Below are 57,671 nucleotides of genomic sequence, written 5' to 3'. Positions count from 1 at the left end.
AAGGCCCAAATTGCTTATTGTTGGAGATATTGGCCTAGTTTCTCTTCTGAAAAGATGCCAAAGCCAGTTCTTATTGTTATTGATGATGTTTTGCATTACGAGGCTATTTTTCCCTTTCTACCTAAAGACGAGCGATTTAGCATACTTCTAACTAGCCGAAATCAAAATCTTGCTACTACTGTTACTCCTGTGCAAGTTGAAGTATTAGAACAAATGGCAGCCCTAGATTTGCTTAAGCAGCTTACTGGGAAGTCTCGTATAGAAAGAGAATTAGACCAAGCAAACAAGCTTTGTCATTGTTTAGGGTATCTACCTTTGGCACTGGAGCTTGTTGGACGCTATCTATTTCGTAGATCAGCTCTTTCTATAGAAGACCTAATGTGTCGTTTAGAAAAACCGATATCGGATGTTCGTGCCTTAGCTAGAGTAGAACCTGGCATGACTAATGCGCACAGCATTATCAATGCTTTCGAACTTAGCTGGTCCGAACTAAGTTTACATGCCCGGAGTTTAGCTAAGTTACTAAGTTGTTTTGCTTTTGCGCCCATTCCTGGGGAAATAGTTCAGACTTGTTTACCTTATCTTGTCTTAGAGGACTTAGAAGATCTAGAAGACTTGCTCAATGAACAGCTAGAAGGGCTCAGTTTCATTAAGCGAATAGAAACTAATCGTTATCAGTTTCATCAGCTCATTCAACGCTTTATTCGAGCTAAATTCGTAGAGGATGATTTAGATGATTTACATATAAAGTCATCGTATTGTCGGATGTTAATTCCTGTTTCTAAGGATATTGATGAACATCCAACTAGACAGAAGTGTTTGGAATGGAGTGAGATGACGCCTCATGTCGAGGAGCTGGTTAATGAATATATCTCACATCTGGCAGATAAAGATATTTTGCAGTTCTTCATTAGTCTAGTTCATTTCTATTCAGGTCAAGGTGCTTATAAGCAGGCTCAATATTGGTCTAGAAAGTGCTGTGATGTTGTTAGTGAGCGTCTCGGCAAAGATCATCTTGACGCAGCGTTCAGTCTAAATAAACTAGCTGAAATGCATCATGCTCTGGATCAGTATGATACAGCCGAAGAGCTTTTTCAAAAGTCAATCTCCACATATATGAAACTTGTGGGAGAGGAGCATCCAGACACAGCAAATAGCATTAATAATTTAGCTCTTGTGTATCACGATAAAGAGCTATATCTGAAAGCAGAAGAGAAATTTAAAGAATCTTTAGAGATACGAAGAAAAGTATTAGACGAAAATCATCCAGATATAGCTGATAGCCTTAATAATCTAGGCGTCTTATACCTAGATTATCCAGATTCGGAGCGTTATTCAGAGGCTGAATCACTTTTTTTGGAAGTGTTGAGAATAAGAGAGAAGTTTCCAGAAAAAGCCCTTTCGAAGAAAGTGACAAATATGAATAATTTGGCTGAATGCTACAAGCTGCAAGAGCGATATGCAGAAGCAGAAAACTTGTATGCTCAAGCCTTAAGACTTGCAAGGGAAGTATTAAGCGATAATCATCCAGATATTGCAACGTGTCTCAATAATTTAGGTGTTTTGTGTTTAGACCAAAATCGATTCAAGCAAGCTGAGGATTTATTACGAGAGGCTATAGAGCTACAGAAGAAAGTTCTTGGAGAAAAGCATTCAGAGGTAGTAAACAGCATTGGTAATTTAGCAGCTTCTCTTGAAGCACAAGGGAATTACAAAGAAGCTAAAATCCTGCATCAGGAGTTCATTGAAAAAACAAAGGAGATACATGGAGAAACCCATCATTCTGTTGGAATTGCCTACAATAATTTGGCAAAAGTATATCACTCTCAAAAAGATGAATCAGAGGCATTTTCTCTGTATCAGAAGAGCCTTGAAAATCTTGAATTGTCCCTAGGAAAAGAGCATCCTATATACATTAAGGTTCAAAGTAACTTTCGTGACCTAAAGAAGGATATGGGTATATAACTGAAGCCTTCAAGCAGGCCAACTGAATTCTTTAAAGGAAGAGCAACCTACGACTTTTCAGAATCATATAGTCTTGAGGGAGCTCTAAGCCTCATGTTAATTACCTAATCCAATAAGTGTAAAAGCAGCCCAATATACAGGGTCACTGTATTGCTCGTTAGCTTTTATGTTTAACATAGCCTGACGCAGAGCTTCTGCTTCATTGTTAGATTGTTTAGTCAGTAGCTGATTGTAAAATTCAGTCATCAGTTTTTCAGTCGAATCATCTGCTACAGACCATAGTGATACAACAGTATTTGGTACACCAGCAAGACTAAATGCGAAGGGAAGACCTATAACACCGCCCGTTGTAAGTGGTCCTCTGCCAGTATTGCAACCGCTTAAAACAACTAGCTCTGTATTATTTAATGGGATTCTAAGGATTTCAGCCGCGGTGAGTAATCCATCTGTGTATGGGGGAGAAGCGGCTAAAACAAGTGCTCCTGACGCTAACGATAAATCATCATCATTATTATCTGGCGATAGGGAATTAGAACTGTCCAATATTACATCCAATAATCCATGAGTCGCAAAATGAATAACGTCTGCTCTAGCCATTCTTTCTGTAACAATTGTTTCAGAAGCTAGTCCACGAGAAAGTACGTACTTTTTATCACTAGGAAACAGACGGCCAATCCTTTTGGCTTCTTGCTCTGCTCCTTCGAGAGGGAGTAAGGTTTCAGTTGTGACTCCATTGCTCAGTTGAACTTCAGGTATTGTAGGATTTCCTACGATTAAGGCATTTTCTAAACTTGATTGTCTACGTTGATTTTGATAATTCAGTAGTAATGTACGAAAATTGGTAGCGGTACGGATTACATATTTGTCGATCAAGTAATTACCAGAACCATCTTTAAGTGCAGGAAAGGGTACAAAGAAAATAGAGCCTTGTGGTACAAAGATAAGGTTTGACCCAGGACTTTGTGGCAATAAATCTTCAATAGAGCCAATCAGGATTTCATAAAGTTGTTCTAAGTTTTCTTCGGAAGAATTCCTTATAGTTTGCCTGTTTCCTTGTGTTGAGAATCGTTCATCTACTCCAAGAGATTCTCTTGTTCCACGAATTGCTTGAGCCAAGCGTTTAGATTGGCGACCTCGACAATCTTCTGAATCTTCTTCACAGTCCTGGAAATTTAGCCTTTCAATATCTGAAGAGAAGCTATTTAGAGATGTATTTAACTCGACTTCTTTAAAGTGAATTTCACCTGTAGGTTGAATAACCCAGATGTAAAGATCTTGAGATAATCTCTCTGATTGCGTTCTAGATTGTTGCTCAGAATTATTTTGATAAGTTGAGGGGTTGTCAACAATTGAGTAGCTTATCAGTGTTGAGTTTTCTTCAGCAGCAATGCCTTTAATCCTTTCTATGTCAGTATTATTAAGCCTTCTTGATAAAGTTCTTACAGCTCTTCTTAACCTTTCTGTCCTCTCCTCACCTTCTTCAATTTTGAATAAATTGAAAGCAATATTTTTATCTATCTCAATAGTTCGACCTGATTCAGCAGCTAAAAGTGCATCTCTTTTTTTTCCTTGAGAGACATAGATTTGCTGGAGTAAATTAAAAACTCTCGACTCTAAACCCAAGGAATTAATTCTAAGATTAGCTGACGAGGTTTCAATAGTATCAGTACGGATAACAAGAGGACCATCTCCCCTCAATCCCTCTTCCAATTCTTTTTCGAAAACCCCTGTCCGAGCAATAATTTCATTAGAAATTACTTCTGCTTCATTAAAGCTACTATCGGATTGTTCAGAAAAGTTATGCATCTTTGAAAAAATGGCTAATTTGAAGTATGCAACACCAACTTCAAATAAGTCCTCTTCTAAAGATAAATCAGTATCGTCTATGTTAAAGGACTCAACTTCTCTGGCAGGCCCACTACCAATTTGGAAAATAAAAATTCTAAGTGGAATGAGTTGTAATAAAGGATTACCTCCATCTCTTCTCTTCAAAGATCTTATGACTGATTTTTTGACTAAACCTAAAGCTTCCTCATAAGACTTGATAGCGCTTCCATATGCTCCTGCAAGAATATCTGCATCACCTTGTTCTATGCTAAGTAATGCCTCTTTTTCTTTTTTAGTGCCAAGAACTGCTTGTCGTAACACATCTTGAAGCTCTTTTAGTTCATTAGTGCTGTCAATGGCTTGAGCAGTTGACTGTTCGTTTTCTGTAGTATGAATATGCAGATTAGAAAATGCAATGGCTTCTGAATATCCTCTAAGTTGATTTAGAGTGCTGAAAATCAAAAAAGTGGCTACAAATAATGTGAAGTAGCGAAGAGAAACCTTGCTAAGATTCATGTCTGTAAGAGAGGGGTAACTAAGTAGTTAGAGATTCTAAAATTTTCCATCGATTTATGCAACGTAAAGTACCTTTTGGGCTGGAATTTAAAGATATTTGGACAAAACACTTGCTATCCTACACTTTTTGCAAAGAATTATTACTTGTAGTGCACTACAAGTAAGGATATGAATATGAGGCTAATAGGGCTTTAGGCATAGATATCCTTACCTTTTAAGGGCTACCTTATGTTTTTTTGGGCCTTCCGGTCTTTACCTTTTTCAATGTACTTATGGCTTTTATCAGTTCAGTGTCTGGCATCTTAACCAAAGCATGTAGGCCAACTCTGATTACCTCGCTTTTATTTATACTTTGAGTCAACCCCAAATACCGCTTTTGTAGTACCTTGATTAACCCATAGTCATCCTTTGGCAAGCTGAAGCTATCGCGGATGACCTTTGGCTTTGGAAGCTTTGTTTTTTTCGGCGGACTCTCCTCCTTCTCTTCACTTTTAGGTTGCTTAGCCTTCTTTCGCTTTGTTCCAAGTAAGCTCTCTGCCTTCTCAAATCTGGACCTAACAGCATCATTCTCAGCTTCGAGTGACTTAGAGAGCGCTGTTTTCATATCCTTCATCTGAGTTCCTTAAAGAAGTAAATAGCCTGGTGTGAATCTTAGGAATCACGTATAACCCTAGGTCTTAGGAAATTTTGTTAACGGTATAAATCGTTAAAACGGTTTATACGATTTTTTCTTTTTTGAAAAGGCCCCAATATGCCAGCCAAGATAATTACTATCGCGAACCAAAAGGGAGGTTCGGGTAAAACTACAGTAAGTATGCAGTTAGCAGGCACCCTAGCCCGTCGAGGCTACCGCGTGCTTATAGTTGACGCAGACCCCCAAGCCACGGCCACCCGTTGGGCAGCATCAGCGTCTGATGATATCCCCTTCCCTGCTTGTGTGGTTGGCCTTAGCGCTGCAAATGAAAAGGTCCACCGAGAAGTTAGAAAAATCATCAATGACTACAGCGTTATCATTATCGACTGCCCACCTGCTGCCGATTCCCAGGTGCCTCAAAGTGCCCTGCTGGTATCTGATCTAGTGCTAGTGCCCATCATCCCCTCACCCCTTGATATGTGGGCTGCTGTTGGCATCAAACAGGTGATCGCAAATGTGTCTGAGATTAACGACACCCTTCAGTCCAGACTTTTACTCAATCAGTGCCAGCCACGGACTACCCTAGCTAAAGAAGCTCAAGAGATTTTGCCAGCTTTCGGCATTGAAACAGCAAAAGTTAAGCTCTGTCATCGACAGGTTTACCGTCAGGCAGCAGTCTTTGGCAAAACAGTTCATGACTTTGGCCGTAAAGCCAGAGCTGCGATCGCAGAAATAGAAGCCCTAGCTGATGAGGTGTTTGAGATTCTAGGCCAAGAAGTAGCTTCGAAGGCTGCATATTGTTAATACGGTATAAACCTTATGAACTGTATAAATGATATAAACCGTATAAACAGTTAAATCTTTTATTTTCTAAGGATCTCCTGTCTCCCCTCAGCAGTAGACCTTTAGAAACCCTGTTAAACGCCCTCAGTTCTCTGTTATTGAACGTTCCACCCTTTACCTAACCCTAACCTGTCCTAAAGATAAAAGTCGATTCTTGAGCCTCTGAGCGAATCCCCTCAACTAAAGCCAAATAAGCTTCCTAACGCTTCCTCTGTTGGCATAATCTCCTTAATGTGATATTTCCACCCTTGCAGCTTGAAACGGAGGTAGGCTCTGCTGGGAAGCAACCTACTGAGGGATAGGGCTGCCGAAGGCTCATCGAGAATGAGTGGAGCGATAAGGCTGAAGATGTACTTTTAGCCTTTCGCTTTTTCACGCCGCTTCTTTGCTCTCCTTTGAAGCCCAAAATCCCCCAATCGCTTAAGCTCTCTGTAAGTCTTACCGTCTTCCAATAACTGCTTGCTATGAAGCAACAGCCCAAGCAGAGCCCCCTTATCGACTTCTCTTAACGCTGCAATCTCAACCAGCCCCCCAAGTTGAATCAATTCACGAGTTCTCTGCTTTCGCTCCTGGGTTTTTATGCGCCGCTGAATCACTTTTATCTTCTGCTTTTGAAGCTCCAGTTTCTGCTTCTCTTTTTCTAATTCTCTCTCAAGTTTCTCCTTAGCTCCTGTCACTCTTTACCTCAAACAACACAACACAAAAAATAAAGGAGAACCTTAGCTCTTAAAACCTAGCCAATCAACTCAAGTAATCGATAAAGCTCATTCTTGATAGTCCTTCGTATGCCTTAAAAAAATCCTGGGGTTTGGGGCAACGCCCTAATAAGATAAAAATAATACTGAAAGTCTCATGAGAGACTTTTCCTTTTTTCTTCTCCAAGCTACACCAAACCAACAAGCTTCCATAACCACCCGTAAGCATCCGTCACCGGCCCGCTAGGGCATGACGGCGCGCTTCAGCGTTTCTAAGAGAAACAGCGCGTCAGGGGAGTTCCCCTAAAACCCCCGTGATCACCGTAAGGATACTCGTTGGCTATTTACCGCTTTTGTTTGAAACAAGGTTCCCGCACAGACGGCAAAAGCGGCGGTAGCCATGTTCGCTATATCATGCGAACCGAGCGTTACAGATACGGTGCTCACGAACTGACGTACTCAGAATCGGGCAACATGCCATCTTGGGCTACCCAAAATCCACTAGAGTTCTGGGATGCAGCAGACACCTTTGAGCGAGCCAATGCTCAGGTTTACAGTGAATTTGAAATTGCCCTTCCCAGAGAGCTAAATGACGAGCAGCGTCTTAAGCTAGTCAAGGCGTTTGTTGCAGCCGAGATAGGGGAACAGCACCCCTACACACTGGCTATCCACGAAGTAGAAGCTATGGACGGCGGCAGCAATCCTCACGTCCATGTGATGTTTACGACTCGTGCCCTTGATGGCATCGAACGACCCAAAGAACTATTCTTCAAACGAGCAAATTCTAGACATCCTGAGCAGGGGGGAGCTAAGAAGGATAGAAGTTGGCAACCTAAAGAACGGCTTTTAGAACTTCGTGAGTCCTGGGAAACCCACTGCAACAATGCCCTTAAGCGGGCAGGGTATGATGCACTGATTGACAGACGAACCCTAACGGAGCAGGGCATTGAGCGACAGCCCGAACCAAAGCTTTCCCCTTACGAGACGATGCTTTGGAAACACGGGATTATGTCCGAGAAGGTTGAGGATATTTTGCTGCTTAGAGAGCTAGCTGCTATCCAAAGCCAACACGAGGCGACCAAGGAATACATTGCCACAGTCCAGGAAATGGTCAATCTAGAGGATTTTAGAGCTAGGGTAGAGGCAACCTTAGCAAATCAGAGAAAAGCTCTTAAATCAAGCCTCAGTGAACGAGACAGGTTAGATCGGAGGATAGAGCAGCTCAACGATAAGCTTTTCCATGCACCAGGCTCCAAAATTGATGCGTTTGAGATGGCCCGAGATAGGATTTTCGGCAGTGGCCTAAATGCCCATATTGAAACTATCAATGAGCTTAGGGCAAAGCGAGATGAGATTGCCCAGGCATTGGAGGCCTACGGGGTAGGAGGAGCACTTAAGGATATTCCCCATACGGTTAAAGACCTTAAGGACCTTTGGGAAGCCCAACAAGCGTTGAATGAGGCAAAAGAGATTTATCGGCATTACGTTAGGGAGATGCAAAGCCCTGAAGGGAAGCTAGAGTGTAAACAATTTGCCGAGGAGCTATATGGGGCAAAGGTGGTGGCAGAGACCGAGAGAAACGCACTTTTCAAAGAAGCATTCTCGATTCGCTCTGAGATTGAAGACACGGAGGAGCTGATCTCTAAGACCCAAGAGATGCTTGGAGGAGTACAGCTTGAAATCAGGGAAGCTTCAAGCAGGCTACCTCAAACTCTGTTGGACTGGATAAACCGAGAGGAATCTGAAATGGTTCAGATCGCGGTAGGTCAAGACGTTGTTCAGAGAAAGGAGCAGGATGGGCAAGTCCAGCGGCAGGAGCTAAAACTTAACCTATCGCTAAAGCTTGGTTTAGGGGGAGATGAGCTGTAATTAGCAGCCAATCTTGGTGGAGCTATAGAATCAGCCCTCGAAAATTCTAATTGGAGTAGAGCCACAATCATTCTCGATAGACCTTCGCTGATGCCTTAAAAAATCCTGGTGGCGAAGCCACCACCCTAAAGTCTTTGCCTGACTATAAATCTCAAAACAACAATAGTGTTTGGTACATCAGTTATCCACAGCAACGCTAGTGTTCTTTAGTGTTCTAGTGTTCTTAGTGTTCAGAACGAATTCCGTTGTGATATCAGTGTCTTAACCCCCTGATCGATCACAAATTCAGGCGGACTGATCACAAATTCGGGCTAACCGATCACAAATTCAGGCAGACCGATCACAAATTCAGGCGACTTTCCACAAGCCAATTGGGGCAATTATCTACAGATAAAAGAGCCAAAAATCTCTCACCTTTGCTGTTTTTAAGAGGCCAGACACTCCAAAATTAGATCTGAGTGGCCTGATAAATGAATTTAGCTGGATGAGATTAGAGCAATAGTAAAATCCTGTTGGTTTAATTGTCGTTGTTTTGCGTAGACCGATCACAAATTCAGGCAGTTCTGTTTCTCTGGCACCATCACTGATCACAAATTCAGGCAGTTTGTGAAACTGATATCTGTCAGATGTTTCACTTAACACAAATCACTACTTGCGTTGTGCTATGTGTCGTGATACTGAACAGCTTCATGAAACAGATACCACCCAAAGCTACTGGTAACCCTTGGAAGGTTAACCCTGAGCGGTCAGATCAGGTCACCGTTCCTGTTCCGAAACCAGTCATTATGGTCAAGGTAGATGGCCCCTTTCGTGAACGAGAGCGGAAGCTCTGGACATTTCTACTACATGCCGTAGCTCACAAGCTAGATGAGAGTAGGGTACATGAATTACCTGCTGCCGATGTTTGGAAGGTGTTTAACCAGCTTGGGGGTGAGCGAGGCAAAGCTTGGCTGTGGGATGCGTTAGCTTCTTTGTCCGATACTAAGGTCACCTTTGAGGGAGTGGACAAAGGCGATGTTCGCTACAAGACCATCACACGGCTGATTTCAGCAGTGCGTTTGAATGAAGGCCGAGGGACTGACACCATCTGGTTCGAATTTCCTCAGATGCTTATCGATGCGATCAAGCAACCCCTGCAATATGCCCGTATTCGTACCCATCACCTGATTTCTTTGTCAGGCAAGTACTCTGTGACGTTGTACGAAATCCTAGAAGGAATTGCTAATCAGAAGCATCCTGTCCTTGAGGTACCGGTTGATGATCTCAGGCAATGGCTCAAAGTACCAGATGGGAAGCTTAAATGTTGGGGGCATTTTCATTCCAGGTGTCTGAAGCCTGCTGTGGAAGAAATTAACAGCAATCCTTATGGCTCAGGCTTTGATGTTTCCTATGATTTGATTCGGGGGGCTAGAAGTAAAGTGAAAGCTGTTCGCTTTATTGTCAAGAAGACCGATAGCCGTTTGCAGTTTGAGGATTCGCTCCAAAATTCTGGCAATCCGTCAGTCAAATGTGCCTTTAAGCCGTCTACCTATGAAAAGGCTAAAAAACTGGCACCTGGATTGGATGTCTATGCGTTGGAACTTGAATGGCGAGCCTGGAAAGAGAAGAAAGGGCAGACAATCGATAATGAAGAAGCCGCCTTTCTGGGCTTCTGTAAAGGCCGTGCTCGAAAGGTTATCCCACTTACCCCCGATATGCGGATAACCGGGGCGAATAATCATAAAGTCAGCTAATGCGAGTTTTAGACCTGATTAGCTTTGTGGGTTACAACCACTCAACAGTATGAAGGAACTACATCCTTGAATCCTAGCTTTGCTACTCTGGGACCTTGTAAAGGTTACAAATCAGAGGGTTTGAGCGTTCGCCGTATTTTTAATGTAGGTAAAATAAATTGATTTATCTGACACAGGCTGTCAAAGTGCCGTAACTTCTTCAAGCAGTGCTGTGGTTGAGTGTGTGAATGCTAAGTAAGTGGAGCGAAGGTTGAAGTATTGTTACAGACAAAAAATGGCTTTCGCTGGATAGAGGGGGTTTCTGCATAACCCCTCGAAAAGGTATATTCCAAAATAATACAAGTGAGTCTCGTTTCTGGAATACGCTTGTGTGGTCGTTCAACTTAAACAGGTATAGTGTAGCCAAAGCCTTCTATATCAAGATTTTAAATGTCTCATAAAGCCTAAGACGATTTGAGAATTGCATAATGAGACATGAATTGAGACACACTTATCACTACGTCTCAAAAGGTACACCTTCTGAGACTACAGAAAGCATGATGTAGGGTTTCTTGACCGCGTAGCTATCTGCTTTCGTACATAAAAGAGTAAGGTCTTTCCCTGTATGAGACGCGTATATCTTATTTTATACCGTAGTTTTTTGTGGGGTTATGCAAAAAACTCTTATAACAACACCTGGAATGCTGAGCTAAGCGTACCGTTATCTAAACGATATCGCGTAGTTAGTAAACAGAGTGATTAGAAAAATTATATTAAGCGGTCCAACTGTACTTTAAGACAATGAGTCTCACGATTTGTAAGTTGCTGTTGAGCCTTTTCCAGGTGCTGCTTCAATCACATGATATTACTATGGAACTTCATCCATCACTACAACTCATCATGACCAATCTAGGTCTACCAGATAATCTACAGCTTGATCGTAGTCTAAGTCAGCAATAACATTATAGCCCTCTGGCTCCTCAGACATGAGCTGTAGCGCTTCCCTAAATGGACTTTGCGGGGATTCAAAAGGAATTGATACATTCAATAATTTTTGTCTGCCTAAGCTATCCTTTATGAGAATTTTGAACTCTATTAACTTAATATAAATAGTTGCTGCGCGTGGAATAAAAAAGGGAAATGGAAACTCGTCGAAAGGGACGTTGATCAATAGTTCGTATTCTAAATATTCTGGCTGTGGTTTTTGGACCCGAGTCTTTAGCTCTTGCTGTTCCCGCCACACTTGAGGGTCACCTGTAATAAGTTTATATTCATAAGTGGCTCTACTACGGAGTTGTAACTTTAGGCCTGAATGCGCAATAAACTTTCCAGCAACCTGAAGATAAACAGTTTCGATTCCAAAATCACCTTCCTTTTTGATAAGCCTCCTAACTAGTTTTAAGACCTCGACTTTCGGTAGTAGTTCGGGCCACTCTGCAACAGGAAGATCTATGTCAAAAGCCTGAGAGCAAGTTTGATTATTCTCTCTACAAGCAACAGCAACATCTTGAATCTCTTTCCTTTTCTCTCTATAAGAAGGCAATACAGTATCTTGAAAGTAAGAAACCGTTTTTTGGTCAATGAACTTAGATATCGGTGAAGTACCCCTTACAATCTTCTCACAACGCTGGATACCCAGAATACATTCTTCATACTTTAAGACCAGCTCAGAAATCGCTCTGTCCCTAGAGAGTATAGGGCCTAAATCAGGTGTCTCGAGACCGAAAAATTCCATTGAGGCAACTTGAAATTTGTAGGGAACGGCTGTTTCAAAAGTGAACTTTTTGGCCACTCTTGCAAGATCCTCGGTGATGGAATCTATGTCTGAAAAGCCTTTTATCGTATCTGATAAATCACTGATTCCATCACCTCCAACGACAAATATGCTGACCGATAGCTGGTTTGCAATAAAGGCACTTTGAATTAGTTTGTTATAGGAGGCTTTGACATTAGCTGACCAACCAACACTTGATGCGCCACCCTCAAATGAGCTTGACAACCTACTCTTTTGGCTTTCAGAAAGATTATATAATGTGAAAATTGCAGAAACAACTACCTTTCTTTGCTCTAATAAGACGAAATGAGTTCCACACCTTCTAATAAATTCCTCTGTTTTGCCAGACTCAATTAGGCTTTTGAACTCTTTTGGAAGCTGAAGCTCAGATGCTTCTACATTTCCATAGTCGGACGAACCTGTCAGCATCCATGTAAAGCTATCCCTAGTAGAGGTTGAATGCTTGTTAAAGTTAACGCTGGCATTTCCAGAATACAAAGAATACTGACCAGCTATACTTGCAGAAAATCCCAACTCTTCATACATTTCACTCCTAGATGAAATACTCCTAAGATTAAAATTAGTTTCTCTCGTACCTCCAGGGGGCCGCGATTCTCTGTATTTAATTACTTTTGGAAATACTTTTGTGATATCCCTAATATCAATTCCAGCACCCAATCTGAGAGGGCTACTGGGAAAGTAGTCGTAGGAATTAGGATAAGAATTCATGTGGTAAGACTCAAACTCCGCTAAATTACTCAAACTCAACAAAATTACAAGATAAATTAAGACAAGAGTTTATTTTTCTATTCTTGATAGAAAATCTTTAGTTTGTAAGGTTACTGCCATAAGCTTTTTTCCTTTAGTACCTTCAGAATTTGCGGGCATTGATTAAAGGTGATTACGCCAAATATATGCCTGGGATTAGCCTTGCTTTCTGTAGCGCATTCCTTTGAGAGTAGGGTGCTTACCAATTAAGGATGGCCAGGCCACACATTCCTCCACAAGATGACAGTATGTATGGCCTTGAGGATACACAAAAAACAAGTCAACCAAAGTTAAAGTTGTGTAAATTATCCCACAGCAGTAGGTGTAGTAGCCTACAACAAGCGATTCAACCGAAATCAACTGCAAATAAGCTAAAAGTCTTATCTGGCAATCGCTGAGGAGCATCTTATCAGGGCCGAAAAGCTGCCGAGGAGGGCAACTATTCCATCCTCAATGAGGTGCTGGAACAGCTTTATTTGAAAGGATGAGGGGTTTGAGTAGTAATGAAACAGAAACGCACGCTAAGGCTGAAACTATTGTCAAATAAGGATTTTAGCTATAGTTTTTTGAACTATTTTAGAGCCTATTTCTTGTACCAGTTAATCTATCCCCTAATTGGTACAGAAAATAGAACCAGATATCAAGGGTTTCAGCCCCCTTCAGCCAGCTAGGTTTAATTGGTACAGAAATGGACGCTGCTTAGCGTGCGTTTCTGTACCGCTACTCATGAAACCCCTATACCAATGGTTTCAGGAAATGTGGCAGCCCTGTCCAGGATCGTTGTCATACCCCAACAAACAAAACCTATCTAGACTAGCAGAAACATTTCAGCAGAAACCCAAGGGTTTCGCTCAAAATGTTTCCATCGAAAAAGTTTTATCTTTTTTTAATTGTTTCATCACTAGGTAACTCCCCAACCACCCCTTTCGCCTGAAATTCAATACTGACAGTGGTTTGATAGATGTATCCAGGATTTTGAGGTGGAACGCCAGGATAAGGAGTTTGAAAAGAAGGAATTTTGTTGAAAGCCTTGATGTAAGAGGCTTTCAGTTTTTTTATTCCACTTAGCCATAGGTACGTTTCAATCAGACCAAAAACCACTGGCTAAGCTACTAATAAACGCTAAAATAGAATTAATGGGAGTTATTCCTAAATAATCCTAGTCAAAAGATGTCTTTAGGTGAATTAACCGTGTTAGACGTTGATTTTTAGGATTTATGGATGATAAAAATCAGCTTTTTAATTTGTTTCGTAGCACATAAACGTTCTTACTCAAGACTATGCCTACTTTAGAGAAATTAAAATCTAGATTAAAGCAAATTAACCAAGAAATATTAGAACTAAATAATAGTATAACGAAGTCATACGAGGCTATTGAGGTTAGTACTGATGCTGTATCAGAAAAAATTAAGGGCTACGAGGAAGCGTCCGTAGCCCACAACAGAGAAGTCGAAAGTGCTCAAATTCAATTGAGCGAGTTTAGAGACAGAGCTGATAAATTTGAGCGTCAGTTGAACAGAAATAAGTCTGATTTCACCCAACTGGCCTCTGATTATGATACATGGAACGCTAGGCTAAAACAGCATCAGGATAATATTGACAAACTAAATCGGAAAATTGATGAGTACAATAACCTGATATCAAATCCAGGTTACGATCAAGACAGAGCTGATAATCTCAGAGATTCGATAGATTCAGAAAGTGAAAGAATCCGAAGAGAAGATCAGAAGTTAGCAGATAGTGAACAAGTAATTTTAGCGCGACTTGAACGATTAAAAGAAGAAGAGGAACGACTAGCCAAAGAAGATAAAGAGTTATTTGGATTTCATAAAACTGTTATCGAACCTGAAAGTAAAAGACTAGAAGAGCAAGCTGCAAAGTTGACAATAGAATCGGAGGAAATAGAAGAAGAGTTAGACGCAATTGAAAAAATGCGTGATGATATTGACTCTTTAGACAAACGTCTTCGAGAGAAAATCATGGAAAAAGAGTCTATAGAGTTAGAGATAGCCAATTTCAACGATCACTTTAAGGTATCTAAGGGGCAACTAACGTTTGATGTAGAAGGGAATGAAGGTGGGCGCTATCATAGCCGAACTCCTCATGTGCCGAGCGATGCGTCAGGTGTTACTATAGGTCGTGGCTATGATATGAAGAAAAGATCATCGAGCGAAATTATAGGGCATTTGACAAAGGCAGGATTAGGTTCGGAGGAAGCCAGGGCTTATTCTGGAGCAGCTGGATTATCTGGGCAGAAAGCAAGGAATTTTATTAACGAAAATCGTAATGCTCTTATAGAAATATCACCTCGACAACAAAAGGTTTTATTTGAGATCACTTACGCTCTTATTGAAAAAGACGTTATTAGAATATGTAACAAACCTGACGTTGTTAAAGCATATGGAACGACCGATTGGAATGCGTTGAACATAGCAATAAAGGATGTTGTAGTTGATATGCGTTTCAGAGGTGACTACCATCCACAAAGTAGAAGAATTGTTCAACCTCATATCGTAAAAAATGATCTTGAATCGTTCTATCAGATCTTATCAAACAAGGAAAATTGGCCTACTGTTCCCAAAGATAGGTTTGAAGCACGTGTGAAATATTTAAGAGCTGCGCGACCACAACTATTCAGTTTGATGGCAGATAATACAGATTCAACTCATAGTACTTTTCTACCTGAAGTAACTTATATTGAGCGATTTCCTCAATATGTCGTTCAGATTAAAAAGCCTACTTTTTCCTCTCGGCTTTTTAGGAGGTGAAAAATTATGATTAGAGTTATTAATCTCTCTCATAAAGTTATAGTTTACTCTGAAAAATTAAGAGACTCATTTATAGGCCAGATGCCAAAGCAACACAACTATTCAGTTTGAATCACTTTCTAAGAGCTTCGTGCCTGTTAGTCAGTACACTCCTAAGGCTATCAAAGTCTAATTCGCTCTATCTCATTGAGGGAAACGGTTTCAGCCCGCCGATCATATAGAGCAGTGGTTCTAATATCTTCGTGACAGGCTATTTTGAGGTATGGCATGGATCCTGACGAAAACATGTCATAGGGTTTGAAACTATTATCTCGTATGTATTTCAGTCATCGGTCTCATGTAGACTCATTATGATGTACTTTAGTTCGTACATTATCGGTATCCGAAACGGACCAACAGAAGTTTCAATAACATCTGTCTTATTGACCGTTTGCTCGGCACCGCAACTAGTCCTCTGTAAATCAAGGGTTTGACTCCGGAGAGTAAACGAGAAACCAAGGATTTCAGAATATAACTAGCAAGTGATATAGGCCAAAACTAGTCCCGAAGCTCAAAACCGTAGTTTTCTCACCGAGCCCCCACTACCCAGGTAATCAATTCAAGCTCATTTTTTGTCTGTTTGTTAGTACTTTTGGGACTGTTTTCAAAACTGATGGTTGAAACAATTGCTGGTAAAAGATTTCAGCCTATGACACCTTTTCGTCAGGATCCATGCCATACCCCATCTACCGTCACATTAACTCGTCGGTATTACATCAAAACTTAGTAGTCTCAACTTGGAATATACTTTCTTGAGGGGATATGCAAATACCCCCCCTCTACTAATGCCCCCTGCGTTGCTACCTGTACAATTTTTGGGATCCATTAGAATCTGACGCTAATGGCCTAACTGGTAGAATGAATATTCGTAGTCTGAATTTTAGAGATGATTTACGAAGTGTTGCATAGCGACCTGACACACTTTTTGGGAAATCATGCTTTTTTATTAGCAGATGCCACAGAGAAATCATTAAATAGTACTCCCCCAGCAAACCAAAACTTTCCAGAAAAATTCTTGGTTGCTTTTATAGTTCCCTTAGCATTTGGGTTCTTTACTGTACTGATAGAATTTGGCTCATCAGTATCTAAAGGATTAGTTCTGACAAGGCTAGGAAATATCTATCGAATCTGGGAAAGAAAAAATAATGAGCTAAATGCTAACCTCGGCAATCCAATCGAGGAGTTAAACAAAAGAAATAATATGATTGCAGTTGACCTAATGCATTCTTTGCTTCCGTCTGACATTCTAATACACTTTCGTGGTGTAGGTATCAACTGGGTTGCAGGAGCAATGGCAATAGATGTCAGCAATAGCATCCAAGGAACAGCATCAGAAGGAACAGGTCTTATATCTTACTCTCACTTCTTAATGGGAATTGGGATTTTTGGTCTTGGCGTAGTAATAAACATGCTTTCTCCCGAACGTGAAAGAGCTAAAAGATACTTATCAATAATTATAATTCTTTGCGGCTTTTGGTCTGCTTTTACAGCTCTTTTAGAACAATTTCAGTGATCTTCACATTTACCTATGGAATACCCAAAGGAAATAAAAGCCACTTTAGCTTCTACAGCATTAGTTATAACAACAGGCTTCTTGATATCTATAGCTGGAGTTCTTATAGAATTTGGACTATTTACTGGCCCTACAAATAGGAATGCTGACTCAGAAATAGCAGAGCTAAGGTTATTGGTAAAAGACTCAAAAGGAATACCTATACAAGGAGCAGAAATAACCCTTTTATCTAACGAAATTCCAATAATAACGCGCACTGATTCTTCCGGATCCCTGTCGATACCAGTTAGAGCTAGCAAGGAAACGGAAATAGAAATACAAAAAGACGGATATAAAAAAAGAAGATACGTAATCAATCTTACTGAAAACAACAATCAAACGTTTGTTTATACTTTAGATCCAATAGATCCCCCAAAAGGTTAAGTGTAGGGGTTTGAGTAGTATCGGTACAGAAACATACGCTAAGCATCCTGCATTTTTTGTACCAATTAAACCCTCTTGCCAATAAAGGGCTGAAACCCTTGATTTCTCGTTACCTTCTTTGAGTGAAACCCTTAATTTCCAAAGGAATAGTTGCTGTGCGAAGCAACTGAACTTGATATTAATTGTTCATTCACGAACTTCATTCCAAAAATTTAGTCCAAAAGTAGTCCATCCTTCAAATCTCGCCTATTTCTCTCTATAAGTATTCTTGATTAATGAGATATTGGCTAAATTGCTAATTCTAGCCATTGGTATCACTGCTTTATTGTCTTCCTACAGCAGTGTTAATTGTGTGGGTCGAGTAGCACTAAGTAATTCAGGATCAGTCACCTTGAGCACATCAGCTCGCATCTCCTCGATTAACGTGCAGTAATGTCGGCTGTCATAAGGGCCACTGCTGACCTTGACGCCATTAGGTCCCTCATAGAACGTCACTATGTCGCCTTCATTGCCCAAGGCAAGCAAGGCTTTCTCACCTCGACGAATCTTACGAGTCACACTAAGTTGGCTTGTAGGGTATTGCGCCGTGTTCAGTTGCTCTAAGGTCTCCTGATGATATAACTCTGCTGTTTCTGGAGCCTCTAAAAACTTCTGGATATAGGAAGCCTGATAGGTACGCTCTAATTCACTGCGATCGCGACTTCGAAACCGTCCAGCCGATTTCACCTTCCCATCAGCAAAAAACACCAGGTAGTTTTTACTCAGCCCCGTTATTCCATTCTGTGCAGCCGGAATAAACGCTGCTTCCGCTTGAAACTCATGCTCAACAGTTATCCCGTCAGGTAGTACCGCTTGCACTACTCGAAAAATGCGCTCATTCTCACCAGGTAGGGCACTAAAGAGCACACCATCGGTATCAACTTCGGCCACCGTACCGCCAGCCTGTTCAATAGTTGTCACCATGAGGCGTGCAACGGCACGCCCGTAAGCCGTCACTAAAGCAGCCGCTTCATAGTCGTTATAGCCAACGCCAGGGGTGCCCAAGAACCCATACAAGGAATTAATCATGATTTTTGAGGCTTTTTGCTTTTGGTGGGCGATGCGATCACCTTGCTTAGCTAGGGCCTTCAACCGTAGTCGTTCCGTTAAACGGCTAGCCAGAACGCTCAGCATCCTACCCTCGGGATCCTTTCGAGAACAGATGCCATACCGCAGCATGATGGAGGGATAGAGCGAACTAACATCGACTTTAGAGACATTACGGTGAAGTCCGGCCACACCCAGAGTTAGCCCCCCCTCAAACTCAACCACATCATCAGTTTCAGGGACTGGCCGATCTGAATATTGATCTTCTAAGATCCGCTGCCATTTGGTGCCATTGCCATTGACTGCCAGGGCCTGCACGCTCATACCAGGGATAAATTCTTGCTGATAGTAGATACCAGGGACTAGATAGTCAGCCAGCCGTTCGGTATCCTCCAGGTCATATTCTAGGTACTCAAGAATCGGCTCGGTTTGCCCCTTAGCCCAAAGATCGCAGATTTTCAAATAGGATAGGTCAAGTCTGGGCACATCACGAACACCCAGTTGAAGAGCCGCCTGCTTGAGGGTATAGCGCGTCAGATGTCGGGCTGAAAAGTCATTGATTAGCACCTGGTGATACACATCAACCAGGTCCATGCCCTTGGCATAAATCGGATGAAACCTAATCGCTTTGCCGTTAATACGGGCACCACCAATCCGTTTTTCACGGTTGCTGACCGTAAACGGATGACGGATATGGTGAATGCGGCAGCGCTCGATGATAAATGGTAGGTCAAAGGCCAGGTGGTTATAGCCCAGCAGCAGCTTGGGCTGTTTCTTTGCGATCGCAGCCAACGCCTGACGCAAAATCCATGATTCGTCCTGATGGGTGATTTTGTAAGAGACCTGGCGTTCATCCCGAAGACCGATGGCAATAATCCGATCCGTTGCCGGATCTAGCCCCAAGGTTTCGATGTCCAAATACAGTTTGGGTAGCTGCTCATACGGGACCAATGTTTTTGTCGAATGCCACGGTGCGATGTTAAGTGGGCATGGGCTATCAAGATCTAAGCGTGTCTCATCCACGAGAAGGCGAGCAGGATGCTCTAACCGTTGAATTAATTGACGCCGTTTATCGTCTGCCGGGATAAATGGTGGTGACTCTGTAGAGGGGGATAGATGAGACATAAGGCACGTTCAAACGCAGTGACATCAGGGCTGTATATCAAGTGTGCCGTATTTCTCTAATTCTGAATGTCTTCCCCTACGATTCAGAGGTTCGTTGCTTACCGTTTGATTCTCTCTTCGACTTCAACAAGTTTATTGGTTGTTCAGTCACTTTGATCCAATATTAATTTTATGTGCCTATTCGCCACTGAGGAGCAGCCCAATCTGTTTCCCAGTCAAGTTTTTCCGACATAGCTGCAATTTGTCCATACTCTTGAAAATAAGCATTCACTATTTTGGAGTCAGTAATGTATAACGCATTCTCTAGAGACCTGATAGCATTCTTGGTTAGGTTAAATGAACCTGTCCAAACAGCGTAGGGCTTGATAACCTCAAAAGAATATTCCTTTTCACCAGCTTCAACGTTTGCAAAAACTAAAAATTTATTATGCATACGAGGAAATGCTGGCTTTTTCTCCCTGTTGTGATTACCCACACATCGCACTGGTTCAATAGAAAGGTCACCAAGTATGGAGACTGACTGAAGGATGTTATTGAATGAGGCTCTAAGCAATTTACACTTCAAATTGTCGTACATTCTTCTCAATGTACTTTTGAAATTACTCCTTACTCCTATATCTGGCCTCAGAAAATCTTCTTTTTGAACAATAATTGAAACATTGCTGACTTCTGATAAAGCATCCAAAATTGTGGGGCTGGTTAACCATGCAACAGCCCCGAAAACAGCGTCAGCTTCATGAATGTGAGAGATAAGCTTATTTTCTATGTCTCTAAAATAGACAGTAACCCCTGAGTCAGAAGCAATACTATTGTCTGTAAATTTCTTGTCAAAATTTCCATCGTTGTCAATCTGAAATTGATTTAGGTCGTCCATCAGATTCGATCTATCCTCTACTGTGTAGTTGGGTAAAGGAATGTCCTTTGTCTAAAGTTTGCTTCCTTGCCTCAGAACCATGCGTATAGCTTTTAGGAGCTGGAAGGAAAAACGCCCAACTCCTAACCACAGTGTTCAGTTACCAAAGAAGCCAATATGACAGCTGCTTTACAAGCTAACCTTTGGTATTTGTCAGTTCTAGACTTCAGCTGATCGCAGATAGTCAAGTAAATCTGGGCTGATTTCAACCACTTCTTCATCCTCTGAAACTGAAATGGAAGTTCGTGTATCTGAAGCAAGCTTACTGCCTTGAATGAAGATACGTCCTTGCTCATCCTGATAAAGAGCGGGGCAACTGCCACTTACACAAGGCTTGATGAGTACTTGGAGCGAATTTGACACAATAAGACTCCTTCACCCTGAATTTAGGGCGTAAACAACACAAATACAGATTGAAAGGGGGAATGACCTTACTGTAAGGGAGCAATATCTAGACTGTCAATCTAGTCATGATCAATTTTACAACTTAGTTCTGATGTATCCGCCAAGCGGTGTTGAACCGATAGAGTGGCATCGTTAGTTCGCCTTTCGATAGGCACTGGAGAGGGGGAACCTGGTGCTGCTTGGTTACAAATACATCTCGGAAGCCGATGATGAGTCGGTGCGGGACGCTCAGCACCAAGCGTTACTAGATGCCGGAGTTCCTGCATCTAATATCTATAGCGATATGGATACTGAGCAGGAGTCAAAGCGCCCTCAGTTAGAAGCTTGCCTTAATGCGCTAAATGCTGGAGATCGGTTAATTGTCTGGCGATTGGATTTCCTGATAGACAGTCGAGTTCAGTTTCAAACGATTTTGCAGGACCTTTTGGAGCGTGATGCTGGCTTTAAGGTCTTAGCTGGACCAGGCGTTGTCTTTGATACCGCCCATATCAACCTAAAGCTCGCCATTGATATCGTTGCTGCCTTAAATGACCTGGAAACTCAGATTTTACGTAGGCGGACACTTGCAGCCCATGCAGTGGCTAGGCAACGAGGGCAAGTACTAGGGGGGCAGCGTAAAATGACCGCTTCGATGCTCAAACAAGCGATAACGGCTTTGGCTGAATCGGATCTGAGTATGACTGCGATCGCAACCCAAATTGGAGTAACACGGGCAACGCTCTATAACTATCTCAATGGGGATGGATCGCTTAAGCCAACTGGCAAAGAATTACTCTCAGAAACCGAAGATTAAAGAACAGTCCACATCAATCGTTTTCAAATACGGCAGACTTTGTGAGTAATTCAGTCTCTACAAATGTACGAAAGTTTTCAGGATAAGAGATTTTCGCTTGTTGCCAGCGTTCCTGAATCGATGGCCAGGTAAACATCTCTTGGGCATCCCGTTTGAAGCTTTCGAGGTGAATATGGTCAAATGTGTCATGTTCAAAGATTACAAAATGCATCCAGGCATGATTGATGAAAAATGTGGAGAGCATTTGTAGTCTCCACTTGTCTCTATCAAAGTCGTTGGCCAGGGCGAAGGCTTGTAGGGTTTCTGGATGGGTTATGAGGCCAAACATTAGCTCACGGTGGCTTTGAATCAAGGCTTGATAATTTAGGCTTTGACTACTGGCTACTTGTAGCTGAATAGTGCGACGAGTTGACAGCCACATGAGGATATTAGCAATTGTAATCAGACAGGTGAATACGACTGTTAGTAGAGCCGAGACCTCACCAATACTGAGACTGTTCAGTATATCCTCATCATTATATTAGACCTGTTCTATATTTGGCTTTGAAACACTGAGACAATAGCATTTTGACAACAAAATCGAAAGAAATACTTTCTTGGTTGCTCTTGTCCATTTTTTCCTTCACTAGGGGGCGTCTGATGGATTGAATCTTTTGGGAGTTTAAAGAGTCAGCTATGTACAGCTAGGGCTTTCTAGCTGTACATAGCTCAGGAAAGTTAAACTCTTACTCTTAAAATAAGAGTCTGCCTTAGTGGTCCCTTCCTCGTTCTAAATCCTGTAATCTATCCTTCCGATTGCGCCGAAATCTCATCTTAAGGATTTTCTTGATATTAGAATCCTTAGAATCCTTAGAATGCTGAGATTTCTCCTCGCCTCTTTTCGGAATAAATAAGCCTATAATCCCATACCCAAAACCTTGAACCTTATCTGAAACCGCCTCTCGTCTTTCCCGAGGAGTCACATACTGATTACCTCGCTGAAGTTTTAACCGATTCCACCAACTGCCTTTAAGCTCAATATCTCCCTTCTTGCCAGGCTCACCTTGAAGGGTGAGGCCATTATACTTTTCAAGACCTCTCTCTTTTTTCTCCATTACAATATTGCCATCTTTATCAACTGCTGTAAGCTTTCCACCCCGGACCTTATAGGTTATCCGTTCTTTATCAGGGTCATCTTTAGCCGGATTGCCAATTCCCCAAATTCGAACAGTCCTTCCAGCCCTATTCGCCCGAGCACGAAGCTTCTCCATCACCCCAGGCTTTTTAGCTAGCTTCCCTCTGGGCTCAATGATTCTTTGAGCATATTTACTATTTGAACCTTCAAACTTTTGTCTAAATCTTTCTACATCTGCCGTACTAGACTCTATTCGACGATTATGAGAGCTTCTATCATCGGTCATTGCCCGTATCCTCCCAATCCACTGAAATATCTAAGAGTTCAAGCCCGATCCAGCCTATAAGCTCGGTAAATTCCTGCTTTGAAAATGTTTCCAGCCCATAAGGTAGGCTACAGCAAGAAGCAATTTCATCCAGCTCACTGTCTTCAATCTTAAGAATCCTAACGACATCTGCACGAGAGAGACTTTTAGAGTTGTCACCCTCACGAGGAAAGAGGGGACTTTCCTTTGGGAGTTGTTCCAACTGACTGCCAGCATCCAAAAGTCCCCATTTAATTAGCTCTTCCTCACTCCAGGGGGCAAGTCTAAGCCCCGTATCTTCATCTCCAATTCGGTCATAGGCTAAGATATCTTCCTCCACATCAATTTGCATCGACTTAATCTCATCCCAGGAATACGTGTGCCAATGATGGCCACCTTTCCCTCCTAAAAAGAGGCCAGTTAAACCATTGGTGACTCCAGTTTGTGGAATTGATGAACTAAACAGTTGCTCCTTTGGCACCAGGAGCCGTTTAACACGCCTAAATGTAGGGCTAACTTCCTTGTCACCTTTACGCTTAAAGGTTTCTCCAACCTCGCGCTCAGTGCCCTGATACTCTTCTGAATAGCCAACCTGGGCTTCTATTCTCTCTACTTCACCCAGATATGTTTCAGAAACTGTGCGAGCTGTATCCCCATCAACACCCCCTAAAACAGCCAAACGGCTTGATAGTTCAAGAATTTGCTTTGCCGCTTTTTCACCAAACCTGGCGTCAATGCCTGCGGTGTTTTGAGCTGATAACACCGCACATCCACCCCGAGATCTCGCAATGGTCATAAACCGAACGAGATTATTGCTGACAAACTGAGATGCTTCAGAGATTTCATCAATCCAAAGCCAGATACGCCGTAGCCTATCATCCGGTAAATCTAAAATAAGGTTTACCAAACGCTCAAACAAAATTGCATTAAGCGTTTGCACGGTTGCGCCAGAGGTATTGTCATTCCCTAAGACGATGGCGGTATTGCCAAAGTCATCGTTTTCAATGAGGGCTTTAAGGCTGACCTTTTCCTCAGCAGTATGCCAAAGGGCAGCCATAACACGGAGGGGACGTAAGCGATTATTTAGGGTAAGCATGTAGTCATTGGTGCCACTACTTTCGCTTTTACCCTCTAAGCCTTCTGCAATAATGGTGTTTAACGTATCCTCACCCAGAATGGCTTTTAAGCAGTCTGCACTAGAGCAAGCAAGGAGGACATCTCTTAAGTCCCACCACTTTCCAGAACGGATAAAAAAGCCAATGACACTGATTAAGAGGTTTTGAGCTGACTGACTCCAGTAGCTTTCTTGGCCGTCCTCATCGTGAATAAAGGCCTTAACTAGTGTTATGACCTGTGGTTCATTGACGATATCGGCTTTAATGTCCCAGGCCACGCGACGATTATCTAGGGGATTAAAGATAAGCACTCGTTTCCCAAGCGCCTCAAGATAGGGCACAAGCTCTATCTTGCAGTCAAACACAATCCAAAGCTTATCTTCCCTCCAGGCAAGCCACGACATCATGGCTTTTAGGAATGTACTCTTACCACCTCCGATATTTCCAAGGAGCATGGTGTGGGTTGTTTCAGCCTCAATGTCGATGTAGTCAGCACCCCAAGGTGAAAGTCCTGGTGGAAGCTCACCACGCTTTTTTCGGATCTCGTTTGAGGTAACAAGTTTTGGACCTCTAACGTAGGAGTCAAATGGGTATTCAGGAAACTGTTTTCGAGTGATCTGGACAAGGCTTAATGCTGCGACTGTAACAGCGGCTAGAAAGCTTACCTTTTCGCTTACCCAAAGCACTAGGAGGCGTTCTAGTCCGATGTAGAGACAAGAGACAAGAGTTACGGCCCAGAGCCACCAGAGAATTTCTCTTACATTAATGTGTTTAGTTCGCCTTGAAGCAGAAGCGATGATGCTTACAACCCCACCACCTGTGGCATATCCTAAAAGCATTCCTGTGGCATTTCCAGGGTTAAGCCATCCTAAGCTGTGCTCAGCAAGGGCTACATTGACAGCTCCTTGCACTACGGGTACACACCAGGGCACAAGCCAGAGGCAAAACCCCAAGGCAATACAAAATCTAATTGTCATCACTAACCCTCACTTTTTAAGCGTTCAAAGTGGTAAATCTTCAAAACATGCTTTAAGCGCCGATTGGGATACTGCCAACCCCAAAAGAAGAGAAAGGCGAGCAGTGCCCAGGCAACCAGGAACGCTAGTGGTTCCCAGACCACAAACCGAATGGAGTGAAAAAACACGACAGCGACGATAGGCACCGCGACCTGGATTAGGGCAGCTAGGGCTACCCAGCGGCCCAGAACCTCAACGATATTTAGAGGATTGATGCCTCCATAGATACGACGAAGTTCTTCGACAGCGCCGGTTAGAAACCGAAGGTGCCAGAGCGTAGGAAGTAAGGTGCAAATATCGATAAGCCACCGATGAGTGCCCCCTGCAAGGGCACGTTCAAGGACATTGTTAGCATCCCTTGGATCAAGGTCTGTTGGCAGTCGGAACAGGTTGTCTATCCACTGGCACACCGTGTCATCGACGCTAAAGCTGGAAAAAAAGGCATCGACAACACCTTTCATTAGTAAGAAGGTAAATGGGACAAATGCCACCAGCACGACAAAGTGGAGAGCGACGGTAATTCTGTCTCCTTTCATTCCGGTGCCTCCTCTGCTTTACTCAAACAGATTTCAGGAAACCGAGTGCAGAGTTGAGCAGCAGTGCCCTTTAGAAAGGGGCGACCAAAGAGGGTACCAGCTAGAACACCAAGGAGGGCTACGCCAATAAGTTCTCGGGCAAGGAGGCCACTGTTACGGGAGGCCCGAGGCAGTCTTGCCTTTAGCTTCTTCTCAAGGTTCTTTGAGGTAGAAGATAACCCCAAGGTGTACTCTTTTAGCTCACCAACTTTGTCATTGAGTAAACTGACTGTCTCTGAAAGACGTTCCTCTTGAAGAGCAATTGCTTTCGGAATATCCTTTACGGCTGTTTCGATGGACCCCATCGCGAGCATGGCCAGGAACATCGGGTCATCTTCAGATATCCCCGTCTTGGCTATTATCTCCCACACTCGTTTTTGCTCGACTTCGCTTCTTTCTTTGAGTAGACTTTTTAGGAGAGTTTGATCCGGTGTCTTGCTCTCTGGTGTCGGAATTAGCTGGTTTAGAGGTGTCATTGGATTTTAAGATTTGAAGGGTTTCAATTTCAGAAAAGAAGCGATGGAGGGCACGCTTTACACGGCTTCTTCGAGTGGAGGTTAGGCCACCCTTGGGTTCAAGGGCTTCTAGGAAGGTGAGACTATGGGCTTTAATGTGATCCAGGTCTTTTTTAGGTGTAAACCTTGGAAAGTTAATGACAGGCACGTTATGGGTTGCAAGCGCCTCTTTAACGGTGTCATTACGTTCAGGGTCTGAGTAGTCGTAGTCTAAGCGGTCTGTAAAGAAGGTGTTTCTAACGAGAATATGAGGAATATCCTTAAACTCTTTTAGGGACTCTAAAAAGAGTGCCATGGAGTCATATTCCCCGCTTGTAACAAACCAGAAAACTAGTTGAACGCCTTCTTCAAGAGCAATATCAGCACTGCCTTGTGAGATCCACTGCACCATTGCTCGATGGCTTTGAGCAGGGCAGTTGACCACACCTGTCACACCCTTTTCTAGGACAGAATCTAGGATCTCATCTGCTTTATCGGTCTCATCTGCATCTTCACTAAAATGGGGGCGGAGAACGGTGTGACCGTCTTTACCTTCAGTAGCACGGCCCACATCACCATTAGAGCGATCTGCTTCACAGATGATAAGTATGATCGCATGCATGGTGTAGTAGGCAATTAGGGCAAGGGCAACTTGGCTTTTACCAACACCACCTTTTTCTCCCACCACGAAATTAACTATAGACATGGTAGTTTCTCCTTAGCGAAATTGGCGGGGTAGGGGGAGTCTTTTGGAAGCAGACTTCTCTTTAGCAGCACGGTTAAACTGCTGTACGTACTTTCGAAGTGTGGACATGGCAATATTGATGCCTTTTTTTCTTAGTCCACAATGGATTTCGGCGTAGGTTTGCTTTTGTCTAAGCCGCTCGTTGATGTCGTCTAGGTGTTCTTTGACTTTTTCTTTGAGTGTTGCTTTTTGGACAGGAGGTGGCAGGCTATCTAGGGCCTCTTGCCATAAATCGGACATGCGAAATTGCCTCTTAGAGAAACGATATCTCCAAGGGTGGCAGGGGGGAGGTGATATGTCTTTGTCAGAGATAGAGGGGAGGTGAGTTAGATGCGTGTGCTCTGAAAGGATTGTTAGGTAAAATTTTCAATTTTTCCGATACGCTTTATTAAAACTAAAAAGTACAAATGTCTTTCTACACAGACGCTTGTGCTTTGAAAATCCGATGATCGCTTCATCTATTGCTAAAAAACTTCCAGATGCTGAGGTTGACAGGGAATTTGTTGTTCTTGAAAGGCTTGACTTTCAGTTTCTAGCTGATATTCTGCACTCTCAGGTATTATGTACAGACATTAAATCTGAAGGTCTAATCCAAAGAGAATTTGATTTATCAAAGAGTTTATAAGAACCATACTTGATAAATTTCCAATAAATCTTGACTACTGAGAATTCTTGCTCCTCTAGAGGCTATACTCCATTGGCTTGCCATTAATTCAGTTCTTGTATGTGTTAGTTAAAGAACTGAAAGTAAGATGTAGAAATGTTAGCGGAATCTTATACAACGTTTTTGTCTAGTGAGGCAGAGTCTAAAAGCTTAAGCTCTATCATTAGAAGCTTTTGATGTACTTCACTAGAACTAAAACCGCTATAAAGATAGTTCTTAAGAAAATTTTTTTCGCAAAGCAGAAGTCTACTTCTGAAATATTTAATGATAGAAATGAACTTTATTGCATAATCTACCCGCATAAACCATATATACAAGGTCAATACAAAAAGCAAGTACTCATCATCATAACTTTATACGATTCAGGCCTACTTCATCAAATCTTTGTATTTATTTTTTTTGGCAGGACTATATTTGATGTGTGGGCAGATTGATGCATTTAATGGATGCTTAGCAAATTTTTGCTTGGAAAGGTTATCCGAATTGAGCTTTAGGGAGAACCGTATAACCGAATAGGACGTTTTCTCTAATAGCCTATGTGAGCTTATTTCCATGTGACAGCTTGTTGAGTTTTTTTATGCTTAAGGTATGCCAATACTCCCAGCCATCAAATCCTAAGCTGGAATTACTACGTTCAGGGGTGTCACTAAATCAGACAGACCATTAAGGCTATTTTTTAATAAAGATTAGTACCCTCAAGGGTACTAATCTTTATTGGAAGAATGAGCGATATTGAATTAGTACATCGTAGAGGATTAAATGGAAGCTTTTGCCGTCTTAGCCAGTACAGTTTCAGCATTGATTTTTGGGGAAGCCCTTAAAGAAGGGGGAAAAAACCTAGGGAAAGGTATCTCCCAAGTAATCAACAACCTTATCATTAATATTCGCGGTAAGTTTAAGGCAGCTGAAATAGAAGGATTCCTTACAAAAGTCGAAAGGCAGCCAAATCAACGCAATATCGAAAGATTTGAAGCAGAGCTTGTAGATCAGATGATTGAAGACAACAGCTTTGCGCTAAAGATAGAAGAATTAGTAAAACAGATTGAAGCACTCAGTCCATCTGACCAAATAATCGGAAGCAATATTAAGGCTGAAGAAGTAAAGATAGAAGGTGTGCATCAAAAATCAAGTCAAAAGGGAACAAGTCGGCAAGTCATAGGTAAAGATATCGAAGCTACCGGAAAAGTCGTATTTCGAGATATAAGTCAGGAAAGCAAGTAAATGGTTAATCGCTCAGAAGATTTGGGTAACCAGACAAAAAGCATAGATGATTCGGATGCCCAGGAAAAAACTGAAGATAGTTTTGTTGTGGGGCAGAATATACGTGCAGAGGGAGACGTTATATTTGAAAATATAACCCGAACTTCTATCGAGCACCAGACAGTAATTAAGGGTGAAGTCTCTTTTGAAGAGGTATCAGTAGATAAGTATAGCTCAAAAGACTTTGAGAGTCCTGAATCTGTCAAGAAGTTGGTTACATGGCTTGAAACACAAAGAGTTCTTATTATCTCAGGTGATAGGAAGGTCAAAAAGCCAGATCTTGCTAGTCATATTGCCTCACTGCTTAAGGAGCGTAAAAGTCAAAAGGAATCAGTAGTAGTAAAAAAATCCATTCAAAGTTTAAATGTTGCGATAAATCTCCAACGTGAATTTTTTAATTCTGAGAAGGCGACAATATTTATACTACCTGATCTATCCTTTAAAACATTTGGTATACCTCTTTCGAATATTAAGAGTATAGCGGAAGAGAAAAATCATTATGTAATTGGAATAACAGATGAATCGAAGGAGGCTTGGCGTTCAGATTCTGGGAGTAATTTCTTTTGTAGTGTCTCATATAAGCAGTTTGAGCATTATCGGAACTTACTCAATAAGTTATCCGATGAGAATTTAATTCGTGAATGGTATTATGATGCTCAGAAAATGGATTCGCGTGAACATTTACTTGTAATATCACTGAGTTTCTTCAATGGACTTTATGGCGATCAATTTTTTTCAGCATTAGAACAGTTAGTTGAAAAGGTTTGGCAAAAGCGAGATAGTAGTCTACGTGCTCCAGACTACTGCGACTTAGACAAGATAACTGGCTTCTTTAACTACTTAGAACATTACAGACAAGAAGATACTGTTGAGGTTGAATCTTCAAAGCGTCAGTTACTATTGAAAATTGCCTGGGGTAGCCATCGTAGACAGATTCTTGCTGCTCTGCCAATACTGGCATCTCTTGTGAAAGACTCAGTGAAGCGTTTTGAATATGAACTATATGGTACTCCACTGAGACGCCAACGGCTGCGACAAGCTGTAGCTGAAACACTAAGTAATATCGGTTTAATTGCCGGTGAAGCAGTTGAAGATACATTATTGAAACTTGCAGCTGATGAGGATATTAATGTACAGGCTGTTGCAGCCAATGCCTTAGCATGGTGGCGTGATGAGACAAAAAGGAAATTTATCCAGACAGGGAATAAAGATTTTAATAATGCGTTAGATAATCCAGATAAAAAGCTATTTTCGACTATTCAGAGGTGGCAAGAACAACAGCAACTTGAGAGCTTAGTTTCCTCGTATCTGAGTGGAGATAATTATGAGCAAAGTACTAAACCTCAAGATTACATACGGTCAACAATAGCACTTACTGTGGGATATGCAGCGGAAGCTGATCCCTATGATCAAATGTCAGAAGAACTTATTAAGTTACTTCGAAATTTGATGCTTGATACAAATAAGCTTGTCCGCAGTAGAATTCTTGAAGATACTCTTCCTAGAATTGTACGGAGACATACTAAGCAGATAAAAAGTGAATTAGAATTTTTCTTGAAAGATGCTGATTACGGTCTCTTTATAGCAATTTCAAGAAGTTTGGCTGCGGCTTATAAATCAAGGCCAAAAGAGGTTTTAGAGATACTAGATGCTTGGCAGCAAGAAGCGAAAAAGGAACGTCCTGCTAAAGTTGTTAAGAATAAAGTGACAATTCGTGAGATTTTGTTGTCGATTGTGGTATTGACATATGGTGAATTAGAACTTACTGAAGAAAGTAATACTACTCTTGAAGAAGAGAATACTACTAATGTAGATAGAAACTTCGCTAATCTTCAAGAGATTCTTTCTGAAGAGATACATCCTTTTGTTCGTACTCACGCACTTGTTGCAATTGGGCAGCAAGCCTTCAAAAATTTTGAGCAAGTTGAACCTACACTTCAAGCTTTGACTGGTCAGGTTACAGAAGGTGAACGAGAGACCATTACGCGTATCCTAACTGAAATATATCTATCCCAGAGAGCTTTACTATCTGGTGGAGAACATATTATTGAGGTTGAAATTAAGAAAGGAACAAAGCGAAAATATCCTGTATGGGTGAATGCTGAAAGGCCTTCAACTGCTGTAGAAACAGTAATGCATCGATGGATTAAAGACGATAGCCAGCCTATGGCTCAGCAAGTTGCTGCACGCGCATCAGCTAATTTTGCTAACGCGTTTGATCGTGAAGAGGTTCGTCAAATCAGAAAAATCAAAGAAAACTTAGGCATTCAGCAAAGTAGCAAAGAGCAAGAATTTGCTTCACCTGTTGTGGCTGGCCAAGCTCCCCAGGATTGGTATCTTGGAAAGCTCGTTCCTTGGTTAGCTACGTACAATACTCCAAGTTATCGTATTAGTATTCGGAATCTCATACCAGAGGGGTTAGTACAGAAAAAGAAAGATCGTGAGAATTTACGTTTTGTCTTAGATAAATGGCGTAAATCTTCGGATTCAGAGATTAAAACCATCTCAAAAAAACTCTCACCTGGTCTCTGGCTAGCAGAAAACTTAAAATGGGGGATGGCTTGTGGAGGGCTGTTTGCTATGTCTCTTAGTACATTTGGGTTGACTCAACTGTCAGAAACTCTTGCTAAGAATTCACCAAAGAGTCCCCCTAAAATCACTCAACCGGAACCAATTGATCCAGGCATTACATTAAGTGATCGTATTAGCGTAAGTGATATCGACTCAACTAATTTTGATACAGGTCAGCTAATAGTTAGATTTTCTGAAAATGGCACTCCTGATGATCGTCTTGGTATTCGCAATCAAGGTAAGGGGAGAGATCAAATAAGTGTAAGCGGAAGTGAGGTTAGCTATGACAGAGTTACCATTGGTGAATTAAGTAATGGTTCAGGGATAGAACCTTTAACTATTAATTTAAATTCTCAAGCTACCCCTGAAGTAGTTCAAGCCTTAATGAGAAATGTCACTTATCATAACGTTTCTGAATCTCCAAAGTTGGGATTACGTAAGGTGGAGTTTCAAGTAATTGACGATGCTGGCGCTCCAAGTAACTCTTTAACAAGAAATATATTTGTCACTCAAGAAAATAAAGCGCCAAAACTTTCAGTTCCTAGCACTCAAACGGCAAATGAAGCTAAGCCACTTGTGATTACTGAAATTGCTTTTAATGATCCTGATAGTACAAAGAACTTAAGCATGATTCTTAATGTGAATCGTGGAGTAATTGCTGTTAAGGACTCAATTCCAGATGGTGTAAAAGCTCAGCAAATTGAGAAAAATAACTCGAATGAGGTTAGACTTTCTGGAAACGCAAAACAACTTAGTACAACGTTATCTTCACCCAACGCAATTACTTATAAAGGTTCTAATGATGAGACTCTCAAAATCACTATTGATGATGGGGGGGTAGATATTCCTGAGGATTTTGATAAGGCACTTATTTGGCCACCCAACGCTGAAAAGGCTAAAACAGATCAAAGAAACATTAAAATTGCAGTTCAGCCAAGCAATAAAATACCTTCGATCATCTTTAGTGAGAGTCAACAAACGGTTGATGAAGACGCAGAATTGTCCTTTGGTCAAATTACTATTGATGATCCAGACAGTAAAACGCTTAGGGTGACTCTGAAAGTTGATCATGGAACGATTAGTGTCAAAGATAATATAGGTGGAGGATTAGAGGATAGTGAAATCTCTGGCAATGGGAGCAATCGAGTAACCCTCTCCGGAGCTTTTAACAAAGTCAAGACGACTTTAGCAGATCCAAAATCTATTACTTATAAAGGGAAAGCTAATTTCAATGGAAATGATTCCTTGAAGATAGATGTTGCAGATGGTGGTAGAGGAAATACAGCTAACATGGCTATTATTGTAAAATCAATTAATGATCCACCAATTTTAGCTGTTGTTAAAACTGTAACTCCTCCTAAATCAGAGCCAACTCCTAGATTTTCATCCCCTCAGCAACCTTCGACCCCTAAACCTTCTCCTGTTCCACAACAAGATGCTACAAATGCAGTTGTTATAGGCGATCCTACTAAAACTAAAAATGCTCGGGCAGGGATCACTATAAATGCGAAAGTTCTTTTCGAGTTGCCTGTTGGTAGCCGTATTCAAGTAGTAGAAGGTAAATATAATTCGGACAATTTCCTATGGTATAAAATTTATAGCCCTAGTAAAAATAAATATGGTTGGATGGCTAGTCATTTGGTTAAACTTGATAACCAATAGCATAGTTCATTGCTTGTAAACGGTTTCGATGGTTGGGGATTGAGTACACAGTGAACCAGTTTTTTAATCTATCACCACGACTTGCAACGTTACTAAGATTTTTTCTAGTCACCTTGGGAGTTCTTCTCAATATATACGTAATTGGAAATTTTTTTGAAAGTCATTCATTAAGGCACTCTGTTCATTTCAGACCAATTCTCCCTGAATCGACATCTATCTCAAAACTTTCACAAGCTCCCATCACTCTCCATAATACAACTCCTATTAGTACAAAGAGTTCAAATACTTCTTCCCTTAATACGTTGTCAAAATTTGGTCACCTTCCATATACAGAGGCCAATCCTAAAAGTCTGGTTACTATTTCTAGTTATGGACAGCGCGAATATCAGAGGTTTGAGAGTCTTATGCCAGATGCTGCATTTTCATTAATGAAAATGATTTATGCAGCAAGAGATGAAGGTGTATGGATTGTTCCAGCCTCGGGGTTTCGAGGTTATCTAAAGCAACAGGAAATATTTGATAGACAAGCTAAAATCAAAGGGTCTATTGAAAAAGCTGCTAAATCTAGTGCTCCGCCAGGTTACAGTGAACACCATACAGGATTTGCTATTGACTTAGCTGATGGTCATGTCCCAGAGGCAGACATCAATAGTAATTTTGAGTCAACTGAAGCATTTGTGTGGCTCACTAGTCACGCTCAAGAATTTGGCTTCGAACTATCTTTCCCAAAAAACAATATACAAGGTGTCAAGTATGAACCTTGGCATTGGAGATTTATTAACTCGCTAGAAGCGATAGAAACTTTTAAGAATGCAAAAACATCAGGTTAATATTCATAACATGTAAAATTTATTGCAAAAAATATTTATGCTTCTTCGATACTATTACGCTAATTTGAACCTCATTGTATTAAGTTTTTCAGTATGACATAATCCCTTTTTATGTAATACTGAAGTCTCTCAAAAACATCGCCTCATTTTGGGAAACTAAAGGCTTAACATTGACAGATCTAATAACAAAACCTCAAGAAGCTCCTGGACTTCAAGGAGCAAACTTTGTACTGCCTGAAGTCTTTGCCAGGTCTGGTGAACGTGCTACGTACCGCTTCGTTGAATTCTTCGCTGCTGAGATTCGAAACCTTAACACAAGGCTTGCTTACTACCGAGCCTTAACTAAGTTCTTCGACTGGCTTGAATCTCTTTATCCAGGTTTAGAGATCGACCAGATAAACTCTATCGTCATTTCACGATACATCGAGCTTCACCTAGGCTCAGCACTCACGAAGAACCAACATCTATCAGCGATTCGTTCTCTTTTTCGGTGGCTTTCTATAGGAGGTGTAGTAATAGATAACCCTGCCGCTGAAGTCCGTGGAGTAAAACATCGAGTTAAAGTTGGCAAAACCCCTGTTTTCTCTGATGAAGAGATGGTACAGCTTTTAAGCTCAATAGATACTTCTCATGTTGTTGGCCTTCGTGACAAAGCGCTCATAGCCACAATGTTCTATAGCTTTGCTCGTATTGGTGCAGTGCTAGGTATGGATGTTAAAGACTTCTTCCATAAAGGCAAGCGTACTTGGTTTAGGCTACATGAAAAAGGTGGAAAGTACCATGAGGTACCAGCTCATCACAAGGCTGAAGAATATCTTGATGCTTATATTGAAGAATCGAGCTTAGGCAATCAGAAAGATGCTCCCCTATTTCAGACAGCGCCAGGTCGAAGCAAAAGACTTTCTGGTAAGCGTCTCCAGCGGCAGGAAGCTTGGGCAATGGTAAAGCGTCGAGCGCTGGCTGCTGGCGTGAGTACTGACGCTTGTAACCATACCTTCAGGGCGAGTGGTATCACTAACTTTCTTAGGCATGGTGGGTCTAGGGATAATGCTCAGAAGGTGGCAGCCCATGAAGACGTAAGGACTACAGCTCTTTATGACAGAAGGGATGACGCTATCAGTCTCGATGAAATTGAACGGATTCGACTTTAAGATAGAATTTGAGTATTTTAACGATATTTAAAGAAGAACATTAGACACAACTAGCTTTAATCACTTTTTAGATATCTGGTGGCAACAGAATGCTAGAAGCTTTCTGTGTCTCATATTTGAAGGATGAGGCAATGAGCAAAAATAGTGTCACTGAAGTAAGAGAATATTATTGGAAACTTAAACTAACAAATTAGCTGTCAATCAATCGAAACGTTGCAAGAAACGTTTCGATTGCCTTGAATCTCTCATTCAGTCTTTTGACTATCATCTGAATCTGATGATGCTTCAATGAAAGGTGTTCCCTTCATGATGGCTTGAATTATCACTTCATTCATTTTTTGAAACGTTGCATTATCTCCAGCACTTTCCTTGATAGCTTCAAATGCCTCTCGACTCAACTTAAATCTAGTAATACCAGTTATGATCTCAAATCCTTCACAAATTAAGGAGTATGCATCATCGAAAAGTTCATCATTTTCTTCTTCGATTAATTTAAGACCTTCTTTCAGAAGCCTTAAACCTCGTGGATCTTTTCCCCACTGAGTTTCGGCCCATTGAATCCATGCATCAAGGCGTTCCCTAAATTTCGTGTCATAGCCTAAGAATCGCCCTGTCACGCTAAGTTGAACTGCCGTCTGCCTCCATGTGAGAAGTTCTTCTCGTAAATCACCTTCACTTATTGGAATCTTTCTGCCTGGGTTAAATAAACTATCGCGGCGAAGATAGTATCCAGATTTACCATGATGTGTATAGTCTAAGCCATGGAGTTCATCGTGAGCCGATACACGATGGTGTCCAAACTTTTTAAGAGTTCGGAATAGTGCAAATGATATTAGATATGACCAAGAACATATAACAAAAACCCCAATGACTTGAATAATAAAATTACTTTTTAAAAACCCAACTGCTAAAATGCCTAAAATACCACAGATACCGTGAACAGCAAATGCTCCAACTGGGTCGTCTATCCTCTCCTTGAAAAATTTCAAGTTAAGCATTGTGATAATACTAACAACACTAATACCAGCAACACATCCAATAAAAATGGCTACTCCAGGATACATGTTAATATCACAGCCCGCCGTAATTGCAACTAGACCTCCTAACAAGCCATTTAATGTATGTTCGAGGTCAAACTGAAGACGGTGCTGAGCGTGCTTATATCGTTTGTTGTTAAATCCATTAATGACAGCGGAGGTGATTGTTGCAAAAAGTCCACCTCCAAAACATGAAAGAATAGTATTAAGTAGTACGGTGCCTACCGTTTCGTTAAACTCAAACATTCCATTGTCAGACAATGTAATAAGTGCCCCAACACTACCACCATTAAATCCAAGCCATCCTATTAGTAACAGGAATGTACCTAGAGTCGAAAGGCTGAGATTGTGAGGTCTATTCTCTGTCTGTCGGTAGTTGGCTACTTCGGCAGCTCTATATTGGGCAAGTTCATTTTTGTCAGCTTTAGCTATACGAGGTCCAAGAATCCAAGCGCCAGCTAAACCAGCAAATCCCCCAACACAGTGTACGGCTGAAGACCCAGCAAAATCATAATATCCCAGCTGATTAAGCCAACCGTACTTTGTCCATACCCAATGCCCTACGATAGGATAGATTACTGTCGTGATCGCTCCAACAAGCCAAAAGTAAGCCTGAAGTTTTATTCTTCCTGCGACTATGCCACTACAAATGGTAATAGTAGTACCAACAAAAGCAAGATTGAAGAGGAAGTGAACTCTAGGTAATATACCGCCTGGGAATTCCGAAGAGAAGTTTAACCATCCTATTGCTGGCTTCCCAATGAAACTTAAATCATAAGAATAAACATTCAACACCCAATCAGGGTGAATGTTCCACATTAAACTGTAACCAATTAAAAAAAAACAAATTCCACCAAGGCAGAAATCAACGGCATTTTTAAACAGAACATTTATGACATTTGTGGAACGAATTAACCCCGCCTCTAAATATGCGAATCCTGGTTGCATCATGACAACCAGAACAAAACTTACAATAAGCCAAAGATTGTTGATAGCTTCTGCTAAAGGTTTAATTTGTTCAGAATCCATAGCAATAAATAATTTGTAAGATGTCTGAGTTAGGGATATGTGGCTACTATTTATTTATATAGATAGTAAATTATTTCTAAGTCGGTCTGGCGTTATACTTACAAAAGTAACCAAAGCTAGTAAAGTGCCTTGTACTAAGATAAGAGGAAGATTGCTTACGGCAAAAGGTTTTTTGTAGTACAAAGAAAGTATTAAGAATATGCAATGCTACACGCAATTCTGAATCCGAAGCAGTTAAGTTTGACTCCCGGTTGATGTCTGAAACGGTGGGCAGCACGGCAACGCCTCGGAAAGTTTTTCCAACTACCGCCACGTAAGATACGATCAGTGTTTTCGTTGAGCGAAATCCATGGAGTGTTACCGTTTTGCTTTAAGTTCTCTGGTTTCTCTCCGTAGTTACTATGCCAGTGGTCTAAGCACCATTCCCATACATTGCCATGCATGTCATAGATTCCCCATCTATTTGGGTAAAAGCTGCCAACTGAGGTTGTTTGCTTACGATATTTCCCCTTTTGTTCCATGCAATAAGTTTCTTTGCCATTGTAGTTTGCTAAATTTGAGGCAATCGTAGGGCCAAAGTAAAATGGACTTGTTCTCTTAGCCCGACAGGCGTATTCCCATTCTGCTTCTGTTGGGAGACGATAGGATATGCCTGTAGCTTGGGTAAGCCTTTGACAAAACTCTTTTGCGTCATACCAACTCACACATTCTACAGGATGAGTTTTCCCTTCGAATGCTGAGGGTTTTGGTTCCAAGTCTTTGGAGACTTTCGGCATTGAAGCAATATATTGCCACTGTTCTTGCGTAACAGGATACTTTCCTATCCAAAATTCATTAATCTGCACCTTATGTTGAGGCATCTCAGTATTTCCTCCTGCCTCACCAATAGGGCAACCCATCTTAAAAATATCACCAGAGATTTTAATCAGGTCTAATGTGACTCCTCCGTTGTCCAACGTTTCTCTGTAATATTCTGTTTGACTCTCATGGTTCTCGATGATTTCAGCTTTCTCGTTTATGAGACAAAATTCAACTTTTATCTTGCGTGGAACATAACTTTCTAATTCTTCAATACTCTTCTTTGGTAAAACTGTTTCCTCTTTTATAAAATCTTTTTTTATTTCAGCTTTAAGCAATTCCGACTCAGGATCTTTGGGATATTCTTCAAGTAGGAGTTCTATTTCATGTAGGATTTTTCTAAGTTCAGATAGCGATGGCCCTACCAATAATCTTCTCCATAGGAGTCTTAAAGCCTCAGTTTTCTGAGAGTTATCCTTGTTCTCACTTCGATGAGAAAATGATAATTTCCTTTGTTTAAATACAGGAGTACTCGTGTCTGACAGTCCTTCTAGAGCAATTGCAGCCTTACCAAATTCAAAAGCATTTGCATAGGAACGTCCTGCACCCAAGGCATCATAAAAACCTACAGCAAATTCTAGAGCGGCTGTGTCTTCGATGGCCTGTTTCATTCCAACTACGTTATGAATATGCTGACCAATCGCTTCAGCCTGCACTTCAGCGTAGCAGGCATTCAGCAAGACACACTCTACCTCGTTCTTAAATAATTCAAATAGACTAGCCAAAGCTGAAGCACTGACAAGTTTTGGCCCGTTACTTATTTCATTTTCTAAAATTAGTCCTTCTTGACCAACTCCATGGCCAGAAAAATGTACGATTTGAGGCTTGTGATCTAATAAGGCCCGTCTCAAGTCTCTAGGGCTTACAGCCCATTTGGTAATAATCTCAAATTGCTCTCGATTGTAGGAGCGCCGTAACCCAGCTTCAATCGCTTTTATCTCTTTATCCAAACGCAGTCTGCTAGTCTGATTAGGATTGGCTGTTAATATTAGGATCGTTTTCTTCACATCAAGATGTCAGTCTTTCCAAACACTGCCTACTAGAAAACACACGAATTTTTAATTGAGGTATTGATTCATGTCCCCTTTTACGAAGGGTTGTGAAATTTTCTGCCTAATCTGTCGATTTGAGTAATACTAGCAAGCTTTAGTATATGTACTACCCTTAGATGGGATTTGAGCTGATTAGAAATTATTTACCTTATAACCAGTTACTAGAAAAATCCATGTCATGAGCCTACCCTCACTTTAGGGCGAGCTATGATGTCCAACATCGTCAACGAGATAGACCAACCTTTTTCCCCGCATTCACCTTCTTTGCCTGCTCTACCGGAGGCTTCCAATCCCGAGCCAGCGTTTTCTGATTAGACTGCTCCATCTGACTCTGAAGCGTATCTATCGCCTTCTTCTTCGCTTCCCCTTGGGCATAAATCCGAGTCTGCTCCTTGGCCCGACTCATCTGCACATAGGTAAGCTCTCTGTCCTGCATACGACCACCTGCGAGGACGTAAGAATTCTTAACAGTCATTCCTTGTGACTTATGAGTTGTAACCCCATAGCCAAGAGATAGCTGATCGTACTCATCTTTTGAAAATGTCCTAGATTCTTGATTATCAAGCGTTACCGTAAGTTGCTTTTTTAGAAGGTCAATTTTCTGAAGCGTCCCGCCCATCCCATTTTTGACATCCTGCCGTTTATCATTCTGGCGAAACAGCACCCTATCCCCTTCATAGAGCGTTTCCCCGTTGATAGAGGTATGCCGTTCGCCCAAAGCACCAACCTCCTTACGTTTTTCCTGAGCTAACCGATTGATCGCATTTACATCAGCATTCGTATTGGCCAGAATCAGATGATCCTTGGCATTCTCTACACCACCAGCATCAGACCAATCATTAATTAGCGCCTGATAAAGGTCATCTTTCTTGGCTTTAACCGTAATCAGCCCACGATCTTGATACGCCTTAAGCCCCGCTTTAGCATTGCCATCGGCAAAGTCATGAACTGCCTGCTTTGCCCATTCATTTTGCTGACGTCTAATTTCCTTTAGCTCGACCGTCCCAACCTGCTTTGAAACTGATTGAAATGCACCACCTGACTGCACTGGCTGTAATTGTCTGTGATCACCTACAAGGATCACCTTCGCCCCGACATCATCTGCTTCCTGAAATAGCCGAGTCATCCGGCGAGTATCTACCATGCCTGCCTCATCGACCATAAGCACGGTTTTATTATCAATCCCAAATTGAGGCTTCTTTTGAGTCTGCCCGGTCCTAAGCTTATTTGCGGTCTCTTGCTCCTGGCGTTGCTTATCCAGGGCAAAGAAAAAGCTATCTAACGTTCGGCTGTCAATCTTAGCCTCTGCCTGGAGGCCAGAGGCGGCTTTACCACTTAGGGCTAATCCCTGCACTTTGTAGCCACTGCCCTCAAAGGTTTCACGAGCAGCATCCATAAAAAATGTCTTACCCGTACCAGCCATACCACTGATCACCTTAAGCCCTCCAGGTGTAGCGACATGCCCGAGCGCTCTTCGCTGCTCACCTGACATGGTTGGCTTATTAGAAAGGGCCTGAAACAGCGCCTTAGAATTTACAGAGTGGGACCTATCCTCGGCTAAGTAGTTCGTATAGTCCTTAAGATTTGCCTCTAAGTCCATTTGCTCCATCGTAGTGAAGTACCGATGCCGCTTATCGGCCCCAAGACTTACAGCTTCACGAGACTCCATAAAGCCTTGCTTGATGGACTTAAGATCGCTATAGGTCATCCCCTTACCAGCAGAGGCTTCCGCCAAGGCTCTATCCAGTTCCTTTTCCTGGAAATAAGACTGGTGATAGGTGCATTTTTCCAGGGCTTCCCTTAAAACGATTCCTTCGTTCTGTTTTTTCTCAAACTCAGAAGGTTCTTCTCTCTCCTTCATCAAGGAACGAATCACCTCTGGAGTAAACCCATATCCCTTAGCTGTCTGCTGCCACCCTTTCTTTAACGTATCTCTGTGAAACTTCTCTTTCTTTGATCGGGTAGCAACCGCAGCGTGTTCTTTATTTTTAGATGTCTCTTCTATTCCCTGTGTTTTTAAGTGCTCCTTTAGCTGATGGCTTCTACTGGACCAATAATCGGTTAATGCATGAGGGACACCAGACACTCTAAACGAGCCATCTTTCTCGTATTCAAGGGGTAACTTACAGTCTTTTTCTAGGTTAGTGGCTAGACTTGAGCGATATACAGCCCCTGCCGCCATCTTGGAGGTGTAAAGGTGCTGAGAATCAATGCTGCCAAAGGTACCATCTTCTCTTGCCCCAATATTCATTGTTAGTGCATGGGTGTGAAGCTGCGGGTCACCGGCCCTTGAAGCTCCATGCTGAAACGTAGCAACAACTAAACCTACTCCTTCCTGCCGAGTTCCCCCATGCCCTCTACGAGTATAGGCATTATCTTCAAGGTAACTTACCGCATCTAAGACAGCCTGATGATGAGCAGCTTCTATCTTCGCTTGAATATCCTTATCAGCAACAGCCCAGACAGCAGAAACACTTTTATCTGGGCTAAACGTAATATCCCAAGCTGATCGTCGTCCTTGCTTTCCAGCGTTTTGAGTTAACTTAGTTGAACCATCCGGGGCAAATCCTTTCCAGATATGCCCCATATCCTCTTTTGTGACTTCACCTTGAAGCCCAAGTTTCTCTGCTCCCTTGCCAGCCCAGAAGCCTGACTTTTCTCGGTGATAGTAATCTTGATTGGCAAGGTCAAGGTAATAGTTTCTGTTTTTTGCCACGCTTATGGAAGCTGTCATTGGCAAGGTCCCCTTGGGGTAGTGTTTGATTCGCTTTTAATTCGTTTTTAAGGTCGCGTTACTGTCTCACTTTGAGTTTAGGCTTGTATCAAGTACTATGCTAAATTTCGCCCTATCCTTTGATGAATAAGGGATTTAAGGTTTATCCCTACCCTGTCTGTATCCTGTCTTCCTAAAGGTCTACCCAAGTCTCACGTCAATCTCTTCTACGTCTCTTTTTTGAGTTTAGTCAGAGTTGTTAAAGCCACCTTCTACCCATTGCCGAGCTTCCTGAGTTTCAACACTTGTGACATTAGCGATAATCACAGTGAGGGCATCTATAAGTCCCTCCTGCTGGAGTTTTAGCTGCCTTTCAATCCCAGAGAGCCTAGCTGTTAAGTCTTCAACCTCTTGAGCCATCTCCTGTAAGTGGCCTTCCATAGTGGCCAGGGTCATATGGTCAATCACCATATCCCGTGCCTTTTGATGAGGACTTAATCGTTCATCGCGTGCTTGATAGTAAAGACGCTTTGCTTCTTCAGGCTGGAGCCTGAAGGTAATCTTGGTAGGAATCATGTCGACAGCTCGATGTAAGAGACAACAATACTTCTCGGCGTTTTTTACCCATGAAAGGGATCGCTTTGTCGGCAGGGTAAACGCTTTATGGAGTAAGGGATTGAGGCAGGCACCGCTTAAGGTGCGTTGGGTGTGAACCTTTAGTCCTTAGTTAAAAAACTAAAAATAAGAAACGATGCTGTCAATAGCAGAGCTAAAAAAATAGCCAGCATCAACGACAAAAAAATAAAAAACCTACAGCGTGGGCGAATCTTAAGCTTTGCATTCTATAGGGAGGCGCAGCCGACCTTTAGTTTGCAACTGCTTTTGATTTACCCCACATCGATTTGGAATTCTCCAAAAACAATACTGCGCGTGAGTTGGTCACATTGTTGATAACAGGAAGTGCCCCTAAAGAGCACGGGTTATCAATACTGTTAGCAACTCGCGCACTCCTTTCGTGCGCCACCTAGTGCTCAGAGGGCAAATAAGCGACCCAGCCCCATTCTTTGCCCTGAATATCGCTGTATCCTGCATAGCCCAGATAAAAAGGGGCGACCCAGATACGGATTGAATCAAGCGGAAAATCTGTGAACTGAATTTCTTCTCTAAAGACCTCAAAGCCAGAATCCCACTCACAGATAACAATGCCCTTTGAGCCCTTGACTTTCAGCTCCCAGAATTGAAGTTGCTGAAGCTTTGGGTGATCTCGAATGACGGGGTTCGTCTGATGGCTAGCGATATAATCCATCAACCAATACGCCCCGCAGCTTTCAGCTGCATAGTAGGCCCCATCGGTTAAAAAGAATAGGGGGAACAGTTCAGCTGAATGTCGGTAGTACTGAGTTGTACCGCTAAAGTTAGCAAGTTCCTTTTCTATCTCTTGCTTTGATTTTGAGTTTGTTTTATTCATACTTTATGCTTTTAAATAAATGGGGTCTAGGTGCTTTGCACTTAGGCCCCATTTTTTGTGGTTAAATGTTGTCCCTCCTCACCGTGGTGATTTGGGTGTGCCTTACTTGCATCAATGGGATGCTATAAGGTATTTGAATCAGTATTTCCCAGTGGCGGTAATGTTAGTCTCTGAGATTTCCCATTCAATGCAGGCATATCAGGCTTTACAGCATGGGCTGAACCATTAAAAAAACGTTGCTGATGCTCTATGATTCTTTGTTCACTTTGACAGGCTTGAAGCGCTTTGAACCAGCGTCTATAGCTAGTTAGGGCTGCTCGCTCGGCACGAATAAGGGTTTGCCGCTGACGCTTAATAGCAAGCCTTATCTTTTTAAGCTTTGCCTTGGAGACCATAACAGATTGAATTTGAGCCTCAAGCTGTTCAATCTCATGGTGCTGTGTTGCTCCCTCGTGCTTAAATCGGAGGCTGATAAGCACTCGATGCAATGTTACCCCCCACGTTAAAACAATATTGACAAGAGAAGCAAAACAACTTACCGCAACGATTGACACTTGCCAGAACAACTCATCCCGTACACCAGGCGGAAGCGCTAGCATCAAACCAACACTACTGAATAGCCCATCAGCACAAAGAATAAGTACCGATAACCATATCGCCTTGTCCTTCCAACCATGAGGAAACAGATTATCGTGTAAGGAAGTATCCCCACGGACTGTATAGTTTCGAGTTGCCTTGATAAATTCACTTAGGCCAAGATTTACAGCGAGCATTGCAGCAGCACTAAAACAGAGGCCAAAGGGCACAAAGATAAGCATCTCAAAGGTCAAACGGTCAAACCTGATGCCAAGCAGTTCACACAGAGCTACAAAGTTAAGAACACCAAGCCCTGCTGAAACGATATAAAGCAAATATCGCTGCTCCTTGTTTCCATGTTGAAGAAGAAAGCGCCGCTGCCCTTCTTCAAACAACCGATAAGTTGTTTTACCAGCTCCAAAGATAAGTGCTGGAATCAGCCCTGCCATCTCCTTTTCAAGCCAGAAATTTTTAGCCTTGATGGTGCCAGATGCTTCCTGGTGCTCAGTTAACTGTTTATCTAGCTCTTGCTCCAAGGCTTTAAGCGTTTCTTTTTCTGATTCAAATATCCTCGCTGCAGGGAGAACTTCAAGTGAAAGCTGAAAAAATAGGTCTGGGAAATTGGTGTTAATCCACTCAAGATACGACGCATTGTCCATGTTCTGCAGTAATGCTCCCACATTACGCTCACCCATTAAGGAGCGGTGTAGTTCACCGCAGATATGCAAGATAAGTTTTAGTCGAAAGATAGTTTCCATGATGATTATTCTCCAAGAGTGCGAAAGAGACTTGCGATTTCTTCGTCAGTTCCAGCGAACTGAACACGGCCACTGATGGGACTAAAGCTTTTAGAAAATTCGGCTCGATGCTCAGGCGAGATGCCAACTACTGCCAGGTGAAGATTTTGTACACTACTTAAGCCTTTGGAAACAGATGCTAAAGAAGTAATAAGCTCTTCATTAGAACTACCATCGGTGACGATAATGGCGTAAATTGAGATGTCTGGGTTCTGACGAGCAAGGTCACCTGCTGCAAACATTGCAGAGCGAATCGCATCATCATCGTTAGGAAGAGTTGGCATCCCTTCGATTAGTCCCCAAAGGCTGTGCTTATCAGCACCACTTGAGTAGATGATTTGAACGCCCTGCTCAACAAAATAGTCAACGCGAACTAGGTCATTAGGATTACCAATTTCTTCAAGCTGATAGATAGCTTGTTCTGTGATGGCTCTATGGGCTTCGGTATCGATTTCTGCCGCTAAGTAGTACTGAACTGGAGGCTGCTGAATGGTTGCACTATCTAGAGCCTGCTGAAGCTCAGTGCATCCTGCTAGAATGGTGAAAAAGAAACCAAGCGAAAATAGGAGGAACTTTCGAATCATGAGATTCCCTCTGGTTAATGGGTATTGAGTTTTGGAAAGAGCTGATTGGGGAGGCTAAGGTAAGAGATTTTTTTCTCACCCAGCCTTAGGGATTAAAGGGCAGTCAGGATAAAACCATGACAAAGAGAAGGATTTTCCTGAACACCCAAAGCAAAACAGTATTTGCTCCACCAAATTAGGATGGTAATTAGCAGAGCAGCCTTAATGAGTCTGATTGCGTTAGAGATAAATTCCATTAGTCATCTCCAGGATTAACTTGCAAGTTGCTCAGGGGCTAAACAGTCGTCAAGGAGCCTTGTAATCTGCTCGTTAACAGAACCGCCTTGAAATTTAATAAGACGTACAAGTTTTCGCCCAATCAAAACGTCAGAGCTATGCCAGATAAATGGGCGAGGGTCAAATAGGATTGAGTACTCTGAGCCGTAGGTAATGATGTAGCCAATAGGAAGAAGCTCACCACGAAAGAGCGTCATCATCTGAAACTCTCTAAAAGGATCGGGGGCATCCACCTCTAATAGCCTTATGTCCTTGACGTTGGCTTTAACAGGCACTCCTATGACATAGCCATTATGTAATGCATCCATTGTGTTCACCCCAAGTGGTTTACAGTTTGACCATTGAGCAATGAGATTCTGGTGGCTTCGATTAGATGATCCACCGCCGCTTTAATTGCTGGAAAGTGTGGCACTGGGTCAATAGCTGAAACCTCCTCTATAGGAAAGGGAGCACCAGTTATTTTCTCAACCGCTTTACAGCAGGCAAGGTGTACTTGTTGACTTACGGAGTACCCCCGTTTCCACCGTTCGACCTGCTCTGGGCTACAAGCAAACATTGTCCAAAATTCAAAGTCCTTACCCTGAGCAGTTATCAGGGCTTGAAACTCAGCGGAATCCTCACCCAGGAGTATCCTTGTGACAATGCCAGCAAGTTTCGGGTCATGGGAAATATAGCCGAAGCTCTTCAGGAGCTTTAGAAGTCGCTTTACACGGTCTAGGCGAATTTGGTAATAGAGTGGTCCGTTTAGAGCACTACGGGTCTGTGCCTGCCTCTGGGCAGGCTGATGGTGTATTGAAATCATTGGTTTTAGTAAATAAGCAACTGATACTCAGGGAGGTTTAATCAGGTCTCACTGAGGTCTTAGTCATGTTTTACAAAGGTCAGCTGTACAGAAAAAGGGGGATATGAATACTGACGATTCCGCTTATTCCGTGGCTAAATATCCAGTCAGGATCAGGGATTTACCATTACTAACTAAAGCTGTAAGTTTTTACCTGACCATTCGAAAAAAGCTGACCATTCAGATAAGCCAATGGCTTCGTAATGCTGACAATTCTGAAAAAAATATTTGACTATAAAGGATTGACCTTAAGTGCAATGTCATCGGGGAATAGTTTTCCATTTGGCATCTCTCCTTGCATGACACCAGACATGATCTGAGCAACGTTACTGATATGCATTGGATCACCTTGCAGGTTTGAATCGGAAAAGCTTTGACCTGCCTGCTGGAACTGATCTCCGTATTTGTTAGCTATATCTTCAATTACACGACCCATCTCAAGCCAGTCTATTTCCTTAGCAAGAAGTGAACTATTTTCTATAGCGCCTTTAACAAAAGCAGGACCTGCTTCTCCAAAGTCACTTTCAAGTTCAGGACTGTTAATGCTGATCCATGCCCCTGCTGCCGCCATATCGATACAAGCTTCTCTTAAATTCGACTTGTCATCCCAAATTGCGTCATTTTTAGTAAATTCATCACCCATTGATGCATGGACATCATCTAAGTTACTGAGAATATGCCCAGATATTTTGATTAGATATTCCCCCATCTTTTCATAGCCTGGCGAAAGTTGGATTTGCTGATGATTACTAGGCTCACTGGTTACGGTTTGACCCGTTGCTTGAAATGCTGAACCGACATCTAAGCCGGAGCCTTCTACGGTTGGAAGGATATCTGCTCCAGCGCTCGGGTGAATTCCTATATTTTCGTTTTGTGGGGTTGCCCCGCCTGTCATTTTGCCTCTCTACAGTTCAACGCATTTCCTTGGTTATGCGCTTCAAGAGTAATGATGTGCTCCCATTTGACGAACCTTGTACAATAGAGTTGCCTTCTACTCACAGGCCCATAATGCAGGATAAGAGCAGTTTGGGAAATGTTGATGATAATGTAGCTCGATTACTTTTCGAGACAGTTATTTTTGTCGCTGAACTTGATCAGCTACCTGAAGCATTTGAGAGATATGAGTGGAATGATGCTTATACCTCACTAGAGGTTGAGGTTACTGGGTGGGGTAAGCTAGCTAATTTTATTGCTACGGGAATGAAGTCAAGAGGCTATAGTGCAGCCTATTTCCAGGGTGAGGAAGGCAAAAAATACGGTAAACTGGAAAGACTTTCCAAGCGATTTAGTCCTGCATTACTTAGACTTAAAGACATTGGTTTAGCTGTTATCCTTGACAGTAAAAAAATCAAGAAATCTGGCCCTAAGCTAACAAGATTTAGACTTGAAAATCTTCCAGGTACTGATCTTGTTGCTCCATGCTTAGAAGAATTTGATAAATGTTATAAAAGAGCAAACAAAAGTAAGCAGGAAACTGAAAAGCGACCCTCTCAAGAGATAAAACAGAATGAGGAATTAGTTGAGAAAAACGCGCATGCTTCTCAATATAAGAACATTTTCTTTGATATCCCATATCAGCAGAATTCGTTTTTCACAGGGCGAAAATCCCTGCTTGAACAGCTGCACAAGCAGCTCAATCAAGAAACAGTTACTGCGATCACCCAAGTACAAGCAATTAGTGGGTTGGGCGGAATTGGTAAAACCCAAACTGCTGTGGAATATGCCTATCGTTATAAACAACACTACAGTTACGTGTTTTGGGTTAATGCAGATACACAAAGCAATCTAACTACTGATTTTGCGAATCTGGCCAATCAATTAGTATTACCAATAGCCCAAGGAACCCAAGAGGAGAAAATTCCAGCTGTCCGGGCATGGTTAGCTCATAACAATAATTGGCTTTTGATATTCGATAATGTTGATACTCCTAGTCTGCTACCACCGATAATACCCAGTAATCCAAAAGGTAAGATACTTGTTACCTCACGAGCTAAATCTTTTGTGCAGATTGGTATCAAGAAGCCTATTGCTTTGGATGTTATGTCTACAGAAGAAGGCATAGAATTTCTGATTAATCGAACAGACTGTGAGGAGATAGATACAGAGCGAGAAGCCGCTTCTGAACTCACTCATGAGTTAGGAGGTTTACCACTAGCGTTAGAACAAGCTGGTGCTTATATCTATCACAGAGAAAAAACGGTTCAATGGTATCTAAAGCATTATCGTAAACAGGGGGTCGCTCTACTGGAGAAATATAAACCTGAGACTGGCCGATACGATAAATCTTCTGTTCTTAGAACATGGGCAATTAACTTTGAAGCTGTAGAAGCAGAAAACCCAGCCTCTACTGAGTTACTCAAATTCAGTGCTTTTCTTGCTCCAGATGATATTCCATACGACATTCTGATTAAAGGTGCCTCTCATTTAGGACAGACTCTGAGGGAATATTTACAAGCTGAAGATGACGAAGAGGCTCTAATGGCGGTTGAGGATTTAATTGATCCTTTGAGTAGATACTCGCTTGTCCGATGGGAAATTCCTCGCCGTTGCTACAGCTTACATCGCATGGTTCAAGCTGTGGTGCGTGATGGCATAGATAGAGCCACAAAAGTGCAATGGATAGAATCAGCTATGGAAGCGTTAATTGCTGCTTATCCTGGAAATGGATTCATGCATTGGGATATGTGTGCAAAGCTGCTACCTCATTGCTTTAGAACAATTGAGCAAGCTGAGCAAATAGCGATAAAATCTGAAACATTAGGACAGATACTTAGTGGAATCAGCAACTATCTTAATTCTCAAGGTCGCTATGGCGAGGCAGAGCCACTTTATCAAGAGTCCTTAGTGTTACATAAGCAGTTGTTCGGTGACTTGCATCCCACTGTAGCTACTAGCCTTTATAATCTGGCGGTGCTTTATCACAATCAAGGTCGCTACAATGAGTCAGCACCGCTGCATCAAGAAGTGTTAACGATGCGCCAACAGTTATTAGATGAGGCGCATCCCGATATAGCGAATAGTCTTAACAGTCTGGCATCACTCTACAAAGATCAAGGTTACTATAGCGAAGCAGAATCATTCTACCAAGAGGCTTTAAGATTACGTAAACAGTTGTTAGGTGACGCACATCCCAATGTAGCAAATAGCTTCAACAGTCTGGCCTCGCTGTACTACGCTCAAGGTCGTTATAGTGAGGCTGAGTCACTCTATCAAGAATCTTTAGCATTGTATAAACAGTTATTAGGTGACATACATCCCGATGTGGCGGGTGTTCTCAATAATTTAGCGTCACTTTATCATAATCAAGGTTGTTACGATAAGGCCAAGCTATTCTATCAAGAGGTTTTATCGATGCAGAAGCATTTATTAGGCGACTTGCATCCCAGTGTGGCAAATAGCCTCAGTAATCTAGCAACACTCTACCTCGCTCAAGGTTGTTATGGTAAAGCCGAACCACTTTTTCAAGAGGCCCTAACACTACGTAAACGGTTTTTGGGTGACGCGCATCCCAATGTAGCAATTACCCTTAATAATTTGGCAGCAGTCTATAAAAAGCAAGGTCGTTATAGCGAAGCAGAATCACTCTATCAAGAGGTTTTGATGCTACGTAAACAGGTATTAGGTGATGCACATCCCGATGTAGCGCATACCCTTAATAATTTGGCAACACTCCACCTCACTCAAGGTCGTTACAGCAAAGCAGAATCATTCTTGCAAGAATCTCTGATGCTAAGTAAACAGGTGTTAGATGCCACACATCCTGATGTAATAACTAGTCTCAACAATTTGGCAGCAGTCTATGAAAGACAAGATCGTTATAGCGAAGCAGAATCACTCTATCAAGAGGTTTTGATGCTACGTAAACAGGTGTTAGGTGATGCACATCCTGATGTAGCAGGTACCCTTAATAATTTGGCAGTGCTCTATCACAGCCAAGGTCGTTATAGCGAAGCAGAATCACTCTATCAAGAGGCTTTAATACTAAATAAGCAGGTGTTAGGTGATGCACATCCTGATGTGGTGACTAGTCTTGATAATTTGGCAATGCTCTATGAAAGCCAAGGTCGTTATAGCGAAGCAGAATTACTCTATCAAGAGGTTTTAATACTAAATAAGCAGGTGTTAGGTGATGCACATCCTGATGTGGTGACTAGTCTTAATAATTTGGCAATGCTCTACCATAAACAAGGTCGTTATAGCGAAGCAGAATCACTCTATCAAGAGGCTCTAGGACTATGTAAACAGGTGTTGGGTGATGCACATCCCAATGTAGCAACCTACCTTAACAATTTAGCATTACTCTGCAAAGCTCAAGGTCGTTATAGCGAAGCAGAATCACTCTATCAAGAGGTTTTGACACTGCGTAAACAGGTGTTAGGTGATTCTCATCCTGATGTAGCAACCAGCCTTAACAATTTAGCAACACTTTACTACAATCAAAGTAAATATAGTGATGCTGAACCGCTCTATCGAGATGCTTTGACACTGCGTAAACAGGTGTTAGGTGATTCTCATCCTGATGTAGCAACCAGTCTTAATAATTTAGCAGGAGTCTATAAAAAGCAAGATCGGTATAGCGATGCTAAGCCTCTTTTTCAAGAGGCTCTGGCACTATCGCAACAGCTCTTGGGGCATGAACATTCGTCAACTAAGCTTATTCAAGCTAATTTGCAAAAACTTCAAGAACAGAAAAAACTCTAGAAGAAATTCAAATCTCAGAGATATCTACCCTATCTTTTCTGGATAAGATACTTATGCTCTGTAACGTATCATTTAATCAATTTGTGAAATTAAAAGCTCTGGAATTTCCCCTCAAATATTCATTGAGTCAGAGACTTATAAAAGCTTTTTAGTTGACCTAAAATCACACATTCGATCAGTCCAAATTAGATTTCAGCTTGAAACCTCTTACTGGCAGATTGACCGTGAAATTCAATGAGACACAGGTGAAAATTTAGGACAGCAAAGTAATAGATAAACTATCCAAAGCTCTTAGCGAATTATACTTGATTCGCAAGTGGCTTAATATCAATGGTAAGTCCCACAGCATTAAGAATAGAAACTGTAGTTTCAAGGGTAGGATTACCGCTACCACTTAATAGGCGATGAAGATGCTGACGAGAGATATCTGCATCAGTAGCAACAGCTTTAACTGCACCTGTGGCATCAACGACGTTTTTAAGGGCTAATAAAAACGCCTCCATATTTCCATCTTTAATCGTTTCGTCCAAAGCTATCTTTAGGTACTGAGCAGAATACTCAGGGTCAGATAGTCTTTCTAATTGATCTTCTCGATAATCTTTAACTGGCATCTTTTAATCTCCTGCTTGCTCAAGCTTATAGTCCTTCCAAAGCATTTGCGCTGTTCTAATATCCTTTGTCTGTTTTCCCTTGGCTCCACCTGTAAGGAGCAGCACAACGTGCTTTCCGGCAAGCCCATAGTAAATCCGATAGCCTGGGCCAAAGAAAAGCCTTAATTCATATACCCCCTCACCTACTGACTTGTGATCACCAAAGTTACCTAAGCTCACTCTATCCAAGCGGACATCAACACGTACCTGAGCCTGACTATCGAGCTTAGAAAACCATTCATCAAATGGACAGACACTGCTTTCGGTAACGTACTTTTGAATTCGCCACTGATTTTGACTCACCTACCCCCCTAATTCCTATTGTGTCGCATATATGTGACACATTCAATGCCTAAAATTTAGGCAAGGCCACTTAGAGCTACAGAATAGAGAACTAATTTAGGATTTCAAGGTCAGAGATAATTACTTCCTTATCTCTGACAAAGACGCCCGACTTCTTTCGTGGCTAGAATTTCCATATTGAAGGCCAGATACCTGTGCTGCCTATTAATGCAGTAGATGAGTCAATGAGTTATAACCTAAAAGCCGAAGTTGAAGCTCTGAAGCAACAAGTTCAACGCTTAATTCAAAACCAGCAGTCTCTAGGGTTGCCAACTTCTCCCTGGGTTTCTCCTCAGCAAGCTGCTAATCTCCTCTGCACCAGTCGCACTAGGGTCAACAGTGAGATTGATAAAGCTGAATATGCCCGTATTCATAAAATCAAATATGATCTCTCCTGGGGTACTCATTATCGAAAAAATGGTGCCCACTGGCAGATTAACCCACTAGAGTTTGAAAAGATTATCTTTCAACCTCCAGAACTGCGTCCCTATATTGAATTACCCAATTGATTAGCTCTAGCCCAGATACTCTCATGCTGGAGTTGATCGATTGCTGCATGGTAGGTCTCTGAATGGACAGCGATACTGTGTCCCATCCAGCGGGCTGCAATACTATCAGGAATTCCCATGATTGCTGAACGAATTGCCCAGGCGTGACGCAAAGCATATGGTGTATGCGGAATCTTTTTAACCTTTTGTTGGCATAGATTCTGGCTAATGCGTTCACCTAGCTCCTGATTATTACGGCCTTCGATTCTGATTTTAGGTAAGACAACATTTTTTAGCTCAAATTGGTGACGCCATTGATCCGGCAGTGGCCAAACATCCCTACCCCCTGTCTTGGAGTCATCCATGATAGAGATTTTTCCTGTCTTGGAACCAATGCCTTTATGGTCAACAATGCGGAACACTTCATGGGGCCTAAGGCCATAGGTGGCAAGCATTCCATAGACCCAACGCCAACCAGGAGACTTCAAAGACTCCCAGATTTGTTCTATTTCCTTGTCAGATGGCACGTTAGCACTTCTGACAGGTTTTGGCTTGTATCGTCCCCTCAGATCGCTTAAGTCTACTTTCAAGCCACTGTGTTTACCCAACGCTTGATAAACCATGCAATCGTTTTTGCGCCCCCAACTGTCTGCTGGATGACGCGATAGAACCAATGATCTGATTAACTCCTCAGTAAGTGGCTTATTGGGTAGCGCAGCTAGAGGTTCACGATAGTTAGCATCATAGGACTGAGGCTTGATGGTGCCCTGTTTTTCCTCACCGAATCGACGACCAGCAACGGCAGCTGAGTTACTAATGACAGTTCCATCATCTTCCCAGTCGGCCCAGTTCCATTGTTTGAGCATCAAATCTGACTCAGCTTTTTGTGCTCGTGCCAAAGCAACTTTTACCCCTTCAGGATTAGCAACGATGCCGAGCTGAAGCCATCGCTGTTTATTACCAGAGCCTTCCCCTTTCTTTTTGGGGAGTGAGCCTCTAAGTGATAGCTTTTCACCTCGTCGCCAGATCTTGACTTTCCTCAGTACAAGATTTGCCTTCTCAATAGCTGCATCAACTTTCTCAAAGTTCAAACTGTCCACCTCCCCGAAGTGTCTGTAGTTTGGCTTTACGTACATTTTGATTCCATAGAGCTGGAAGCTACTTGTAAGCCTTGATATACAAGACTTATGGGAGTTTTCCCGAGTGTGTGGCTCAGCTCTGAGGATATCTAAATCTACACCATTCGAGGACTAGCCTTGGACTAATTTTGGACTAATTTTGACGTCGAATATGGCAATTTTGCTGTCTAAAACTGCTTTCTCTGCAAAGCAGCTTGACCACTGTAAGTATTGCTGTAACGCTTGTTTCTAAACGGAGAGGGGGGGATTCGAACCCCCGATGAACCTAAGCCCATAATAGATTTCGAGTCTACCGCATTCAACCACTCTGCCACCTCTCCAGGGACCTATTCAATTAGGTTCGCCCATATTTTGAGCTTGTTTATTCTACACCGAGGCGAACATTCCAGACCTAGACTTCCTGATTTCGACGAGCTAGCCAAACGGTAATGCTACCGTAGAGGCCATAGGCTAATACTACGAGCCAAACAGATATATTTCCGATAGTGACTTGGTTTCCTGGCAATTGGTTAAAGAACGTCACTAAGGTAATTAAAAGCTGTAATGGTATAGCCAAGAGCCATGCGATCGCACCCCCCACTAAAGGCCAAATCAAACTAACCATTGCACTGATAAATCCACCTAAGCTAATGACTGTGACCAGTGGCGTAGCAAAAATATTTAAAACAATGCTGTAGGACGGAACAGTGCCAAAGTGATAGAGCTGTAGCGGTAACGTCCAAATATAAGCTGCGATGGGAACCGCTAGGAGAGTTGAGATCGCGCTGGGCAACCAATCCAAACGTTTGGCTAGGGCAGTAGCCATGACTATTAAACCAAGGGTAGCCATCACACTTAGCTGAAAGCCGATATCCCATATCCAGCGAGGGTTCCAAACCAATAATAAAAAAACAGCTACCCCTAAACAAGCCAAAGGTTTGACCTTGCGTTCTAACGCTAACCCCAGCATGGCCCCAAGACCCATAATGGCCGCGCGCATTACGCTGGCCTGTAAGCCGGTCAGGCCTACATAAATAAACAGAGCAATGCTACCGCCGATTGCTTGAGTGCGGTTCGAGTATCTTTTTAATAACGTCAATACCATCCCCAGGACTAGTGCCACATGAAAGCCAGAGGCTGCCAGAGTATGAGCTAAACCTGCTGTGATAAACGCATCTCGAATATCGTAGGGTAAATCAACAGCCCTACGGCCCAACACCATGGCACTGACTAAATGACCTTTAGTGTCACCAAGCCAGCGAGCTTGAGCATTAGCAATCCGCCGCCGTACCTGCCAGAGCCCATGTTGAGACTGTTCTGGGTTGGCTAAGTCATCAATATAGTTAGCACTCAGTCCAGCAAAACTACCCTGTCTGGCTAAATAGGCTTTGAAATCAAACTCTTCTGTGGAACTGGGTGCATATAGCCGACCGGTTGCTTTAATGGCTTGACCTGGATATAGATTGGCGCTGCGCTCAGGTAGAGCCGTGACATATAGTTTGCCGCTAGCAGGCTGTCGACTAATATAGTCTGCCTGCTCAGAACGGTTTTGGACTCCATGGGGTTTGAGCCAAAACTTGTGTTTACCGTTACGGTTGAGCTGGGGGAGTGATGTGACTTCTCCATAGACGCTATAGGTGCCAGGGGCATAGCGGCTGATATCGTCAATTTCAGGTTGTGGAATGCGCCATAGGCAGTAAATGGCTCCGATCAGACCGATGATTCCGGCAAATAGCCACTGACGCCCTGTGGGGCCTAATCGCCATTGTTTTGGTAGCCAAATGCTTAGGACTAAACTAAGCATTAAAAGACCGTAGCCTGCAATAGGCTGGTTGGATTGACTAACAGCGATACCTGTGGAGAGCAGACCTAAAATGTAGCTTAGGCAGATAACAATGAATCCCCAGGGTGTCATGGTAGTTGAGTAAGAGACAACGTAAAAAGCGCTGCCTCAACTCGTTAGAAGCAGCGCCTTGGGTTATCGTTCCCCAGCTATTGGCAGGAGTAAGGTCTTTGGATGTGGGTTAGATGGACAACCCCAGCTTTAATCCTAAAGCGGCGTGGACGACCATAAGGGCTACAGCGGCTGTACCGATATAAGCATGGGCATTTCTGAGAGAATCTTGACCGCCACCAAACTTACTCATGGAAATGGCACCGTTGAGACCGAGCAATCCAAGCACCGCTGACCCTGTCCAGAAATGTGGGCTTTCTAGAATAGGCTGGCCTTGCATAACTAGGGATAGAAGCCCCCCGGTATAACCCATCCCAATAAATGTAGTCATCCACAGAGCTACTTTTTTATGGAATTTGCGTACAGGCATAGAACCCATGGTGGCGTCTGGCGCACCGGTACGAATTTTCCAGCCTGCAATGGCGGCACTGCTGCCCATGGCAAAGACAACAATAGCCATCATGGCGGGATGACCCCAGTGGGTAATGGATTCTGGTAAGCCAAACTGGGCAAACCAGGCGGCAATCGGTTCTAAATATGCTCTTAAGCTAGACGCCATAATCAAATATTCCTAACGCGTTTGTTATCTGCCCTTATTTTAGGCAGGTACGGCGTTTTCTTTATGGCTTGTTGCCTGTGAATTTTCCCTATTGTCATCATTTAATAGGGGAAAGCCGAGTTTCTCGCGTTGTTCATAGTAAAGCTGAGCAACTTTACGGGCAAGTGAACGGACCTGACGGATATAACGGGTGCGCTCGGTGACTGAGATGACGCCACGGGCATCTAATAAGTTGAAAGTATGGGAGCACTTGAGGACAAAGTCATAAGCGGGCAGTACAAGTTCTCGCTCCATCAGCTGCTCGGCTTCTTGCTGATATAGGTTGAACAGGTTCAACAATAGCTCTGGACTTGAGGCTTCAAAGTTATAGGTGGAGCATTCAATTTCACCTTGCATGTGAACATCGCCATAGGTGACGGTATCGCTCCATTGGATTTTTGCGATCGCATCCACCTCTTGCAGGTACATCGTCAATCGCTCTAGACCATAGGTAATCTCAATGGACACCGGTTTACAATCCAGACCACCACACTGCTGGAAATACGTAAACTGAGTTACCTCCATACCATCTAACCAAACCTCCCAGCCAACGCCCCAAGCACCAACCGCAGCATCTTCCCAATTATCCTCCACAAATCGAATATCATGATCCTCCGGTTTGATACCCAATGCCCGTAGGGATTCTAGATACAGATCCTGAATGTTGCCAGGAGAGGGTTTGATCAGTACCTGGTACTGATAGTAATGCTGATAACGATTTGGATTTTCCCCGTAGCGACCATCAGCTGGGCGACGACAAGGCTCAACATAAGCGACAGACCAAGGCTCTGGGCCAATAGCCCTCAAAAACGTGTGAGGGCTTTTAGTCCCTGCCCCCTTTTCAGTGTCATAGGGCTGAACAATCAAACATCCCTGCGCCGACCAAAACTCATGCAGCGTAGCAATGACAGACTGAAAATTCACCGCGCTTTCCTCGAATCATATATATGTCCGTCACATTCTCCTCTGAAGTGAGGAAAAAACCTAGTACCTATCGCAAAATCAGTTGATCAGTAGTTTTACCAGTCCGTAAGACCCGTTCACATCTATAGAACTGGCCATTAACCAGCTCCTAAAACTCAATTCTGACGTCCGAAGAATTTGTATAAAAGGAGACGAAAAAATGTAGCGCTCGCCGTAGAAAATTGATTCAAAATAGCTGAACGCCTTGCAGAACAAGGGAAATAGCTCAAAAAAATAAATTCACCCAAGGTGTTGACTTAGGTTTATCAGGTCGCTATATTAGTAAAGCGCTTGAGACGGGAGCGGCGAACACCGTGACCGAATCGAGTTAGAACCTAGACAAATCAATAGTTTGAGATTCTAACAAAATCCTGTTTAATTTCTTTAGTTTGAAATTGGTTAGACCTTATCACGAGGTTGAGGCCGATGTCAAACGACCGGATACTTAGATAACACT

At 42.4% G+C, this 57,671-nt stretch carries 46 protein-coding genes and 1 tRNA gene (1 of these 47 running past the window's edge); 15 read left to right on the top strand and 32 right to left on the bottom strand.

Annotated features, from left to right (window positions below):
• Nucleotides 1-1,965, top strand: the 3' portion of a protein-coding gene (locus QGP82_RS21695; protein ID WP_499060997.1) for a tetratricopeptide repeat protein. The gene continues 240 nt to the left of window position 1, outside the view; the window shows 1,965 of its 2,205 coding nt (coding positions 241-2,205); its start codon lies off the left edge, out of view; the stop codon is at nt 1,963-1,965.
• A gap of 96 nt (nt 1,966-2,061) precedes the next feature.
• On the opposite strand, the gene QGP82_RS21690 is transcribed toward QGP82_RS21695, so the two are convergent.
• Complete coding sequence (locus QGP82_RS21690; protein WP_499060996.1) at nt 2,062-4,308, bottom strand: CHAT domain-containing protein; 2,247 nt, start codon at nt 4,306-4,308, stop codon at nt 2,062-2,064.
• Nucleotides 4,309-4,534: 226 nt separating this feature from the next.
• Complete coding sequence (locus tag QGP82_RS21685; protein WP_499060995.1) at nt 4,535-4,921, bottom strand: hypothetical protein; 387 nt, start codon at nt 4,919-4,921, stop codon at nt 4,535-4,537.
• A gap of 138 nt (nt 4,922-5,059) precedes the next feature.
• Between QGP82_RS21685 and parA the strand changes: the two genes are divergently transcribed.
• Complete coding sequence (gene parA, locus QGP82_RS21680) at nt 5,060-5,746, top strand: ParA family partition ATPase (RefSeq protein ID WP_499060994.1); 687 nt, start codon at nt 5,060-5,062, stop codon at nt 5,744-5,746.
• Between the two features lie 395 nt (nt 5,747-6,141).
• Here the strand turns inward: parA and QGP82_RS21675 are convergent, their stop codons facing one another.
• Complete coding sequence (locus QGP82_RS21675) at nt 6,142-6,462, bottom strand: conjugal transfer protein TraD (protein WP_499060993.1); 321 nt, start codon at nt 6,460-6,462, stop codon at nt 6,142-6,144.
• A gap of 375 nt (nt 6,463-6,837) precedes the next feature.
• On the opposite strand from QGP82_RS21675, the gene QGP82_RS21670 reads away from it, so the two are divergent.
• Both QGP82_RS21670 and QGP82_RS21665 read left to right on the top strand, forming a co-directional pair.
• Nucleotides 6,838-8,349, top strand: a complete 1,512-nt coding sequence (locus tag QGP82_RS21670) for a MobA/MobL family protein (RefSeq protein ID WP_499060991.1) — start codon at nt 6,838-6,840, stop codon at nt 8,347-8,349.
• A gap of 689 nt (nt 8,350-9,038) precedes the next feature.
• Nucleotides 9,039-10,082: a replication initiation protein gene (locus QGP82_RS21665; RefSeq protein ID WP_499060990.1), complete on the top strand. Its 1,044-nt coding sequence runs from the start codon at nt 9,039-9,041 to the stop codon at nt 10,080-10,082.
• 877 nt (nt 10,083-10,959) lie between these two features.
• Here the strand turns inward: QGP82_RS21665 and QGP82_RS21660 are convergent.
• Both QGP82_RS21660 and QGP82_RS21655 read right to left on the bottom strand, forming a co-directional pair.
• On the bottom strand, nt 10,960-12,564 hold the full coding sequence (locus QGP82_RS21660; RefSeq protein ID WP_499060989.1) for a hypothetical protein: 1,605 nt from the start codon (nt 12,562-12,564) through the stop codon (nt 10,960-10,962).
• A gap of 915 nt (nt 12,565-13,479) precedes the next feature.
• Entirely contained in the window at nt 13,480-13,704 is a 225-nt protein-coding gene (locus tag QGP82_RS21655; RefSeq protein WP_499060988.1) for a hypothetical protein, read from the bottom strand.
• 179 nt (nt 13,705-13,883) lie between these two features.
• Here QGP82_RS21655 and QGP82_RS21650 point away from each other — a divergent pair, with 179 nt between their 5' ends.
• The 3 genes from QGP82_RS21650 (at nt 13,884) to QGP82_RS21640 (ending at nt 17,346) form a co-directional block, all read left to right on the top strand.
• Nucleotides 13,884-15,371, top strand: coding sequence for a DUF8812 domain-containing protein (locus tag QGP82_RS21650; protein WP_499060987.1), 1,488 nt, complete (start codon nt 13,884-13,886; stop codon nt 15,369-15,371).
• Between the two features lie 925 nt (nt 15,372-16,296).
• Entirely contained in the window at nt 16,297-16,923 is a 627-nt protein-coding gene (locus QGP82_RS21645; RefSeq protein WP_499060986.1) for a hypothetical protein, read from the top strand.
• Between the two features lie 15 nt (nt 16,924-16,938).
• Nucleotides 16,939-17,346: a carboxypeptidase-like regulatory domain-containing protein gene (locus QGP82_RS21640; RefSeq protein WP_499060985.1), complete on the top strand. Its 408-nt coding sequence runs from the start codon at nt 16,939-16,941 to the stop codon at nt 17,344-17,346.
• Between the two features lie 333 nt (nt 17,347-17,679).
• On the opposite strand, the gene QGP82_RS21635 is transcribed toward QGP82_RS21640, so the two are convergent.
• The 3 genes from QGP82_RS21635 to QGP82_RS21625 all read right to left on the bottom strand — a co-directional run bounded on the left by QGP82_RS21635 (nt 17,680) and on the right by QGP82_RS21625 (nt 20,833).
• Complete coding sequence (locus tag QGP82_RS21635; RefSeq protein WP_499060984.1) at nt 17,680-19,557, bottom strand: ribonuclease H-like domain-containing protein; 1,878 nt, start codon at nt 19,555-19,557, stop codon at nt 17,680-17,682.
• A 169-nt stretch (nt 19,558-19,726) separates the two neighbouring features.
• Nucleotides 19,727-20,431 (bottom strand): hypothetical protein, encoded by a 705-nt coding sequence (locus QGP82_RS21630; protein ID WP_499060983.1) that lies wholly within the window; start codon nt 20,429-20,431, stop codon nt 19,727-19,729.
• Between the two features lie 198 nt (nt 20,432-20,629).
• Nucleotides 20,630-20,833 (bottom strand): hypothetical protein, encoded by a 204-nt coding sequence (locus QGP82_RS21625; protein ID WP_499060982.1) that lies wholly within the window; start codon nt 20,831-20,833, stop codon nt 20,630-20,632.
• 214 nt (nt 20,834-21,047) lie between these two features.
• Between QGP82_RS21625 and QGP82_RS21620 the strand changes: the two genes are divergently transcribed.
• Nucleotides 21,048-21,668, top strand: a complete 621-nt coding sequence (locus tag QGP82_RS21620) for a recombinase family protein (RefSeq protein ID WP_499060981.1) — start codon at nt 21,048-21,050, stop codon at nt 21,666-21,668.
• A 13-nt stretch (nt 21,669-21,681) separates the two neighbouring features.
• On the opposite strand, the gene QGP82_RS21615 is transcribed toward QGP82_RS21620, so the two are convergent.
• From QGP82_RS21615 to QGP82_RS21585, 7 genes are all read right to left on the bottom strand, one after another.
• Complete coding sequence (locus QGP82_RS21615) at nt 21,682-22,089, bottom strand: hypothetical protein (protein WP_499060980.1); 408 nt, start codon at nt 22,087-22,089, stop codon at nt 21,682-21,684.
• Nucleotides 22,090-22,417: 328 nt separating this feature from the next.
• Nucleotides 22,418-23,068, bottom strand: coding sequence for a hypothetical protein (locus QGP82_RS21610; RefSeq protein WP_499060979.1), 651 nt, complete (start codon nt 23,066-23,068; stop codon nt 22,418-22,420).
• Nucleotides 23,058-25,178 carry a type IV secretion system DNA-binding domain-containing protein gene (locus QGP82_RS21605; RefSeq protein ID WP_499060978.1) on the bottom strand — a complete coding sequence of 707 codons (2,121 nt, stop codon included), beginning with the start codon at nt 25,176-25,178 and terminating at the stop codon, nt 23,058-23,060. The genes QGP82_RS21610 and QGP82_RS21605 overlap by 11 nt, the downstream gene beginning before the upstream one ends.
• Before the next feature lie 2 nt (nt 25,179-25,180).
• Nucleotides 25,181-25,753 (bottom strand): hypothetical protein, encoded by a 573-nt coding sequence (locus QGP82_RS21600; RefSeq protein WP_499060977.1) that lies wholly within the window; start codon nt 25,751-25,753, stop codon nt 25,181-25,183.
• Nucleotides 25,750-26,163, bottom strand: coding sequence for a hypothetical protein (locus tag QGP82_RS21595; protein WP_499060976.1), 414 nt, complete (start codon nt 26,161-26,163; stop codon nt 25,750-25,752). The genes QGP82_RS21600 and QGP82_RS21595 overlap by 4 nt, the downstream gene beginning before the upstream one ends.
• On the bottom strand, nt 26,129-26,992 hold the full coding sequence (locus QGP82_RS21590; protein ID WP_499060975.1) for a P-loop NTPase family protein: 864 nt from the start codon (nt 26,990-26,992) through the stop codon (nt 26,129-26,131). The genes QGP82_RS21595 and QGP82_RS21590 overlap by 35 nt, the downstream gene beginning before the upstream one ends.
• A gap of 12 nt (nt 26,993-27,004) precedes the next feature.
• Nucleotides 27,005-27,271, bottom strand: a complete 267-nt coding sequence (locus QGP82_RS21585; protein ID WP_499060974.1) for a hypothetical protein — start codon at nt 27,269-27,271, stop codon at nt 27,005-27,007.
• A gap of 205 nt (nt 27,272-27,476) precedes the next feature.
• On the opposite strand from QGP82_RS21585, the gene QGP82_RS21580 reads away from it, so the two are divergent.
• The 5 genes from QGP82_RS21580 (at nt 27,477) to QGP82_RS21560 (ending at nt 35,169) form a co-directional block, all read left to right on the top strand.
• Nucleotides 27,477-27,656, top strand: a complete 180-nt coding sequence (locus QGP82_RS21580) for a hypothetical protein (RefSeq protein WP_499060973.1) — start codon at nt 27,477-27,479, stop codon at nt 27,654-27,656.
• A gap of 798 nt (nt 27,657-28,454) precedes the next feature.
• Complete coding sequence (locus tag QGP82_RS21575) at nt 28,455-28,916, top strand: hypothetical protein (RefSeq protein WP_499060972.1); 462 nt, start codon at nt 28,455-28,457, stop codon at nt 28,914-28,916.
• Entirely contained in the window at nt 28,917-33,188 is a 4,272-nt protein-coding gene (locus QGP82_RS21570) for a hypothetical protein (RefSeq protein WP_499060970.1), read from the top strand.
• A gap of 50 nt (nt 33,189-33,238) precedes the next feature.
• Nucleotides 33,239-34,018 carry a M15 family metallopeptidase gene (locus tag QGP82_RS21565; RefSeq protein WP_499060969.1) on the top strand — a complete coding sequence of 260 codons (780 nt, stop codon included), beginning with the start codon at nt 33,239-33,241 and terminating at the stop codon, nt 34,016-34,018.
• 170 nt (nt 34,019-34,188) lie between these two features.
• Nucleotides 34,189-35,169 (top strand): tyrosine-type recombinase/integrase, encoded by a 981-nt coding sequence (locus QGP82_RS21560; RefSeq protein WP_499060968.1) that lies wholly within the window; start codon nt 34,189-34,191, stop codon nt 35,167-35,169.
• A 245-nt stretch (nt 35,170-35,414) separates the two neighbouring features.
• On the opposite strand, the gene QGP82_RS21555 is transcribed toward QGP82_RS21560, so the two are convergent.
• The 10 genes from QGP82_RS21555 to QGP82_RS21510 form a co-directional block, all read right to left on the bottom strand.
• Complete coding sequence (locus QGP82_RS21555) at nt 35,415-37,235, bottom strand: ammonium transporter (RefSeq protein ID WP_499060967.1); 1,821 nt, start codon at nt 37,233-37,235, stop codon at nt 35,415-35,417.
• Nucleotides 37,236-37,426: 191 nt separating this feature from the next.
• On the bottom strand, nt 37,427-39,043 hold the full coding sequence (locus tag QGP82_RS21550; protein WP_499060966.1) for an SUMF1/EgtB/PvdO family nonheme iron enzyme: 1,617 nt from the start codon (nt 39,041-39,043) through the stop codon (nt 37,427-37,429).
• A 325-nt stretch (nt 39,044-39,368) separates the two neighbouring features.
• Entirely contained in the window at nt 39,369-41,879 is a 2,511-nt protein-coding gene (gene mobF, locus QGP82_RS21545; RefSeq protein WP_499060965.1) for a MobF family relaxase, read from the bottom strand.
• Nucleotides 41,880-42,104: 225 nt separating this feature from the next.
• Nucleotides 42,105-42,434, bottom strand: coding sequence for a hypothetical protein (locus QGP82_RS21540; protein WP_499060964.1), 330 nt, complete (start codon nt 42,432-42,434; stop codon nt 42,105-42,107).
• Nucleotides 42,435-42,882: 448 nt separating this feature from the next.
• Nucleotides 42,883-43,326 carry a DUF6876 family protein gene (locus tag QGP82_RS21535; RefSeq protein ID WP_499060963.1) on the bottom strand — a complete coding sequence of 148 codons (444 nt, stop codon included), beginning with the start codon at nt 43,324-43,326 and terminating at the stop codon, nt 42,883-42,885.
• Nucleotides 43,327-43,448: 122 nt separating this feature from the next.
• The gene (locus QGP82_RS21530) at nt 43,449-44,660 is read right to left on the bottom strand and encodes a hypothetical protein (protein WP_499060962.1); all 1,212 of its coding nucleotides are present in this window, start codon (nt 44,658-44,660) and stop codon (nt 43,449-43,451) included.
• A gap of 5 nt (nt 44,661-44,665) precedes the next feature.
• A complete protein-coding gene (locus QGP82_RS21525; protein WP_499060961.1) occupies nt 44,666-45,283 on the bottom strand; it encodes a hypothetical protein in 618 nt (205 codons plus the stop codon).
• A 251-nt stretch (nt 45,284-45,534) separates the two neighbouring features.
• Entirely contained in the window at nt 45,535-45,867 is a 333-nt protein-coding gene (locus tag QGP82_RS21520) for a hypothetical protein (protein ID WP_499060960.1), read from the bottom strand.
• A gap of 5 nt (nt 45,868-45,872) precedes the next feature.
• A complete protein-coding gene (locus QGP82_RS21515; RefSeq protein ID WP_499060959.1) occupies nt 45,873-46,361 on the bottom strand; it encodes a hypothetical protein in 489 nt (162 codons plus the stop codon).
• 271 nt (nt 46,362-46,632) lie between these two features.
• Nucleotides 46,633-47,295, bottom strand: a complete 663-nt coding sequence (locus QGP82_RS21510; protein ID WP_499060958.1) for a hypothetical protein — start codon at nt 47,293-47,295, stop codon at nt 46,633-46,635.
• A 35-nt stretch (nt 47,296-47,330) separates the two neighbouring features.
• Between QGP82_RS21510 and QGP82_RS21505 the strand changes: the two genes are divergently transcribed.
• Complete coding sequence (locus tag QGP82_RS21505) at nt 47,331-51,101, top strand: tetratricopeptide repeat protein (protein WP_499060957.1); 3,771 nt, start codon at nt 47,331-47,333, stop codon at nt 51,099-51,101.
• A gap of 299 nt (nt 51,102-51,400) precedes the next feature.
• On the opposite strand, the gene QGP82_RS21500 is transcribed toward QGP82_RS21505, so the two are convergent.
• Both QGP82_RS21500 and QGP82_RS21495 read right to left on the bottom strand, forming a co-directional pair.
• Nucleotides 51,401-51,712, bottom strand: a complete 312-nt coding sequence (locus QGP82_RS21500) for a helix-turn-helix domain-containing transcriptional regulator (RefSeq protein ID WP_499060956.1) — start codon at nt 51,710-51,712, stop codon at nt 51,401-51,403.
• A 3-nt stretch (nt 51,713-51,715) separates the two neighbouring features.
• Entirely contained in the window at nt 51,716-52,054 is a 339-nt protein-coding gene (locus QGP82_RS21495; protein WP_499060955.1) for a type II toxin-antitoxin system RelE/ParE family toxin, read from the bottom strand.
• 224 nt (nt 52,055-52,278) lie between these two features.
• Here QGP82_RS21495 and QGP82_RS21490 point away from each other — a divergent pair, with 224 nt between their 5' ends.
• The gene (locus tag QGP82_RS21490; RefSeq protein ID WP_499060954.1) at nt 52,279-52,602 is read left to right on the top strand and encodes a hypothetical protein; all 324 of its coding nucleotides are present in this window, start codon (nt 52,279-52,281) and stop codon (nt 52,600-52,602) included.
• Here QGP82_RS21490 and QGP82_RS21485 read toward each other — a convergent pair.
• From QGP82_RS21485 to glyQ, 5 genes are all read right to left on the bottom strand, one after another.
• The gene (locus tag QGP82_RS21485; RefSeq protein WP_499060953.1) at nt 52,581-53,672 is read right to left on the bottom strand and encodes a site-specific integrase; all 1,092 of its coding nucleotides are present in this window, start codon (nt 53,670-53,672) and stop codon (nt 52,581-52,583) included. The genes QGP82_RS21490 and QGP82_RS21485 overlap by 22 nt on opposite strands.
• Before the next feature lie 281 nt (nt 53,673-53,953).
• Nucleotides 53,954-54,040 (bottom strand) — tRNA-Ser (locus QGP82_RS21480).
• Nucleotides 54,041-54,111: 71 nt separating this feature from the next.
• On the bottom strand, nt 54,112-55,614 hold the full coding sequence (locus QGP82_RS21475) for a ComEC/Rec2 family competence protein (protein WP_499060952.1): 1,503 nt from the start codon (nt 55,612-55,614) through the stop codon (nt 54,112-54,114).
• 109 nt (nt 55,615-55,723) lie between these two features.
• On the bottom strand, nt 55,724-56,212 hold the full coding sequence (locus QGP82_RS21470; RefSeq protein WP_163665878.1) for a DUF4079 domain-containing protein: 489 nt from the start codon (nt 56,210-56,212) through the stop codon (nt 55,724-55,726).
• Between the two features lie 39 nt (nt 56,213-56,251).
• Complete coding sequence (glyQ, locus tag QGP82_RS21465) at nt 56,252-57,175, bottom strand: glycine--tRNA ligase subunit alpha (protein ID WP_006518790.1); 924 nt, start codon at nt 57,173-57,175, stop codon at nt 56,252-56,254.
• Nucleotides 57,176-57,671: the final 496 nt, after the last annotated feature.

The organism is Leptothoe sp. LEGE 181152 (genome assembly GCF_032906605.1).
Taxonomy (GTDB): domain Bacteria; phylum Cyanobacteriota; class Cyanobacteriia; order Phormidesmidales; family Phormidesmidaceae; genus Leptothoe; species Leptothoe turfae.
This window is presented reverse-complemented; position numbering and strand designations above follow the sequence as displayed.

What these genes read in the sequence shown, in the direction of transcription:
- QGP82_RS21610 (WP_499060979.1), bottom strand. Translation starts at nt 23,068, where the DNA reads ATGACCGATGATAGAAGCTCTCATAATCGTCGAATAGAGTCTAGTACG.
- QGP82_RS21690 (WP_499060996.1), bottom strand. Translation starts at nt 4,308, where the DNA reads ATGAATCTTAGCAAGGTTTCTCTTCGCTACTTCACATTATTTGTAGCC.
- QGP82_RS21470 (WP_163665878.1), bottom strand. Translation starts at nt 56,212, where the DNA reads ATGGCGTCTAGCTTAAGAGCATATTTAGAACCGATTGCCGCCTGGTTT.
- QGP82_RS21515 (WP_499060959.1), bottom strand. Translation starts at nt 46,361, where the DNA reads ATGATTTCAATACACCATCAGCCTGCCCAGAGGCAGGCACAGACCCGT.
- QGP82_RS21535 (WP_499060963.1), bottom strand. Translation starts at nt 43,326, where the DNA reads ATGAATAAAACAAACTCAAAATCAAAGCAAGAGATAGAAAAGGAACTT.
- QGP82_RS21585 (WP_499060974.1), bottom strand. Translation starts at nt 27,271, where the DNA reads ATGTCCGATTTATGGCAAGAGGCCCTAGATAGCCTGCCACCTCCTGTC.
- QGP82_RS21640 (WP_499060985.1), top strand. Translation starts at nt 16,939, where the DNA reads ATGGAATACCCAAAGGAAATAAAAGCCACTTTAGCTTCTACAGCATTA.
- QGP82_RS21570 (WP_499060970.1), top strand. Translation starts at nt 28,917, where the DNA reads ATGGTTAATCGCTCAGAAGATTTGGGTAACCAGACAAAAAGCATAGAT.
- QGP82_RS21505 (WP_499060957.1), top strand. Translation starts at nt 47,331, where the DNA reads ATGCGCTTCAAGAGTAATGATGTGCTCCCATTTGACGAACCTTGTACA.
- mobF (WP_499060965.1), bottom strand. Translation starts at nt 41,879, where the DNA reads ATGACAGCTTCCATAAGCGTGGCAAAAAACAGAAACTATTACCTTGAC.
- QGP82_RS21650 (WP_499060987.1), top strand. Translation starts at nt 13,884, where the DNA reads ATGCCTACTTTAGAGAAATTAAAATCTAGATTAAAGCAAATTAACCAA.
- QGP82_RS21635 (WP_499060984.1), bottom strand. Translation starts at nt 19,557, where the DNA reads ATGTCTCATCTATCCCCCTCTACAGAGTCACCACCATTTATCCCGGCA.
- QGP82_RS21575 (WP_499060972.1), top strand. Translation starts at nt 28,455, where the DNA reads ATGGAAGCTTTTGCCGTCTTAGCCAGTACAGTTTCAGCATTGATTTTT.
- QGP82_RS21525 (WP_499060961.1), bottom strand. Translation starts at nt 45,283, where the DNA reads ATGATTCGAAAGTTCCTCCTATTTTCGCTTGGTTTCTTTTTCACCATT.
- parA (WP_499060994.1), top strand. Translation starts at nt 5,060, where the DNA reads ATGCCAGCCAAGATAATTACTATCGCGAACCAAAAGGGAGGTTCGGGT.
- QGP82_RS21590 (WP_499060975.1), bottom strand. Translation starts at nt 26,992, where the DNA reads ATGTCTATAGTTAATTTCGTGGTGGGAGAAAAAGGTGGTGTTGGTAAA.
- QGP82_RS21685 (WP_499060995.1), bottom strand. Translation starts at nt 4,921, where the DNA reads ATGAAGGATATGAAAACAGCGCTCTCTAAGTCACTCGAAGCTGAGAAT.
- QGP82_RS21530 (WP_499060962.1), bottom strand. Translation starts at nt 44,660, where the DNA reads ATGGAAACTATCTTTCGACTAAAACTTATCTTGCATATCTGCGGTGAA.
- QGP82_RS21660 (WP_499060989.1), bottom strand. Translation starts at nt 12,564, where the DNA reads ATGAATTCTTATCCTAATTCCTACGACTACTTTCCCAGTAGCCCTCTC.
- QGP82_RS21500 (WP_499060956.1), bottom strand. Translation starts at nt 51,712, where the DNA reads ATGCCAGTTAAAGATTATCGAGAAGATCAATTAGAAAGACTATCTGAC.
- QGP82_RS21605 (WP_499060978.1), bottom strand. Translation starts at nt 25,178, where the DNA reads ATGACAATTAGATTTTGTATTGCCTTGGGGTTTTGCCTCTGGCTTGTG.
- QGP82_RS21490 (WP_499060954.1), top strand. Translation starts at nt 52,279, where the DNA reads ATGAGTTATAACCTAAAAGCCGAAGTTGAAGCTCTGAAGCAACAAGTT.
- QGP82_RS21555 (WP_499060967.1), bottom strand. Translation starts at nt 37,235, where the DNA reads ATGGATTCTGAACAAATTAAACCTTTAGCAGAAGCTATCAACAATCTT.
- QGP82_RS21540 (WP_499060964.1), bottom strand. Translation starts at nt 42,434, where the DNA reads ATGATTCCTACCAAGATTACCTTCAGGCTCCAGCCTGAAGAAGCAAAG.
- QGP82_RS21665 (WP_499060990.1), top strand. Translation starts at nt 9,039, where the DNA reads ATGAAACAGATACCACCCAAAGCTACTGGTAACCCTTGGAAGGTTAAC.
- QGP82_RS21600 (WP_499060977.1), bottom strand. Translation starts at nt 25,753, where the DNA reads ATGAAAGGAGACAGAATTACCGTCGCTCTCCACTTTGTCGTGCTGGTG.
- QGP82_RS21475 (WP_499060952.1), bottom strand. Translation starts at nt 55,614, where the DNA reads ATGACACCCTGGGGATTCATTGTTATCTGCCTAAGCTACATTTTAGGT.
- QGP82_RS21580 (WP_499060973.1), top strand. Translation starts at nt 27,477, where the DNA reads ATGATCGCTTCATCTATTGCTAAAAAACTTCCAGATGCTGAGGTTGAC.
- QGP82_RS21630 (WP_499060983.1), bottom strand. Translation starts at nt 20,431, where the DNA reads ATGGACGACCTAAATCAATTTCAGATTGACAACGATGGAAATTTTGAC.
- QGP82_RS21520 (WP_499060960.1), bottom strand. Translation starts at nt 45,867, where the DNA reads ATGGATGCATTACATAATGGCTATGTCATAGGAGTGCCTGTTAAAGCC.
- QGP82_RS21510 (WP_499060958.1), bottom strand. Translation starts at nt 47,295, where the DNA reads ATGACAGGCGGGGCAACCCCACAAAACGAAAATATAGGAATTCACCCG.
- QGP82_RS21645 (WP_499060986.1), top strand. Translation starts at nt 16,297, where the DNA reads ATGATTTACGAAGTGTTGCATAGCGACCTGACACACTTTTTGGGAAAT.
- QGP82_RS21615 (WP_499060980.1), bottom strand. Translation starts at nt 22,089, where the DNA reads ATGTGGCTGTCAACTCGTCGCACTATTCAGCTACAAGTAGCCAGTAGT.